Raw genomic sequence first — 53,907 nt, forward strand, 5'->3', positions numbered from 1 at the left:
ACAACAACACCCGGTCTCTGGTCCCGGCTGGATGAAAACCGGGGAGCACGTCAACCGAGGTCGCCCCGGTGCGCGTCAATATTCGTCGACGCGCAGGATAGTCAGCACGCGACAGGTCGCGGCGGGATCAGCCGGATTGTCCGAGATGCAATCCATCTCCCAATCGTAATAGTCGATCTTCCAGTCGCAGCGGACACCCTGCCAATCGAAGTCACCGAACGACCGCTCTCCATCCGGGTTGTTGTCTTCGGTGAAGGCATCATAACCCGACACCAGGCCCATAAGCTCGGCCTGCTTGGCAACCGACGTGGAAGGGTCGGCGTCGACCACGGCGAGAATGCCGGCGGTCATCACGACGATGTTCGGCGCCGGGTTGGGGATACCCTCCGCATGACCAAGCGGAGCTGCGCAGCAGCGGAGACGGCCCGGCCCTTCACAGGGGGGGGCAGGAACAGGCCCCCTGACGCGCGCAGCGCCAACAAAGAACAGCACCCTCGAAGCCGAGTGAGCGGCGCGGCAGTGCGCCAGCGGCCGCCGTGACCCCCGCTCGGATCGAGCGTGCGCACGCGGCGCGATGAATAGCTGCGCACCCTGTTGGTGCGGAAAACCGGCGAAGCCGGGGCGGAGCAGCCGACAGTGTACGCTCCGCTCGGCGCGTTCTGCTGGGCCACCATCCAAGAAAATATAACAAGATAAAGATAGGACTATGACGAATGTACCAACCATGGATTACAAATGTACTACATTTCCCGGTATGTTATCGAATAATCTATCAATCCGCTCTGTTCAAAATGAAACTTTTTACATAGAATTGCAGGTTCCGAAGTCCTGACTGAGCGAAGCAAGCAACTTCGGCCGGATTTGCCTCCAGAGCTCTCCCTAATGCTTGCGGGGCGAAAAACTATAATTCTTCAAGGACACGCGACAGATGCGGCAAAAATTGGTGGCAGAATCCTTCGGTACATTCTGGTTGGTCTTCGGCGGATGCGGCGCAGCAGTGCTGGCTGCAGCGTTTCCCACGCTCGGCATCGGCTTCGCTGGCGTCTCGCTGGCGTTTGGATTGACCGTGTTGACCATGGCTTATGCTGTGGGCGGAATCTCTGGCGGCCACTTCAATCCCGCCGTTACGCTCGGCCTTGCTGTGGCAGGTCGTTTCGATTGGCGCGATCTGCTGCCCTATTGGGTGGCTCAAGTTTTCGGATCGGTAGTGGCGGCGGCCGCGCTCTACGCGATCGCCAGCGGGAGACCAGGCTTCATTGCCGGCGGCTTCGCGTCGAACGGCTTTGGCGACTTGTCACCTGGGCACTATTCCCTGCTCGCAGCAGCCTTGATTGAGGTGACCCTCACCGCCGGATTTCTGGTGGTCATTCTGGGTTCCACCTCGCGCCTCGTACCTGCTGGTTTCGCTCCGATTGCGATCGGCTTGGCGCTGACCCTCATTCACCTGATCTCGATCCCGGTCACCAACACCTCGGTTAACCCGGCGCGTTCGACCGGGGTCGCGCTCTATGCGCAGACCGGCGCGCTGTTCCAACTGTGGCTATTCTGGGCTGCTCCGCTAGCAGGAGCCACCATCGGCGGGCTGATCTGGCGGAAGGTACTGGCGCAGGCCGAATAACTCCTCAGTGAACCGCACAGGTCCAAGCGTCGCGCTGCGCGCGCCGTCACGCCGCTGGCCAAGCCAGCGGCGTGGATCAATCGCCGCAGCCGCTCGGGCTGCGTCTATTATTTCGCGTCGGACAAGAGGCCGGTGGGGAATCCACCGGCCAAGAGTTCAAGCTGCCTGATCGAACTCGACCGGAGCCTCGTCCGACCCGGGATACTGTTCAACTTCGTCACCGTCCTCGATCTCCACGGGAAGGGAAGGGGCCAGCTCGGTTGCCATGAAGTCGGGGAGCCAGTTGACTGCTTCAGCCAGGTCGTTGGCATCAAGGCCGAGCAACTTCGCATCAGCCGTGTCGCAGTTGGCAACACGGGCACAGAAGGCGGCGGTTTCGCTGCTCTTCAAGCCTTTGGCTCGATCCCCTAAACCCCATTGGGTCAACAGGGCCACCCGCGCCTTGTGCGAGAAGGTGGCAAAAAATGCCTCGTCCAGCTCGATGGCGTCGCGCCAGCTCCCGAAACCGGGCTCGGCTTCGATATAGTTCGTCAGCTCCCGAACCATGCGCGGGGTGCGGCCATCGGAATAGACCGAGGTGGCGGCGGCCACGACTTCCTTGGTGGTCAGCCAAGGTCCGGCACCAGTTGCGGCGCGAAGGCGTAGCAATTGCCAAGTGCACGGTGGAACGGCTGATGTCGGCCATGGGCCTGGCAGGTGTGCGGCGGAGCAAGAAAACTGTCACCACGCTCAGCAACCCGAAGGCGCCGTGCCCGCTGGACAAGGTCAACCGCGAGTTCCGCGTCAACCGGCCTAATGCCCTTTGGGTGGTCGACTTCACCTACGTCCATACCTGGGCAGGGTTTGTCTACGTGGCCTTCGTGATCGATGCCTATGCCCGCCGGATCGTTGGCTGGAAGGTCGATAATTCGGCTACCGCCGGCTTCGTGGTCGATGCTCTGGAGCAGGCGATCCATGCTCACAGGCCCAGTCCCGATGACGGACTGATCCACCATAGCGACAGGGGCGTTCAATACCTCGCCATGAACTACACCCAGCGCCTCGCCGAGGCCAACCTCGTGCCGTCGGTCGGCAGCGTCGGCGACGGTTACGACAACGCTTTGGCCGAGACGATCAACGGCCTCTACAAGGCCGAGGTCCTCTGGCGGCAGCGGTCATGGCCCAGCGCGTCGACCGTGGAAATGGCAACCCTGCGCTGGGTCGACTGGTTCAACCACCACCGCCTCTTCGGTCCTATCGGGCATATTCCGCCTGCTGAGGCCGAGGCCAACTACTATGCAGCCATCGACACCCTCGATATGGTTGCATGACTCAAATGAAATCGCCTCCGGAAAACCCGGGGACGCTTCAAATCATGCTCCAGGAAGTACCAAAATGGTTCGTGGGGCGAGGGTTCGTGTCCGTGTTTCGGACCGAAATTTTTGGTGGGCCACGAGTGGGCCACGGCATTTTGGAGATTCGAAAAGTGGCGGTTTTCTGGGGTTTCTGGAGGTGGATGTGAGTCCGGCCAGGGTACTAGTACATATTGAGAACATCGTGGAAACCTTCGGAAAACTGGGATAAAATCGCTGTTTACAGTCCGGTGGTTTCTCATTTCGTTCCGCTAAGGCTCACGAAAACTGGGCCACGAATCGATGGACCACGGGCCTCGCAGGAGTCGTGGCCCACCATGCTAGCCGTCGTTGAAATCCGTGCGCTCAAGCCCCGCGATTGCCCGTTCCGAGCTCTCGGATGGCTGTGACCCGGTCGAGGCCAAACGGTTGAAGCGCCTCGAGGCAGCGCGCTCGGTTAAGACCAACTTCGGGCTGGTTGCCGGCCGAACATATCGAGAAGAGGGAGCGCGAGGGGAAATCGGCCGCTACGCTCACGCGTGTCGAACGAATGGCGCACCACGAAAACGGAGGTTCGTCTGTGGTCCTCAAATTTGCGCGGTCTGATGCCCGATACGTATGTACTCTGTGGGAACGCTGTCTGTTTTTCGAGTGCTCGAGACGAAGAGCGTCGAGATGTTCTTGCTTCAGATCGGAGGACGCGTTCTACACCGCTGTGGCAATGATGTAGCTCCCAACGGTAACCACCACGGCAGCGAAGCCGCGTTCAAGCACGCCCTTGCGAGCACCGAGCATGTTACCCAGCGAAATGCCCGCCAGCGTCCCGCCAACTCCGCCGATGATCAGCATCGCCGCTACGCTCCAGTCGACCAGACCGGACAGGGCGTAGGAGGTCGCCGTCGTGACGCCGAGCGCGCTGACCACGACCAGCGATGTGCCGATCGCGAAGGGGAGGGGCATCGCCGTCGCGAGGATCAGCCCGGGCACGATCAGAAATCCGCCGCCGATCCCGAAGAAGCCGGCCGCCAGCCCGACGGCGAGGCCCATCGGTACAAGTCGGGGCAGCAGCGTCGCGGCGCTGCTGCGGGTGAGGCGCACGTCGGGCGCCTCGGTTGCGCGGCGCTTGCGTAGCATGGACAGGCCGACCCCGATCATCAGCAGCCCGAACAGGACAAGCAGCCGCTTGCCGTCGAACGCCTTGCCGAGTTCGGCGCCCAAGGCCGCGCCGATCATGCCCGAGACTGCGAAGACGCCGGCGCATCGCCATTTCACGCGTCCGGCCCGGGCATGGCCGAGAAGGCTGGCGAGCGCGCTGACCGTGACGGCAACGGCAGCGGTGCCGATCGCAGCGTGCGGCGATCCGATGCCGACGACGTAAACCAGCAGCGGTACGGCGAGGATGGATCCTCCCCCGCCGACCAGGCCGAGGACCAGACCGATCACGCCTCCCGAGGCGAGCGTGGCGAGAAGCGTGGCGGTGTCCATGTGCGCCTCAAGCGCCTGCGCGCCGATTCCATGGCATCAACCGCAACAGGTTTGCCATCCCGCACCAGCCGGTACCGCCGGCGAACATCAGCCCTGCGCCGACAAAGGCCGACAGGCCGATGAATCCCGGGGCGACGAAGAGGCTGAGCAGCACCCCGGCCAGCACCAGCGCGCCTGCCGTGATCTGCACCTGCCGCATGATCTCGATCGGTTGCGAAGGGTCGGCGATCACGGGATGGCCTGCCGTCCGCCATGCATCGATGCCGCCTGCGAGGACATAGGACGGTGCGTCTCCTGCCGCCGCGCGTAGCTGCGCCCCATTCGCCGCGGTGCGCATGCCGGAACGGCAGTGGAAGATGACCTGGCGCCCGTCACGGGGCAGTTCGGCGATCCGCTCGAGCGGGAGGTTCAACGCGCCGGGGATACGCGCGCGTGCATGTTCGTCGGTACCGCGGATGTCGACCAGTCGCGCGCCGGCTTCGATCGCGGCGCGGGTGTCGGCGGGGGAAAGGGGGGTAAGCGTCATCGCATCAATCCTTGCAGTAGAGCTGGTACAGGGTGGCGAGCAGCGTTTCGACGCGCGGGTCGGCGATGGCGTACCAGAGCGTCTGGCTCTCGCGCCGATAGGTAACGAGGCCCTCGTCGCGCATCTTGGCGAGGTGCTGCGAACAGGCAGATTGCGACAGCCCCACCTCGCGGGCGAGATCGCCGACCGTCCTCTCGCCATGCTCGACGAGCTTGCACAGCAGCATCAGTCGCCGCGCGTTGCCGATCGCCTTCAGCATGTCGGCAACCTGGCCGGCCTTTGTCTCGAAGGTTGCCAGGTCCATCAGTGGTTTCAGCACTATGCGATCTCCATTAGCGCTTGCTTATGTAGCATCCTCTAATATATTAGCAAGTGCTAACGGAGGAAATGATGGCGCAGCCCTGCATCGAAGCGTTTTTCGACCATGCCACCAACACGATCAGCTACCTCGTCGGCGACCCCGCCACGCGCGTTGCCGCGGTGATCGACCCGGTGCTCGACTTCGATCCGGCGAGCGGCATCGCCGATACGCGCTCGGCCGAGGCGATCCTTGCCTTCGCACGCGATCATGGCTGGCGGATCGAGATGGTGCTGGAGACGCATGCCCATGCCGACCACCTGTCGGCCGCGCCATTTTTCGCGGCGCAGACCGGGGCCTGGGTCGGCATCGGCGTGCATATCCGCGACGTGCAGAAGATCTTCCGTCCGGTCTTCGCGATGGACGATCTGAAGACCGACGGTTCGGATTTCGACCGGCTGTTCGAGGACGGTGATCGCTTCGCAATCGGCACGCTGGCGGTGGAGGTGCTGCACGTGCCCGGCCACACGCCCGCCGATCTGGCCTACCGGATCGGCGATGTCGTCTTCGTCGGCGACACGCTGTTCATGCCGGATTATGGCACCGCGCGCGCCGACTTTCCTGGCGGCGATGCGCGCACGCTATACCGCTCGATCCGTCGCCTGCTCGCGCTTCCCGACGCCACTAGACTGTTCCTGTGCCACGACTACAAGGCGCCCGGACGCGACGACTATCGCTGGGAGACGACGGTTGGCGAACAGCGCCGATCAAGCGTCCATATCCATGACGGTGTACGCGAGGACACGTTCGTGGCGATGCGCGAGCAGCGCGATGCCGGGCTGCCGGTGCCCAAGCTGTTGCTGCCCTCGATCCAGGTCAACATCCGCGCCGGGCATTTCCACCAGGCCGAGGCAAATGGCGTCACCTATCTGCGCATCCCGGTGAAGTGGAAGTCCAAGGAAAGCCCGGTGGCCTAAGTATCGTCTGAGGGGACCACCTCGATGATCGTGTCACCGGGCTGGAGCGACCGTGCCTCGGCTTGCCAGAAGCCGTAACGCTGGCCGCCGCGATACAGGCGCAGGCCTGCGCCGGTGGTGATGGCGGACAGCGGCGATCCGATCTCGCTCGCCGCCACCGCGCGTTCGCGGAGCGAGACGGCGCCGTGCAGCCCGGCCAGGTCCATCATATATTCGGCCAAGTGCGGGCCGGTCGTCGATCCCGCCAGCAGCAATCCGGCGAAGCTTGCCGGATTGATCACGGTGGTGGCGCCGGCCTGCACGGCCAGGGCTTCATTGTCTTCCGATCGGATGACGACGCTGATCGGAAGGTTCGGCGCCAGGCGCCGCGCGGTCAGCACGATCAGGATCGAGGTGTCGTCCCGACCGGCCGCCACGATCATCGCGCTGGCCTTGGCCACCTTGACGGCATCGAGCGTGGCGTTGCGGCTGGCATCGCCCTCCAGCACCATCACGCCTTCCGCTTCGGCGCGCGCCACCGCATCGGCATGGGGATCGATCACCACAATGGCGTCGTGCGGCTTGCCCCGGCGGAGCAACTCGGCCACCGCCTCCGTACCGCTCGTCCCATGCCCCGCCACGATGACATGGCCGTCCAGATCGCGCTGCAGGTTTCGCATCCGCCACTTCTCCCAGACCCCGCGCAGCACGAAATCATAGGCCGTGCCGAGAAAAATCAGCCAGACGAACAGCCGCACCGGGGTTACGACGAACGTATCGAACATCCGCGCCCGGTCCGTCACCGGCACGATGTCCCCATAGCCCACCGTCGTCACGGTGATCATCGTGAAATAGACGACGTCGACGAAACTGACCTTGCCGTCGGTGTTGTCGCGCAGCCCGTCCCGATCCACCCAGTGACCGGCAAGCGCAATTCCGATCAGTGCAAGTGCCAGCGCCATCCGCCAGCCCAGCGACACCCAGACGGGCGTACGCCCACGATGGCGCAGGACGGGCGCTTCTCCGATCCGTCGACGAGGATCGCGCCGGGCCATCGTCCGGGGGTTTAGCGTGATGCCGGACGCGGAAGCAACCGCAGCGATGCGGTGCTTTTTCGACTGTTACGGAACATTGCTGCCGAGGATTCGCTTGGGGTCTGAACCTGTTGCCTTCGCAGGCCGAACGGTTGCGCCGTGGCCGTCCTGCGCTCTCGGGAGAGCCCATGATGTCCGACGCCCGCACCATCACTCGCGCCTTTTTCAGCGATCCGCCCCACCCGACGTGGACCGGGCGCGCGGTCGGTGCGGTGCTGGCGTTGATCGGGCTGGTGCTGGCGATCGGCGGCGCCTGGTTGGCGGTGCTCGGCGGCTCGCTCTACTACCTCGTCACCGGCGTCGCGATGGTGGGGGCAGGGGTGTTGCTGGTGCGCGGGCGGACGCTTGGCGGCTGGCTCTATCTCGCGATCGTCGTCCTCACTTTCCTCTGGGCCTGGTGGGAGGTCGGTGCCAATGCCTGGGCGCAGGTGCCGCGGATTATCGCGCTGGTCGTGCTGCTGGTGGCGGTGCTCGCGGCGATGGCGACGATGCGCGTCCGACGTGAGCGGTGGCGGTTCGCGCTGGCAGGCGTGCTGGCCGCGGTGGCGATCACCGGCGTGGACCTTGCGGTGGCCGCCAACGGTCAGCCCGACTGGGTGCAGGCTGCGCTCCCCGCGCCGGGCACCCAGGGCATGGCCGATCCGTCAGGCCAGCAGACCGGCGCCGACTGGCCGAGCTATGGCGGTACGGGTAGCGCCCGGCGCTGTTCCCCGCTCGCGCAGATGAACGCGTCCAATGTCGGCAGCCTCAAGCGCGCCTGGCTGATCCACACCGGCGACATGCCCAGCTCGCCCAGGATCGCTGGGCGCCTTCGGGCGTGATCCAGGGCTTCGACGCGCGCACCGGCAAGCTGCGCTGGGCGTGGGACATGATGCACCCGGAGTGGAACGGCTATCCGCCCGCAGGCCAGGAATGGGCGCGCGGCACGCCGAACATGTGGACCATGGCCAGCGGTGACGAGCAGCTCGGTCTGGTCTACCTGCCGATGGGCAATGCGGCGGCGGACTATTATTCGAGCCTGCGTCGCCCGGAAGAGAACCAGTTCGCCACCTCGCTGGTCGCGCTGGACGTGACCACCGGCAAGCCGCGCTGGCGCTTCCAGGCGGTTCGCAAGGATGTGTGGGACTACGACTTTGGCGCCCAGGCGACGCTGGTCGAGTACAAGGGCGTCCCGGCGATGGTGCTGCCCTCAAAGCAGGGCGACATCTACATCCTCGACCGCCGCACCGGTCGCCCGCTGATCCCGGTGGGCGAGATCAAGGCGCCGCAGATCGGCGTCGAGCCGCAGCAGCGCGCGGCCACCCAGCCGGTGTCGCTCTGGCATACGCTGCGCCAGCCCGACCTGACCGAGCGCGACATGTGGGGCATGTCGCCGATCGATCAGATAGTGTGCCGCATCCAGTTCCGCCGGGCGAGCTACAAGGGCTTCTTTACGCCCCCCGAGGCGGACCGACACTCGATCGAATATCCTGGGTACAATGGCGGCACCGACTGGGGCGGCATCGCGGTCGACCCGCAGCGCGGCGTGATCGTCGCCAATTACAACGACATGCTCAACTATGTCCGGCTGGTTCCACGCGCCGAGGCGAACCAGCGGGGATGGCAACCGCGCGACCAGGCCCGCGGCAAGATCGGCGGGGCGGAAGGCGCAGGCGATCCCCAGGCGCACACCCCCTATGCGATCGACGTCAACGCCGGCTGGCAGCTGCCCTTCACCGGCATGCTCTGCAAGCAGCCCCCCTATGGCGGCATCCGCGCGATCGACATGGCGACGAGCAAGACGATCTGGGACCGCCCGCTGGGCGAGGCGCGCACTAACGGGCCGTTCGGCATCCCCTCGATGCTGCCGATCCCCATCGGTACGCCCAACAATGGGGGATCGGTGGTGACCGTGGGCGTGCTGATCTTCTTCATCCACCACGTGCCGCAGCGCATCCACATCAACAGCGTGATCGAGGATATCGGTCGCCGCCTGCAGCACGAAGTGGACCGCCGCTTCCCGAGCGTGATCGGTACCGCCGACCCCGATGCCGCCGAGACGGAAGCGAGCGATCGCCTGGAGCCGGACGGCAGCCCGCGCGCGGTCGGGGCGCGGGGCACCGGCTATATCCAGCTGATCGACGAGGATCTGCTGATGCGGACCGCTACGGATTCCGATCTGGTGTGCCGCATCCGCTACCGCCCGGGCGATTTCGTGCATGAAGGCCGCACGCTGCTGGAACTGTGGCCGGCCGAGCGGTGCGACGATGCGTGCATAGGCCAACTGCAAGGCGCATTCGCGCTCGGCGCCCAGCGTACGGCGCTACAGGACCTGCGCTTTCTGATCGACGAACTTGTCGAGACTGCCGACCGGGCGCTCTCTCCCGGCATCAATGATCCCTTCACCGCGGTCACGTGCATGGACTGGCTCGGGGCGGCGCGCGCGGTGCGGGCAACGATCCTCGTTGGCGACGAATGACCATTGCTGGGCGACGAACCGAGCCATCTCGCCCTGCAATCCTGAGCTTCCGACGGTAAGCCGTTTGGAAAGGAGGGCTATTTGCCACGTATCGATACTGTCGTCCGCTTCGGCGCGCACGTTGCGCCGGTCGTCCTGCTCGCCGCCTGTGTTCCTGCCGCACCCCCTGTCCCTTTGAAGGCACCACCGCCGCCCACTGCACGCCCGACGCTGGTCGGGCCGCCGATCGACGCAACCTCCGCGACACCAAGGCCCAAGCGGTCCGACGAGCCGCCGGCCGCCTTGCTCAACGCGGTGCAGGCCCTCGGCGCCGGGTTCCAGGGGCAGGTTGCGATCTCGGTACGGGATGTCGATCGTGGCTGGATGGTCGCATGGAACGGTGACCGACCGCATCCGCAGCAGAGCGTCAGCAAGCTGTGGGTGGCGATCGCCGTGTTCGACGCGATCGATCATGCTCGGCTGTCGTTCGCCACGCCGGTGACGGTGACCCGCAGCGACCTTACCGTCTTCCACCAACCGATCCGCGCGCTCATTGGACCGAACGGCTATCGCACTACGGTCGGCGCGCTGCTCGAATGCGCGCTGACCCGCAGCGACAATACCTGCAACGACGTACTGCTGTGGAAGGTCGGCGGTCCTGCCGCCATACGCCGGATGCTGAAAGAGAAGGGCATCGACGGGGTCGGCTTCGGCCCCGGCGAGCGTGAGCTGCAAGCCAAGACCGCCGGTCTGGTCTGGCGCAAGGAATGGGCGGGAGGCTGGGGCTTCCTCCAGGCGCGCGCGGCCATGCCTGCGGCCGATCGCCGCAAGGCGCTCGATCGCTATCTGGCCGCGCCCTATGACGGCGCGACCGCCAATGGCATCACGCTGGGCCTGTCGCTGCTAGCGCAGGACAAACTGCTCAGCCATGGCTCTACCGATCGGCTTTTCCGGATCATGCTCGCGAGCAAGACCGGCCCGTTGCGGCTGAAGTCCGGCCTGCAGCCCGGCTGGAAGATGGCGCACAAGACCGGCACCGGGCAGGAACTCGGCAATCTCGCCACCGGCTATAACGATGTCGGCCTGCTTACGGCACCCGACGGGCATCGCTATGCGGTGGCGGTGATGATCGCGAGCACGCGCCAGTCGATCCCGGTGCGAATGCGGCTAATGGGTGACGTCACCCGCGCGGTGATCCGCACGGCGGAATGAGGCGCGTCTTCGCGTTCCGGGTGGAAATCGCCTAACCTGCGTTCAACGAACAGAAAAAGGGACGAGGATCGCCTTGGACGACGCCATCGAAGCAACGGATCATCGTGCCCGCATGCGCGAGCGCCTGTTGCATCTGGCCCTGTACCGCTGGTGGCGCCAGTTGCTCGTCGCGCCGATCGACCACGAGGCGGTGGTCGCCCGGATCGTCGAGGACAGCGGTTGGTCCGGCCGCTTCGCCTTCATGACGAGGATGTCCGCCGGCATCGCGGTGCCAGGGCGATCCTGATCCTCGTCTTCGTCGCGATGGCGATCCCGCTCGGCATCTCGCTCAACCGCATCGGTCGCGAGGCGGTGGCGGTCACCCAGGCGCCGACGCGCTGGCGGCACAGCGCGGGCTACTGGACGGTGGCGATCGTACCGCCGCAGGGGCCGCTGCCGGAGATCGGGTTCGCGGACAATGTCGATACCCTCGACGCGCGGGCGACCGAGGCCGTCGCTGCGTCGATCTGGGCGGCGAGGCGCTGGAACATCGGTGCGCTCGGCGTGCCGGGTCTGCCCAAGGGCAGCGCGCCAGCGAAACCCAACCTCACGCGGCGACGCGCGCTCGCCATTGCCGAGCAACTGCGCCGTGCCGGTCTCGTGGCAAGCGCAGCCCCGCCTGCCGGGCAACGCTTTGCGCTCGTGCCCGCGTCGGTTCTGCCCTAGGGATTTTCACCCGCTCAGCCGCAACAGGAGTGCCCGCGTTGAACGACATCGGTCTTCCCGAACTCGGCACGTTGCTGATCGTCGCGTCGCTGGTGGCGATGATCTCGCGGCGGATCGGGCTGCCCTATACGGCCGGGCTGGTGCTGGCCGGGATCGCGCTCGCGTTCCTGCCGGTGGGTGCCAACCTGCCGCTGTCGCGCGAGCTGATCTTCAACATATTCCTGCCGCCGTTGATCTTCGAGGCGGCGTTGCAGCTGCGTTGGCAGCGGTTCCGCGAGGAGCTGCCGCTCACCATCGTGCTGGCGTTCCTTGGCGTCGCGATTTCCGCGCTGCTGGTCACCGTCGGCATGCACTGGCTGCTCGGCTGGAGCTGGCTGGGCGCAGCCTTCTTCGGCGTGCTGATCGCCGCGACCGATCCCGTCTCGGTGATCGCGGCCTTCAAGGAGATGAAGGCCGAACCGCGACTGAGTATGGTGGTGGAGTCGGAAAGCCTGCTCAACGACGGCGTTGCCGCGGTGGGGTTCGCGATCCTGATCGCGGTTGCCGAGGGCGGCGGGCTCAGCGTCGGTAGCGTCGCGACGTCGCTGCTCTGGACGGTGCTGGGCGGCGTGGTGATCGGCGGCGCGATCGCTTTCGTGGTGCTGACGGTGGCGGGGCGAACCGAGGACCACCTCGTCGAGGTGACGCTGACCACGGTGATCGCCTGGGCAAGCTTTCTGCTCGCCGAGCATGTCCATGCCTCCGGCGTGTTCGCCGCGCTCGCTGCCGGGATCATCGTCGGCGCGATCGGCCCGCGCGGCTCGATCTCGGTTGCCGGGCGCCAGCATGTCCAGGATTTCTGGGCCTATGCCGCCTTCCTCGCCAATTCCTGCCTGTTCCTGCTGATCGGCAGCCACGAGGCGCACCAGCCGATCGCAATGGTGAGCGGTGCGCTCGTCGCGGGGATCCTGCTGACGCTGCTCGGCCGCGCGGCGGCGGTCTATCCGCTGGCGGCGCTGTTCGCCCGCACTCGGCTGCGGTTGCCGGCTACCTACCAGCACGTCCTTGTCTGGGGCGGGCTGCGCGGGGCGGTGGGGCTCGCGCTGGCGCTGGCGGTGCCGGCGAACGTCGCTGAGCGCGGCGCGATCGTCGTGGTCACCTTCGGCGTGGTCGCCTTCTCGATCTTCGCTCAGGGACTCACCATGCCGCCGCTGCTCCGCCGGTGGAAGCTTACCGGCGCGGAGGATGCGGAGCATTGAATCACGGGCCGATGTCGATGGCGTCGGCTTGGGTCCTGGTGCGCGAACCGTCATCGAAGCCGAGCGCCCGCGCGACCGAGCCGTTCCAGTCATAGGGATCGGTGCGGACCGTCACCCGGCCGATCTCGTCGACAAAGGCGTTCTGGTAGAGCAGCCGCACGGGGATGCGTACCGGGAGGGCCACGAAGATCTGTTCACCGCTGGCGCTCGCCGCCTGCCAGCGATCGGCCACGCCTTCGTCCTCGGCGAGCAGTTGCGCGAAGCCCAGCGCGTCGTCCACACGCACGCAGCCATGGCTGAGATGCCGCTGGCTGCGCTCGAACAGGCCCGGCGCGCTGGTATCGTGGAGGTAGATCGCCTGGTCGTTGATCATGTCGAACTTGACCATTCCCAGCGCATTGTCCGGCCCCGGCTGCTGGACGATATAGCCGCCCCGGCGCACCATGTTGTGGCTGGCGAGATAGTCGGGGCCGACATGCGCCAGCTCGGTGTTCTCGATCGATTTGGGGATCGTCCAGGTCGGGTTGGCGACCAGGCGATAGATGGGGGACGACAGGAGCGGCGTTTCCCGGCCCGGCTTTCCGACGATGACCTTGCGGCTGTCGACCGGCACGCCGTCGCGATAGTAAGTGAGGCGCGCAGCGGCGATGTTGACGTCGATGCGCGTCGCCGGCGGGTTGCGGGCCAGCCAGCGCAGACGCTCGAGCGCCACGGCGAGCGTACGGGCGCGGTCGGCGGGGCGGATCAGGCCGTTTGCTGCGATTGGGGGGGCGGAGCCGTTGCCGAGGCGTTGCTCGGCCACCGCGGCGCGATAGGCCTCGGAAAGGCGGCGATAGTCTGCGTGCTGCGGGGCGAGGCCGGCAAGCCAGGCGGGCAGGTCGCCGCGGTCGAGCGCGGTGGCAAGCCCTACGACGATGTCAGCGTCGGGGCGGGGCAGCGTATAGACGGCGTGCAGCGTGGCCGGATCCACCACGCCCATGGCCAGCGCGCGGGCATAGCGGAGCGCGGCGCGCGTGCGTGCGACATCCAGCGCCTCGGGACTTGCGGCAGGCTCGACGGAAGACGGGAAGAACAGCCGATCCAGCCCATGATTGGCACGGTGCGCGATCGCATCTTCGAGGGCGCGCGCGGTCGCGTCGGTCCAAACGAGGCGCCACTGTGCCCGATCATAGAAGCGCTGGAGCTCGGGCTCGGTTGCGAGCGACCGGAGCGCAGCCTGCGCCTGCCCCGCGGACATGAGAACAGCGGCACCCTGGCGAACGACAGCGGCGGCGGCGGGAGGTGCAACGGACAGGAGAAGGGGGGCTGCAACCATGCAGCGAAACCGAAGGTTTGAAACAGTCATGTCCTTGCAAACGCACCCGCGCCGCCGATCGGTCCATCGTGCCTGTGCCCCGCTTTGGCGGGTGGGTCGCGGATGACCCCGGCGATCCTCAGTGCCGCCGTCTTGCTGGGCGCGCTGGTATTGTTCGTATCCGAGCGCGTCCGGCACGATCTGGTGGCGCGGCAGGCGAAGCGGCCGCCTGCCGCGACGCTGATGCCGCTCGCCTTCGCCACCATCCTGGGCGGCATGACCACGCTGATCGGGACGCCCGCCAACCTCATCCTGTCCTCGGTGCGCGCCAAGGAACTGGGCACGGGCTTCGGCTTCTTTCAGATGGCGCCGGTGGGGGTGGCGGTGTCCGCGGTGGGGTTGCTGTACCTCGTGCTGGTCGGTTGGCGGCTGCTGCCGGTGGGGCAGGGGATGGACCGACCGGTGCGGCCGCCCTGGCGGGTCTATGAGCTTACCGCACCGGCTGCCGTGTCGCTCGCCGGTCTGCTTCCGCGCCTGCGGACGGCAGCGGTGTGGCTGCTTGCCGTCTTCCGGGAGGGGCATCGGATCCGGCCGGAAACCGGTCTGGAGGCCGGAGACCGCCTGCTGGTGGTGTCGCGCCGCCAGCAATAGATCGCTGCGGAGGCCACCGGGCTACGGTCCGACATCGAGGAAGCGGAGGGCGACAGCGTTACAGCGCGTGTCGTCGTCGCCCATGGTTCGTTCCTCATCGGCCTCAGTCACGAGGCGATCCGGATCCGCAGCAACGACACGCTTACCGTTGTCGCCGTGGGGCCGCGCGCTGCGCGGCGGCGCGCGCCGCTCGCTTCGCTCCGTATCGAGGCGGGCGATCAACTGTTCGTGTGCGGCCGCCCGGCGGATCTCGCGCGCTTCGTCGGCACTGCGCGACTGCTCGAGGTCGACCGGGTCGATCGCCTGCCCGTCGCCCGTAGGCAGGCGGCGCCGATCCTGATGATTTTCATCGCCGCGATCGTCTCGATCGTCGGGTTCGGGGCGCCGCCAGCGCTCGCCTTTCTTGCCGCTGCCGTCGTGCTGGTCGCGACGCGGCTGATGGGAGCTGACGACGTGTACCAGGCGATCGACTGGAGCGTGATCGTGCTGCTCGCGGCAATGATACCCGTCGGCCACAGCTTCGAGACGAGCGGCGCTGCCGCCATCGCCGCCGAATGGCTGGGTGCTACGCTCGCCGGCCTGCCACCCGTCGCGGTGATCGCCGCCTTGTGCGGCATGACCCTCTTGTTGTCGATCTTCCTCAACAACGTCGCGACCGCGATTATCATGGGGCCGCTCGCCATCGATGCCGCGCGGGTGCTGGGCATCGGACCCGACGCCGCGCTATTGGCGGTGCGGATCGGCACCTCGGCAGATTTTCTCACACCCATCGGCCACCAGAACAACCTGCTCGTGATGGGGCCGGGCGGGTATCGCTTCACCGATTATGCGCGCATGGGCGCCGCCTGCAGCGCGCCGAGCCCGCCCGCCACCAGCAGCAGCGTCGCCGCCCCCATCACCAGCACGATCACGATGATCTTGGCGGTCAGCGTGTCGGGAAGTGCGTAGATATAGGACGGCCCTGCGGTCATCTGCGAGACGCCGAAGCCCAGCGATGTCGCGACGCCGAACACCGTGCCGCACACCGCGAAGATGTCGATCGCGTCGCCCAGCGGCCCTTGGATGCGCTTGCCGAGAATCGGCGCCAGCCCCGAGCGCAGGGTAAGCGGCAGATCCTTGCGATAGGTGAAATAGGCAAGGCTCAGCCCGACGAGCGCGTAGATCGCCCAGGCATGGACGCCATAATGGTGGAAGGTGATCGCCATTGCCTCCCGCGCCGCGTCGATCGTGCCGCTCTTCGCCTCGGGGGGCGAGATGTAGGGCTGGATCGGCTCGGCGACGGCAAAATACATCAGCCCGATGGCCATTCCGGCCGCGAACAGCATCGCCAGCCAGGAAAGATAGGGGAAGTCCGGCTCGGCATCGTCCGGCCCGAGCTTGAGCTTGCCCGCCGGACCGAAGCCGAGCGCGAGGACGATGACGAGGAACACCGCGACCGCGGCGATGTAGAACCAGCCGAACGTGTCGATGGTCCAGGCCTGCGCCGCCTTGAAGGCAAGGTCGGCGCTGCCGGGCATCGCGATGGTGACGCCGAGCAACGCCAGAATGAGCGCCGAGGCGCCCCAGAACACGCGGGGGTTGATTGCACTTTTCAGCATACTTGCACGGCTGAACGCCCATCGGGCGAAAAGGTGGCCGCGACTGCCTTCGCGCGCCACCCGGGGGCTCAGTGCGGCGCCAGCCCCAGTTCGACGCCGGTCTTGTCGTGGAGTGCGAAGCGATCGACGAGGTCTGCGCTCGCATGGTTATAGCCGACCACCTCGACGGCACGGCCGTCGCGACGGAGCCGCCCATGCCGCCGAACAGGGCCGCGACGATGTTCGCGCCGCCTTGGCCCGCGCACTCCCGGCGCTTGTCGCTGTCCGTATCGATCATGTCGTCCACGATCTGCGCGGTGAGCAGCGATTCCAGCAGTCCCACCGCCGCCATGGTGAGCGCATAGGGCAGGATGATCCACAGCGTCTCCAGGGGCAGCGGGACGTGCGGCAGGGCGAAACTCGGCAAGCCCTGCGGCAGCTGATAACCGAGCGCGAGACGAACTGCATGACCAGATCGCGCCGCAGCACGCCCGCGACGATCTGGATCACGCCCATCAGGATCGTCGCGGCGAAGAGGTATTCGACTCCGTGTTCGCGCACGAGCGGCCCGACGAGGACGGCGACTGCTGCCGTTGCGGCCGAGATCATGCCGGGACGCCCCCCGACGAGGGATATGGTCATCGCGATCGCGACGGAAGCGTAGAGCCCCACGCGCGGGTCGACCCCGGCGATGATGGAAAAGCCGATCGCTTCGGGGATCAGCGCCAGGGCGACGACGATGCTGGCCAGCACGTCCCGGCGAGCCTTGATGCCGTCAGTAAACCACTGGCGGCGGTACGCGGTAAAATCGAGGGTCATTGAAAATCCACAACAGGGCACGCGGCGCCGAGCAGCGCCGACAGGATTGGTGCGTGTTGTTGTCCGGCGGGTAGGCGGCCGGAATAGCCACCCGGAATTTCACCGGGTCCTTGCGAATGTGTGGCGCAGAGATGCTTGGCAGGATCGACGCAACATGCTTGCGCCACGAGGACTCCTGCGACGGCGGCGCGGGGGCAAGTCTCTGGGAATCCATGCAAGTGATCGACGAAGCCCGCGATCAACGTCGCGAGGGCTTCGGGTGCTTCCAGCGGGGACAGATGCCCCGTATCCGGCAGAATGCGGACCGTCGCGTGCGGGATGCGCGGCAGCAACTCGGCCTCCAGCCTTGCGGGTGTGTCGATGCGATCAAGCGCACCGCTGATGACCAGGGTCGGCACGTCGATCCGGTGTACCAACGCCGTGATGTCTTCCAGGCTCGTCGGGCCAGGCCAAGCCTTCTTCGCCTGCGGCGCACCGCGTGCGCCTCCTTCAGCGGACCACCCGCAGCCTGGCGCTGACGTAGGCCGGGCGCGCCTATTACGATCGCAGCAGGCGGATACTGGACGTGTACGAAGATGCGCGGCGCGAGGCCACCGGCGCGGGGGAGGCGGTCCGCGGCATGCTCCGTGTCGCTACGCCGGTCACCTTCGGCGAGATGCACCTGAGCGGGGCCGTCGGACGCTATATCGCCCGCCATCCGTAAGTGCGCCTTCTGATTGACGCCGACGCATAAGAAAGGGCCGGGATCGCTCCCGGCCCTTTCCTTGTTGGGCGGATACCCCGGGAAGGGGATCAGAAGAAGACGCGCGCCGATGCAGAGACGGTGCGCCCGTAGAGTGGCCGGCTCATCACCACGCCCGATGCCGGCAGCGATCCTTCCGAAATGGCGGTGATTGCCCGCGTGTTCAGCAGATTGCTGGCATTCATCGAGAGCTCGAACTTGTCCGCCGGGCGGACCTGCGCGAACAGGCCGACAGTGGTGTAGCCCGGCATCCGCAGCTGGTTCACATCTTGCGTGAAGCTGGCGGTGGTGCCGATAAAGGCCGCGCCGATCGTGAAGCGATCGGTGTCGTATTGCGGCGTCAGGCCGTAGATCAGCTTGGGCTGGTTGCGCGGGGTGTTACCCACCAGCGCCGGATTCTCCGCGCGGCGGATTTCGGCTTCGGTATAGGTGGCGTGTGCCATCACGCTAAACGGCCCACGCCGGAAGCCGCCTTCGAATTCCAGGCCATAGGCCTTGTAGGCGCGCGTCACCGCACTCAGTTCCAGCAGGCCGGTCGCAGGATTGGTTGCGATCTGTGAGTTGGTGTCGTCGGTCAGCGCGTGGAAGCCGGTGAGGTTCAGCACGAGACCGTTGTTGCGGTACTTAAGACCGATTTCCGCCTGGCGCACGCTGTCGTCGCCAGCCGCCGGATTGACCAGCGCGCCGGTGACGGTGCTCACCGCGGGCGTGAACAGGATCTTGTCCGCCCCCGCGCGGCCGCCCAGGCTGTAGCGCGCGAAGATGGCGAAGGATTCCGCCATGCGATAGTTCACGCTCGCCGAATAGGACAGGTAATCATGGTGGTAGTTGACCGGATAGGTCGCGCCCATCGTCGGCGCCGCCACCAGCCGTTCGGGTGCCGAAATCGTGCCGTCGGCGTTGATGTCGAACGTGCGCACGCCGCTGTCGTTCATGATGTTGCCGCGCGCGCGGCTATTGTCCCAGCGCACCGAGGCGCCTACCGCGATCTTGCCCTTGGCGAAGTTGACCGATGCGAAGGGTGCGGTCGTCTGATAGGTTAGGTTGGTGTATTTGGAATTGCCCGGCGTGCCCGGACCGCCATAGTTGCGATAGCCGTCCTGGGTGACGAGCGCCCCGGCGTTGTTGCGCAGGTTCAGCGCAACCGACTGGCCGTCGCCCACTGCATCCTGGAAGAAGGTGGCGAAGCCGATTTCCGAATCATATTGCTGGCTGGAGCGATAGAGCCCGGCCGTGGTGGTAAGGCTGCCGCCGCCGACCGCCCATACGCGGCTGATGCGCAGATCGTTGGTCATGTTGCTCACGTCCGGCGCGTACATGTCCGAGAAGAAGGACAGGACGGCCAGGCCGTTGCCGCCCGTGGCGTTGAAGGCCTGGCCCGCGCGCGGCCCGGCGGCATAGCTGAACGCGGCGCCTGCGCCGCCGAAGCGGGTGGCGAACTGCGCCGCCGGCGCTGCCGAGGATACCACCATCGTGGTGTTGGCGACCGACTGGTGCGCGTAGCGGAAGCGCTCGGTGATCGTCCATTCGCCCAGGCTGAACTGGCCTTCGAAGCCGATCGCCTTCGCCTTCGCGTCCACGCCATCGCTCAGCGCGCGGCGACGCACCGCACCGGTCGCGCGCAGCGTTGCGGAGAGCGGCAGGTTGGGCGACAGCAGCGAATTGGTGCGGCTGCTCAGGCCCTGCGGATCGGCATAGGAAGGATCGTCGTTGGTGCCGGTGACGAGCATCGGCATGCCGACATAGGCCGGCGTGGTATCGTCGAGCAGCTTGCCATAGACGCGGATATAGCCGCCATCGAACTGCCTGGTGACGTTCAGCTTCACCTGGCCGCCCCGGAACGCGTTCATGCCGCTGTCGCGCGGCCCTTCGCCTTCGCGATAGAAGCCGCCGATGTGAAAGCGCCAGCCGCCGCCCAGCTGGCCGCCATAATCGAAATCGGTGCGATAGCTTTCAAAGTCGACGCCGACCGTCGCCATCACCGATCCGCCCTGCACCTCGCCGGTCTTGGAAATCAGGTTGATGACGCCGCCCGGCGCGTTCGAGGCGAAAGTGGAGGCCGATCCGCCGCGGATTGATTCCACCTGCCCGACATTGAAGTCGGCACGGATGAAGAGATCGGGCGTCAGGCGCATCAAGTCGCCGAACTCCATCACTGGCAGGCCGTCCTCCTGCAGCTGGATATACTTGCTGGCGCCGTTGACCATCGGCAGGCCGCGCACGGTGTAATTGTTCTGCGATTCGCCGGCGGATGCTTCCACGCGGACGCCAGGGATATAGCGGAACAGTTCGGCCAACGAACGCGGCGCAAGGCGCACGATGTCGTTTTCCTTGATCGAACTGGTCGAGGTGGGGCTGTTCAACCGATCGCGGCCCCGCGCCACGCCGGTTGTGACGATATCGCCATCATCGACGGTGCGGCTGGCTTCCCACGCGGTCGGCGGCGGCGCATCCTGCGCAGCAGCCGGCGCCGCGATCATGCAGAAAGCACCAGCTGCGGCCGATATGCTCGCTAAAAACCTGTTGTCATGATCATTCATGTTTCGGTTCCGTATAATCCCTTAACAGTAACTTTTTACCGAAACATTCTTGAAGATTGGTTATTTCACTGAATACGCAGCCAGTATGTGCCTTGTTATTCAGATCGCAATGATTGCATGCACTTGTGGGGTGACGTTGTCGAATGCGCAGCGAACCCTTGCCTTTTGGAGGTCAGGGGTGTCGCCCGAGAAATATTATGTAACGATAATCGCGGTCGGAAAGACCTGAAGTCGGTGCGCGACCAGGCAGCGGCGGCGATGGGCATTGGGCCGAGGTCATCGCCGCTCCTTCAGGAGTTGGACGGGCCCGATCAGACCCGCCGGGCGGAGCGGCGCATCGGCGCGATACGTGGGCGCGGCGACCCAGGCGATCCTCATCGCGCCGGGCTGGGCATCGCCGATCAGCCGGTTGACCCACAGATTCGCCACCGTGACGGTGAGCGTGTTCGTTCCCTTCGCGACAAGCTTGCCGATCTCCAGCCGGTTCGGCGCTTGCCAAACGGTTCCGGCGTCGCGGCCGTTCACCTGCACCGAGGCGACGTCGCCCACTTGCCCGAGATCGAGCCACAAGGGCTGACCTGGGCGCCACCCGGCCGGGGGCGCGAAGCTGCGGGAATAGGTCGCCTCGCCAGAGAAGTGCCGGATTTCCGGGGCGGCGTTGCGATCAAGCGGCGCCAGAGCGGCAAGCCTCGTGGCGGCGGGCGCGCCGCGACCGGACTGAAGGCGGATGGACCAAGGGCCATCGAGCGTGGCAGCAGGTACGAGCGCCGGTGCAACGATCGTGCGCGCGAGCGCGGTGGCTGGGGGTCGGAAGACGACCAGCGCGGAGCGTTCGCCCGCGAGCGTCAGCGGCACCAGCGTCGCGCCCCGCTCGATCCGGTAGCTAAGCGGCTCGCTCGTGCCGGTATCGGCGTGCCACTGCTCCGGCACGAGACCCTGAACCCGGAACCTAGCGGTGATCGTTCGCGCGCTGGTGCTGCGATTGACCACGAAATAGACGTGCCCGCCGTCCCTCAGTGCGCGGTGCTGGAACAGCATCGATGCATCGCCGCCGCCGAAATCCGGCGCGATCTGCAGCGTCCCGAGGGCGGCGTTGAGGTCGCGCGTCGCGAGCACCCGGCCGGCGCCGACGTTCGTCTCGGCGCCGCCGGGCCACAGCCGCGCGACCAGCGCGCGAAATGCCGCCGGATCGTCGGCCAGCGAGGGCGAGGCGACCGGCGCCATGCCCACGATCGTCGCACCCGATTCCGCCAGCGCGGCGATACGGCGCAGCGTCGGCAGCGTCATCCGCGCCGCGGTGCCGCCGAGATAGAGCAGCCGATAGCGGGCGCCGCCCTTTGATCGCAGCACGCCGCCGTCCATCGACAGCGCGTCCGCCAGCGCGCCGGCATCGACGAAGTCGAACCCGTGCGTCACCGGCATCAGCGTGAGCCGGCCATCGGCATAGAGCTGGGTCAGCGGCGCTTCCTCGCCGAAGAAATAGGCGATGTCGGCGACGTGGGTACCCTGCTGGAGCATGTATCCGGTTCGCGCGAGATAGGTGATCCAGGGCCGCGCCAGTCGCGCCCAGCTTTCGTGGCGGTTGAAATATTGGCCGAAGACCGCGAGGCTGAGGCCGGGCTGCTTGTTCTCGTCGGGCGAATGTACCGAGGTGTGGATCACCGGCCGGTTGATCCCCAGCGCAAAGGCGAGGTCGGCGACCGGCCGCAGATCGTTCGGCGCGAACGCCCAGGGCGCGAAGGCCGAGGTAAACATTTCGGCGGCGGCATATTGCCGGCCATAGACATGCGCGACCGACGCCGCACCGAGATCGTCGCCCACCATGGTCGGGCGCGGCCGGCCGCCATGGCCGAACGCCCACATTGCCGCCATCGGCACGTCGGCATGCACGCGCATCGCCATGTCGTTGCCCAGCTGCGGCCGCTGGTCTTCGAGCGCCTCGCCATAGACGCGCAGGCCGCGATCGTGCGCGATCTTCGCCAGCGTTCCGTAGTGCGCGTCGGCGAGCAGTTCGGCCAGCGTCTGGCGATAGTCGAACAGGAAGGCGTCGCTGGCTGGGCGCGAGCCGATCACGATGCCGCTCAGTACCGGCAGCCAGGGGGTCGCGTCATAGCCGCGCCGGGCCTTGAACTCGGCCAGCATCGCGGGCGTCCAATTGGCGTCGCCTGCCTCGATGCTGTCGGTCACCAGCGCGTCCAGTTTATCGGTGCCGCCCATCGCCCCGGCATAGGTGTCCAGATACTGGTCGAAATAGCGGCGCACCGCGCCCGGATCATATTTGTCGACCTCCAGCCCGGTCGCGTCCGGCGCTGCGGGATGGTTCGTCGTGCCGAGCAGCGACCAGCCGAAGCGCAGGACCCGCCAGCGGCCCGGCGGCGGCGTCCAGTCGAGCGTGCCGTCTGCGCGTAATTTCGCGCTGAGGTCGATCACCGCACCGGGCGCAGGGGGGGCGATCGCGGGCAGCACTTTGTCGAGCGCATAATAATCGGGAACGGTGGTGAAGCCGGCCTTGGCCTCGAACCGATCGACGCGCGGTGCAGCAGATAGCGCGAAGGTCGCCAGCTGGATCTGCCCGGCCGGACCAGCCCCGAAAATGTTGACCATCTCCGCGCCAGGTGCTGGCGGCTCCATCGCCGGCGGGGTGGTGGGTACGAAGGCAGGCAGTCGCAGGCGAAAGCGGCGCGCGGTCACCGGCGCGAAGACGACGGTGGTGGGCACGTTCGCCATCGGCAGCGTTGCCACGGCCTGCCACCCGCTTTCGGTTTCCGCCTCCAGGGTCGGCAGATACGGTGCGGCACCGAAAGGCGGAACGCCGCCTGGCAGGAACAGGGTCGCGGTCTGCACCGTGCGCGGCTGGGGGTAGGCAAACGTCACCGCTACCGCATCGCTCTTGCCGTCGAACGGCAGCGTGAGCGCGGTGTCCTCGCGGCCATCCACCAGCGCGTGCGCATCCAGCGCCTTGCCGTCGGCTGCGGTCGCGACCGGCAGACCGGCATCGTCGCCCACCGGCTCGGGCACGGCGAGCACGGCAATCGTCCCACTGGCGGAGGGCGGCGGTGGCGGCACTGCACCGGTGGTCGCGGCGAGCGGATCGTGGAACGCCGCAGTGCCGAACGGGCCGGTGGCGGTGGGCGGCGCGGCGAGCGCCCCGGTGAAGCGCTGCCCGTCCTCGACCAGCGTGCTGCTCCACACCAGCTTCTTCATGCCGTCCTGCGGCGGCACCCATGGCCCGCCGGATTCGCTCCAGCCGGGCGATCCGGCGATGGCGAACTCCAGCCGGTGCGCATGGGCGATCTGCACTGCATGGGCAAAGGCCTGCTTCCATTCGGGCGACATATAGGCGAGAGGCTTGGCGACGATCTGCGGCGTGCCGAGCGAGGCATCGAAATTCTGCACGCCGCCCAGCCCGATCTCGGCCATCCAGGCGAGATCCTTGTCGATGCCCGCCTCGGTCACATTGCCGTTGAGCCAGTGCCACCAGGTGCGTGGGCGCGCCTCCTGCGGCGGATCGCGGAAGCCGGCCGCCAGCGGATCGGCCTCCTGGCCCAGCGCCTGGAGCGGCGCGAGCAGGGCGACGGTCGCGAGCAGCCAGGCTTTCACAGCCCGTTGGCCCGGGCGATCGCACCCAGCACGCCGGCGCTTGGCTTCGCGGTGCGGGCAAAGGTCGTGCGATCGACGGCGAACAGCCCGAGATGGGACTTGTAGCCGGCGACCCATTCGTAATTGTCGAGCAGCGACCAATGGACATAGCCGAGCACCGGCAACCCTTCCACCATCGCCTTGTGGAGTTCGACCAAGGCGCCGGGGATCAGCTTGGCCCGGATCCTGTCGTCGGAGGTTGCGACGCCGTGTTCGCTCACCAGCACCGGTACGCGTGCGACCGCATGGGCATAGCGGCAGGCATTGGCCAGCGACGGCCCATAGACTTCGCCGCCATTGTCGTTGCGCACCGCGCCGGCGGGCGGCGGCAGGCGACCTTCCGGCCCCCAGCGCACCTTCTCGTAATTCTGCACGCCGATGAAATCGTCGTCGCGTGCCGCTTCGAGCCACGTGCCGTAAAGCTGCTGACGCATCCGGTCGCGCATGGCGGGCGCGCCGACCGCCTCGTCGTCGAACATCGCCAGCGTCAGCCCGACCGGGAGATCGGGGCGCGCCGCCTTGATCGCTGCCTTGCCTGCCTTGTGCGCGGCGAGCAGCGCGGCGGTGAGCCGGGGAACGTCGGCCTGCTTGGCGGTGTTCGCCACCGCTAGTTCCGGCACGCCGAGCGCCTTGGCCGCGCCGTCCAGCGTCAGGGCGATGATCGTCTGCGCCTGGGGTGGCAGCACGACCTGGAGCATCGGCACGATGTTCGGCTCGTTCAGCGTCATCGCGGTGTGGATGCCCGCGCCCAGATGGCGCGTCGCGCGATCACAGAAACGGGCGAACAACTGCGGCGCTTCCGGGTTGAGCCAGCCGCCGCGCGCGGCGAACCAGCGCGGCGCTGCATAGTGGCAGTAGGTGACCAGCGGGGCGAGCCCGCGGGCCCGGCAGCCGTCGACAATCGCCTTGTAATGGTTGAGCATCGCGATCGAGAACTGGCCCGGCTCGGGCTCGATGCGCGCCCATTCCAGGCTGAACCGATAGCAGTTCAGCCCGAGGGACTTCACCAGATCAAGGTCGATCGGCCAGAGTTCCAGGCTGTTGCAGGCATCGCCCGAGGGTTCCGAGAAGACCGAGGGCTTGACCTGTTCGAGCAGCCAGATGTCGCTGTTGAGGTTGTTGCCCTCGATCTGGTGCCCCGCCGTCGCGGCGCCCCACAGAAAGCCCTTCGGAAAGGTGACGCGGGGTGGGGCGGCCCGTACGGCATGTGGCAGCAGGACACCGGCTGCGGCGGCTGCGGCGAAGGAGCGACGGTCGAGGTTCAAGGGAGATCTCCGATAAAGGCCAGCACCGCGTCGGACAGCCGCCTGTCTGCGGTGCCGAGATGATAGGCGAGACTGAAATGATTGTGTCCGCTGCCGTAGAAGAAGGGCGATGCCTTGCCGTGCGCGTCGAGACGGGCGGCGAGCAGGCCGATCGCTTCCTGCTGGAAGCGGGCGGGTTCGTGCTCGGCGCAGGCGAGGAGCAGCGGGGTCTCGGTGGCGATCATCGCCTCGCGCGGCCGGCGCGTGGGATAGAGCGCTGGTTCGCCGTAGTAGAGCGTGTCCCGTTCCTCGAGGGCGGCGAAGCCATACAGCCCGGAAAGCAGCACCGCCCCGGCGATACCGGGCGATGCCGCACGCAGCCGCAAATGGGTCGCCACATGGGTCGCCCCCGCCGAGGTGCCGAACGCGACGATCCGCGCGGGATCGCCACCATGGTCGCCGACATGCACGCGCAGCCAGTCGATCGCATGGCCGACATCCTCGCCGCCCGCGGGCCAGCCATGATCGGGGGCGAGGCGATAGTTCATCACCGCGCCGATCATCCCGTGCCGCGCCGCCCAGCGGCCGGCATGGGCATTGTACGGATGATCGGGTGACGCCTTCTCGCCGCGCAGGAAGCCGCCGCCATGCACCCAAAGGATCACCGGCGCAGGCCCGCTCCCCTTGGGTAGATACAGGTCCAGCCGCTGGCGCGGATCGTCGCCATAAGCGAGGTCTGCCCTGTCGAACGGTTGTGCTGCGGCGTGTCGCTCCTGTTCCTCGCGGTACAGGGCGTACACCGCTGCCAGCGTGTCCGGGCCGAGCGCCCGGCCCATGGCGGCGATGGCGCGGCGTTCTTCCTCCGGTTGCATCGCGCTTCCTCCCCCTCAGAACTTGGCGTCGAGGCTCAGTCCGATCTGGCGGAAGGATTGCGGGCCGTAGATAGCCCCGACATTCTGTGTGCCGTTGTAGGGGAAGTCGCTCTGGTAGAGCAGCGGCTCGTGCTGGTTGAACAGGTTCCGCGCGAACAGCGCGACCTGGAACCGGTCATGGTCGAACCGCGCGCCGATCCGGCCTCCCACCAGCCAATGCGGACGATAGGTGGTCTCGATCCGCGAATTGGCCTCGTAGCGGATCCGCGACTTCCACACCGTGTCCGCGGCGATGAAGCCGTTGATGCTGTCGCTGAGCGGCGCTTCATATTCGCCCGAGAAGGTGAACTTGTATTCTGGCGCATAGGCCAACTGGGTACCGCCGATCTGGGTGCCGTCGGTGCCGAGGAAGTTGCTCGGATAGGTCGCCTTGGCCCAGAGGAAGCCGGTGTTGACCGACAGGCCCTCGGTGACGCGGCCGAACAGATTGATTTCGGCCCCGCGCGACTTCACCCCGTTGATGTTCTGCTGCACGCAGCTGATCGCGCCGGTGTTCTGGATGGTGGTGCAGGACTGCGCCTGGAAGTCCTTGATGTTCTGATAGAAGGCGTTGAGGTCGAGCACCCAGCCGCCGAACAGCGTGCTCTTCAGGCCGAGTTCGTAGGCGCGCGGGATCTCGGGCCGAACGACATAGGGGGTGAGCGGAAGCGCCGGGGTCGCGATCTGGCCGCCCTTGAAGCCGCGCGACGCGGTCGCGTAGACCATCGTCGTCGGGTTCAAGTCGTACTGCGCGCCGACGCGATAGGAGAAGACGTTGTTTTCCTGGCGCTGGGCGTAGTTGGGGTTGGCCGGGCTGTCGAGGCTCACCCGGTCGAGCCCGAGCCTGGCGTTGGTGTAGCGTCCGCCGGCGATCAGGCGCAACGCCTTGGTCACGTGGATCGTCGCCTGGCCGAACGCGGCATAGGATTCGTCATAGATATGGTCGGTGGCACCCAGCTGCGTGGCGATCGGGATCACCACGCCGGGAGCCGGGCGCAACGTCACCCGCAGCGATTCCGGATCGCGATCCTGCACCTGCCGCGAATAGAACAGGCCTGCCGTGTACTCGATCGTGTTGCTCGACGGCGAGGACAGGCGCAGTTCCTGGGTGAAGAGGCTGACGCGGCGGTCGACCAGGCCGTTGGCGACCTGGAGCTCGAGCGGATCGCCGCGGAATACGTTGGTCGCTGCGCCGCCGCCCTTTTCGGTGCTGCCGCGATATGCGGTGATCGAAGTGAGCGTGAACGGCTCGAACGCATATTCGGCCTGGAGCGACACACCGTAGCTCTCGGCCCGGCCGCGAAAGCCGTTGGCGATGCAATAGTTGCGGTTGCCTTCGCCCGGCGTCACGCCGCAGCTCGCCAGCCGCGCGGTGATGCCGAGCGGATCGAAACCGGCGCCGCCGAAGAACGGACCCGGCCCACCGGCGCGAACGAAGGTGAAGAAATCGCCGCCATTCTCGGTCGTCGTCTTGCTGTAGTCGCCGATCAGGTTGAGCGTCAGCTTGTCATTCCGCCACAACAGCCGCGCGCGGCCGCCCCAGCGGTTGGTGTCGTTGAGGTCGCCGGTGGTCGCGTTGCGGTTCGGGCCCTGGCGCAGATTGCCGAAGCCGGAGACGCGCAGCGCGGCATCGGCGCTCAGCGGCACGTTGACCATACCCTGCACCACCTGGTTGCCGAAGCCGGAGCCGAGCGTGCCCTCGTTGGAAAGCTCGGTGCGCAGCCGCGCGCTGAACTGGGTGGGATCGGGCGCATTGGTGGTGATGTTGATGACGCCGGCCGAGGTGGTGAGGCCGAACAGCGTGCCCTGCGGACCCTTCAGCACTTCGATGCGGGCGACGTCGAACAAGTCGGAGATATTGGCATTGCCCTGGCTGACCTGGTCGACGACGATGCCGACCGAGGCGACCGAGCCGGCCGAGAAGGTCTGCGTCCCGATGCCGCGCAGCGAGCCGCCGCCGCCGGTATTCTGTCCGGGCGCCTGCTGGATTTCGAGGCTGGGCGAGATGCGGGCGAGGTCGTTGACCGTGTTGACCTGCTGGCGCTCGAGCTGGGCGGCGCTCGCCACCGTGATCGAGATCGGCACGTCGACCACGCGCTCCTGTCGGCGCTGCGCGGTGACGACGATCTCGTCCTGCACGGCGGGGCTGACCTCGGTGGCGGACGGCGCGGTCTGGGCCGCGACGGGGGCAGCGGCCAGCACGGCGGCGGTGCCTGCAAGCAGGCGGAACATCCCTTGCTTCTTCATGATAACCCTCTCCGATTTTTGTTTTGAGGCGGCGTTGGTGCCGCCGGTAATCAAGCTTCGTCGATCACGGGGTTCGTCAGGGTGCCGATCGATCCGATGGACACCTCCACCACGTCGCCGGCTCGCATGTAGAGCGGCGGCGTGCGCTTATCGCCGACCCCGCCCGGCGTGCCGGTGGCGATCACGTCGCCCGGCGCCAGCTCGGTGAAGCCCGAGCAGTATTCGATGATCGTCGGGATATCCCAGATCATGTCGGCGATCGGCTGGTCCTGGACGAGCGCGCCGTTCAGCCGCGTCTGCACCCGCAGCGCGCCGAGATCATCGATCTCGTCGGGGGTGACCAGCGCCGGGCCGAAGCCGCCGGTGGCTGGGAAGTTCTTGCCCGGCGTGAACTGGATGTTGTGCCGCTGCCAGTCGCGCGCCGATCCGTCCTGGAAGATAGAATAGCCGGCGACATAGTCCCATGCCTGGTCGCGCGGGATCCGGCGGCCATAGCGGCCGATCACGATCGCCAGCTCGCCCTCATAGTCGAAGCGCTGCGTCTCGGGCGGGCGGACCAGCGGCTGGCCGTCAGCGACCAGGCTGTCCGCCCAGCGGGTGAAGATCGCCGGATGGTCCTTCTGCTCGCGGCCGGTCTCGGCGACATGGGTCGCATAGTTGAGCCCAACGCAGAAGATCTTGCCCGGATTCGGGATCAGCGGCAGCAGCACCACGTCGCCGCGAGCCCAGGTCCGGCCCGGCTCCAGCGCGGCGAGGGTGCCGGCGGCGATCGCGGCGGCCAGGTCGGCGGGGCGATCGGCGCCGCCCAGTTCGAGGATCTGCTCGCCGTCCAGCCGGCCATAGCTGGGCGTGCCGTCGGGGCGGAGGAAACTCACGTAACGCATCAGGCGATTGCTCCCATCCATGGGTTTAGCGGGGCGGGCTCCCAGTCGCGGCGGAAGCGGAAGCGCTCCTCGGCCACGCGAAGCGCCGCATTGTCCCTGTCGGAGATGCCCCATTGGTCGATCCTGCCTTCCGGCCAGGTCCAGTCTTTGGGGGCGCCGACAGGATAGTCGTCCGGCACCTTCTCCACCGCGGTCGAGAATTCGACGACGCCGCCGAACGGCGCGATGAAATAGGCGAACACGTTCGAGCCGGGACCATGCCGGCCGGGCCCCCAGGCGGGCACCATGCCATGGTCGCGCAGCCGGCCGATGCCGCGCATCACCGCATCGGTGTCGCGCATCTCGAAGGCGATATGGTTGAGCGAGGCGATGCCGGCGCGGGCGAAGGCGGTCGAATGGTGGGACTCGTTGCAGCGCACGAACACCATGCCCTTGGTGCGATCGGAGACGCGGAAGCCCAGGGCCGCCTCGACCAGATGCCCCGTCGCTTCGGCGTCGATTGCGTTGAACACGCAGTGGGTGAGCTTGACCGGCAAGTCGTCGCCGTCGATCGGGGCGACCTCGCCGCTATCGGCTAGGAAGCGGAACAGCTCGCCCTCGGCCAGCTCGACGATCAGGCCTTCGCCGCCGCCCGGATCCTCGCTGGTCACCGGGCGGGCGTCGAGACCTGCCTGCGCAATGCCGGCGGCCAGGCTGGCCAGCCGTTCGCGGGTGCAGGTGAAGGTGGTGCTGCGGACGAACGGCGTATCGCTCTCGGCGATCGCGATCAGATAGGGATAGCTGCCCGACCCCCGCAGATAGTGGGTCGCGCCCCGCACCTCCGCCGGGGCAAGGCCCCAGATCTCGGTGAGGAAGCGGGCGGCGCCCGCCGCGTCCGGGCAGGCGATTTCGATACTGCGCAGATTCACGAATGCTCTCCGTTGATTCCGGCCAGCGCGGCCGCTTCGTCGCGGTCGCCGGTGTCGCCGCTGATGCCGACCGCGCCGAGGATGCTGCCCTGCGCGTCGCGGACCAGCACGCCGCCGGGCGAGAAGGCGATGTCCCCACCGACCGCGGCTGCGACGCTGCCGAAGAAGACGGGATTGCCCTGCGCCCGCTCGGCGAGCACGCGGGTGTCGGCGCCCATGCCGAGCGCACCCATCGCCTTGGCCCGGGCAATGTCGTGCCGGAACAGGCTGGCGCCGTCCTCGCGCGCGGTCGCCACCGGGTGGCCGCCCGCATCGAGCACCACCACCGCGAGCGGCTGCAGGCCTTCGGCCCGTGCGAAGGCGAGTGCGCCGTCGAGAATCGCGCGGGCGCGGGCGAGTGGGATCATGCCGCCGCCTCCAGCCGGGTGCCGAGCATTGCGTCGCGCGCGTCGATCAGGCTCTGTGCCTCGCCGCTGGCGGTACCGAAGACATAATGGTCGGGGCGCACGAGTACCGCGTCGATTTCGTGGCGGTCGAGCCAGGCCAGCAGCGCGCCGCCATCGTCTAGCGACCCGGCATCGACCCGGGTCGCGCCGCCCGATCCGGCGATGCCGGCATGGCGGACGAACAGTCGCCAGCCCTGGCCGGTCACGGCATCGAGCAGCCGGCCGCCGGTACGCGGCTGGAGGAACCGCTCGCCGGCACCCGGCGAGCCCGCCAGCACGATGCCGGTGGCGATCGCGGGGATCAGATCGGCGGCGGTCTTCGTGCGGCCGGGCGTTGCCGCCGCCCGCAGCTGGGCATCGCGCGCGGCCGCCGCATCCGGATCCAGTTCGCAGATGTACCGCCCGGCCGAGACTGCGGCGCCGATCACCGCGCGGACATGCGGGTCCCGTTCCGGCTGATAGGTGTCGAGCAGGGCCGGCGATGCGCGGTCGTGGACGATCGCCGCCATCTTCCAGGCAAGATTGGCGACGTCGCGCAGGCCGTGGCACATGCCCTGGCCGAAAAAGGGCGGCGTCTGGTGTGCGGCATCGCCGGCAAGGAAGACGCGGCCGACCTGCCATTGCTCGGCGACGAGGCCGTGGAACCGGTATGTCGCCGCACGAACGATGCGGTGCGGCACCGTACCCAGCCAGGCGCCGACCATCGCCGAGACGGTCTCGGGCGCCATCATCGCCTGGTCCTCCTCGCCGGGCAACAGCATGAATTCCCAGCGGCGATGGTTGCCGCGCCCCGGTACTACCGTCGCCGGACGTTTGGGATCGCACATCATCACCGAAAGGCGCTGCAGGTCAGCACCTTCGGGCACGCCGGTCAGCGGCGGGAAGGTGACGGGGCCGTCTACCTCGGCGTCGACGACCAGCCAGGGCTCCTCGAAATCGAGATCGTCGAGCCGGACGTCCAGCGCCTTGCGCACCGCGCTGCGCGCGCCGTCGCAGCCGATCACCCAGGGGGCGGCGGCGTGCGTTTCCATGCCGTCCACCGCATAGCGTATGGTGACGCTCTCCGTGGCCTGTTCCAGCCCCAGGAACTGGGCGCCGAGCAGCAATTGCACTCGATCGCTTTCGGCAAAGCCCGCGCGCAGATGCGCCTCGAGCTCGGGCTGGTAGAAGAAATAGTCATTGGCCCAGCCGAACGGCCGCGGCGCGCCGACCGTGCCCATATACCGGATCACCCCGCCGTCGGCACCGACATGCAGATGCCCGTCGGTCTCGCGCATGTCCGGCAGCACGCGATCAATCACGCCCGCGCTCTGGAACAGGCGCAGCATTTCATGGTCGAGATGGACCGCGCGGGGCAGGGGGTGCAGCGCCGTTTCGCGCTCCAGCACCAGCACCGAGAGGCCGGCACGCGCCAGGAGATTGGCCGCAAGCGCTCCCACCGGGCCGCACCCGATGATGATCACGTCCGTTTGCATCATGTCAGACCGTTTCGGCTTCCGCGAGAGCCTTGTGCAGCACCCCGTTCTTCATGATCATCTTCAGCCGTTCGCGATCCTGCAGGATCCGCACGTCTTCCGTCGGATCGCCGTCGACGAGCAGCAGATCGGCCAGATAGCCGGGCCGCACCAGGCCCACCGCCAGATCCATCAGCTCTCCGCCATATTGGGTGGCGGCGCGCAGCGCCTCGGCCGGCGTGAAGCCGAAATGGGTGACGAAATGCTCAAGGTCGCGGGCATTGCGGCCGTGCGGATTGAACGGGAAGCCATAGTCGCCGCCGATCAGGATGCGCACGCCGCGCGCGCGGAGCGCGGGAACAAGCTTCGCCTCCAGCGCCATGCGATCCGCGGCGCTGGCCTTCATCGCGGACATGTCGACATGCGGCGGTGGATTGGCTTCGAGCGCCGCAACCGAGACGCCCGGGCCGGGCGCGTAGAAGACGCGGTCCTTCGCTTCCACCAGTGCCTCGACGCCCGCTTCGTCGGCGAAGGAGCAATGGTAGAGGATGCGCGCGCCGGCGCCGAGCGCCATCCGGATGGCCCGCGTCGTATAGGTGTGGCAGGCGATCCATATCCCGGCCGCCTTTGCCGCCGCGCCGACGGCCTCCATCTCCTCGTCGGTATAGAGGATGTCCTGCGCGGTGCCGGGCTTGAGCGCATCCTCGCCCGAGAGGATCAGCTTGATAGAGCGGATGCCCTCGCCGGCGCAATGATCGACAAAGGCGCGTATCGCCTCGGGGCCCCGCCCGTTGAACACGTCGCCGGTATCGACGCTGTCCTCGCCTTCGGGGCTGCGCTCCAGCGTGGAGGGAACCAGCCGGGGGCCGGGCGTTTCGCCGCGCACGATCGCGGCGGCCAGTTCAGGCTCGATCCGGTCGCCCAGTGCGCCCGCCGAATAGAGGCTGGTGAAGCCGTGATCGAGCAGCACCCGCGCGTTGCGCCACGCAGCCTTCTTGAGCTCGTCCGGCGGGAGGAGGAACTGCGGATAGATATTCTCGACCGAAGAGCCCCAGGTGAGATGCGTGTGCGCATCCACCATGCCGGGCATCAGCGTCATGCCGTATGCATCGATGACGCGATCCGCCGCCGAGGCGAGCGGGGCGGCATTGTCCAGCACCTGCGCGATGCGGTCTCCCTCAATCAGCACGGCACCGTCGAACGGTGGCGTTCCGCTGCCATCGAAGATTCGGGCATTGCGGATCAGCGTGCGCATCAGGACCTCTCCACTGTTGTTCTTATGCTGGCATCATGCGGCACCCGATCCGTCTAGCAAAATAATGGTTTCATCTATATCCATAGGTAGGAGTTATGCTTTGAGCGCTTCCAGCAGCCCGGTAGCGAGCGGAGAATGGTGCGCCCGGGTGAGCATGCGCACCCCGATGCTACGTTCGAATCGTGCCTCCTCAATCTGGATCGCCCGGAGGACGCCGATAGAGAGTTCGGCAGCCGCCACCTGCCGCGGCAAGATCGTCACGCGGCTGGTGCTCCGCACGATGGACTTGGTGAGGAGCAGCGAGTCGGAGCGCAGGGCGTCGCAGGGCTCGGGTACCTCCGCAGCGACGAACATCGCTGCCACTTGCCGCTGGAAGGCGCCCTGCGCCTCGGGCAGCACCCAGCGCAAATCGGCCAGCTTGCGCAGCGAGATGCTGCTGGGCAGCGTTCGGTGACGCCTGCCGACGATCAGGGCGAACGGGTCCCGGGCGAGGGTGATTTCCTCAATGTCCGCGGGCGGGGTCTCGATCTCGGTGGTGACGAAGGCGAGTTCGATCTCGCCCTTTCGCAGCATCTCCGTCAGTTCGCGATCGGGTCGCTCGACGACGTTGAGTGCAAACCCGCCGAAGCGATGTTCGAGTTTTTCCACCGCTGGCGGAAGGAGACTTACGAGTGCACCGGGCGTACCACCCACCCGCAGCGGGCCTACAATCCCCTGGCGCACCGCATCGAGGTCCTTCATCGCGCCGTCAAGCAGCGCGTCGAGCGCGCTGGCCCGTCGTTGCAGCGCCAGTCCCTCGCTTGTCAGAACGATACCACCACGCCCACGCTGAAAGAGCCGCGCGCCGATGCGGTGTTCAAGCTGGGCGATGGTAGCGGAGACCGACGGCTGGGAAATGTTGAGCGCACGCGCGGCCGCGCTGATGGATCCTTCCTGGCAAACGGCACCGAAGGTTATCAGTGCACGCGGATCGATCTGAAGAGCCATATGCTATAGCTATAGATCGATTGAAAACCTGCAACAGCGCGAGTGGGACTGGGAAAGGCACAGTCTTCCCTGCAACGTCTCGCCGCTTTGTCGATGCCGGCAAGCTGGTCGGAGCGTTCGCCCGGACGGCACGCTCTCGGCCGATATCGGCCACGCCCAAGGGCGCGCAGGTCGAATGGCGTGAAGAGGCGGGGTGGACAGTTTGCCACATGGTCCTCGCCGCGTTTAGGCGTCAGGAGCCTCGTGTGTTTGTCCATAAAGCGTGGCGCGAAGCGGCTTCGACCGTGGAAGCGCAACGTCCAGCTACGGATTTGGAGCATGTTGACGAAAGGCGAACGCTGGTTCCGTCGGGGACTTCACGTCACCATCGCCCTACTGGTTGCCTTCACGGCATTCGTGGTGGTTCTCGAACCAAAGCACGACGGCGCGGCCGCACCGACCCCGCCGCTCTGCTCCAGCAAATAGCCGGAAGCCTTGCCGGGAGAGCCGGCCATCCGGCTCATTCTTACCCGGTGGCCCGGTCCAGTGCCTGGCCCAGATCGGCGATAATGTCGTCGATATGCTCGAGGCCGATCGAGAGGCGAACATAGCCTTCGGACACACCGGTAACGGCCTGCTCCTCGGCGGAGAGCTGCGAATGGGTAGTCGACGCTGGATGGATGGCGAGGCTGCGCGCATCGCCGATATTGGCGACATGGTAGAAGAGCTGCAGTGCGTTGATGAACGCCCGGCCGGCGCCACTGCCACCGGCCAGCTCGAATCCGACCAGCCCGCCCTGGCCGCCGGTCAGCACCCGCGCGGCGCGTTCGGCCTGGATGCCGGTCTGGACCGAGGGGTGGATCACCCGCGTCACCTCGGGGCGCGACTGCAGGAAGGCAACGACCTTGGCGGCGTTCTCGCAGTGGCGCGGCATGCGCAGCGGCAGGGTCTCCAGCCCCTGGAGGATCTGGAAGGCGTTGGTCGGCGAGAGCGCGGCGCCCAGATCGCGCAGCAGCACGGTGCGGGCGCGCAGGATATAGGCGATCGGCCCCAGCGGCTTGGCCGCCTGGCTCCACACCGCGCCGTGATAGCTGGGGTCCGGCGTGTTGAGCAAAGGCTGGCGATCCGGGAAGGCTTCCCAGTCGAACGTGCCGCCATCGACAATCATGCCGCCGATCGAGGTGCCGTGACCGCCGATATATTTCGTGGTCGAATAGACCACGATCGCGGCACCATGATCGAACGGCCGGGCGATCAGCGGTGCGGCAGTATTGTCGACGATCAGCGGAATGCCGAGCGGGCGGCCCAGTGCTGCGATCTCGCCGATCGGCGCGACGATCAGCTTGGGGTTGGGCAGCGTCTCGACATACCAGGCACGGGTGCGATCGTCGCTGGCGCGGACGAACGCCTCCGGATCGGCGGGATCGACGAAGCGGACCTCGATGCCCATGTCCTTCAGCGTGTTGGCGAACAGGTTCCAGGTGCCGCCATAGAGGTCGGTGCCGCTGACGATATTGTCGCCGGCGCGGGCGAGGTTCTGTACCGCATAGGCAGACGCGGCCTGGCCCGAGGCCACCGCCAGCGCCGCCGCGCCGCCTTCGAGCGCAGCGATGCGCTGCTCCAGCACATCCGTCGTCGGGTTTCCGAGACGGGTATAGATGTTGCCCAACTCGCGCAGCGCGAACAGGTTGGCGGCATGATCGGTATCGCGGAACTGGTACGAGGTCGTCTGGTAGATCGGCGGCACCACCGCGCCGGTGCTCGGATCGGCGCGCCAGCCGGCGTGCAGGGCAAGCGTTTCGGGGTGCAGCGGGCGATCGGCCATCGTCGTTCTTCCTCTCAAGCGGTAGGTCTGTACTGTTGCCAGCGATGCTAACGGGCGTCCTCGCGAAGGGGAGATAGATTTCCTTGGGATCGCCCCGCTGGACGCTCACCCGTGCCGTCGGCGCGGCCTTCGGCGGCGCCAGCGCAGCAGGCCGGTGACGAACAGCGCAATCGGCGACAGCCCCGCCAGCAGCGCGAGCAGCCTGCCAGCCATTCCGAACACCTCGCCGCCATGCAGCGGGTGCAGCCAGTTGAGCAGCACGTCGCCGCCGCTTTCCGCCAGCCCGTCGCGCACGGCGAGGATCCGACCGCTATAGGGATCGAGCCAGACATTGGTCCTCGGGAAGCGCCGGCTCGGTTCGCCGGGGCGGGCGAGGTTGATGCGGATCGCTGCGGTTGCCCGCGCGGGCGTCTCGATCCAGGCGAGGCGGCCATCGGGGAAGCGCCGCTCGGCGCGCGCAATCAGCGTGTCGAGCGGCAGCGGGTTGCCGGTTGGCGCTACCGTCAGCACCGGCGTCGCGTACAGCGACGACATCTGGCGGAGCAGGGGGCGGACCTGGTCCGGCAGATCGAGCATCACACCGGTGACGGTGATGACGAGCAACAGCGCCAGCGCACCAATCCCTGTGAGCTTGTGCAGTCATAGAGCCGCCGCACCGGCGTCGCCCGGCGCTTGAAGTGCAGGCTTCTTCGCCAGCCGCCCCTGCGCGGCCACCAGGCCCAGAGCCCGCTCGCGATCAGGATCAGCATCCCGATCCCGGCGATGCCCATCGCGACCCCGCCGGGCTTGTCGAGCAGCAGCCGGTAATGAAGATCGTAGATCCAGGTGAACAGCGTGTCCCCCCAGAAGCCGGTGCGGATCGTCGTGTTCCGCACCGGATCGACCCAGACGAGCAGCGGCGCGAAATCGCGGTGCACGGTTTCGCGCGGCTTGTAATAGCGCACCGGGATCACGCCGCCGTCCTCCGTCACTTCGATCCGCCATGCGCCGGTGCGGCCGGGATGCTCCCGGTGGAGCGTGTCCACCACCACCTGCCAAGAGGCGGGCCGCGCCCCCGCCGGCACCGCGCGCAGCGCCGGCGACAGCGCTGCATCGATCTCCGGGTAGAAGACCAGCAGGCTGCCGGTCAGCCCGGCAACAGCAAACAGCGCACCGATCGTCAGGCCCAGCCACAGATGAACCCGCCGCACCAGCACCCGCAGCGAAGGGCGCGCCGCCGCCATCAGAAGCGGAAGCGCACGGCGCCGTAGAGCGCGCGCGGATCGGCCGGGCCGTGCAGCCGCTGGGTGCCGTCGTACCAGACATATTCGTAGCGGTCGTTGGCGAGGTTTTTGAGCTGCGCAGACAGCTCGACATGCGCGTCGATCTGATAGGCGACTTCGGCGTTGAGCACGACATAATCGCCGAACCTGCCCTGGTTGTTGGCGGCATTGAGCTGGTAGCTCGACTGGCCGTTGCCGGTCAGCGACAGGCGCAGCTTGTCGGTCGGTGTCAAGTCGATGCCGCCGGAGAAGACGTGGCGAGGAACATGGTCGATATCATTGCCCGCCTGCGACGGGGTTGCCGGATCGGGGGTGACGATGCGGGCGGTCTGGTAGGAATAGCTGCCCCACAGGTCGACGCCGCGTACCGGCTTCACGTCGATCTGCAGGTCGATGCCCCGCCGGCGGGTCTTGCCGAGATTGTCGAAATCGCCCGAGGGATCGTTGAGACGGCGCTTGAGCTCGCCGCTCGCGGTCTGCTGCCACAGCGCCACGCGCGCCTCCAGCCAGCGCCCGCGTGCCAACTTGATGCCCGCCTCATAGCCCTCGTTGATCGAGGGCGCGAGGTTGGCGGTGCGCGGCGGCACCAAATAGGCGCCCGAGCCTACCCCGATCTGAAAGCTGCGACCGTAATTGCCGTACAGCGTGACCCCGCCGCCGGGGCTGATCGCCACGTTCAGCTTGGGCTGGCTGATCGTGCCATAGTCGTTGATCGGGGCGGTCGTGCGGTTCAGGCGGTTGGTGAAATTGCCCGCCACCCGGTCCACGCGCCAGGCGGGGGTAAGCTTCAGCCAGGCGGTCGGTTCGATCACCGCCTGCAGATAGCCGCCATAGACGGTGAGGTCGAATTTCTGGTCGCGGGTCTGGCTGGTCAGCGTGCGGCGATTGGCCAGCCAGCGCTGGCTCTTGTTGTCCTGCACCTGTACGTCGCCGCCGGCTTCCAGCATCAGCCGGTAGAGGAAGTCGACCTGCGGGTGATAGTGCAGCGCCAGCGTGCCGCCATATTGCCGCTCGTCGGCCAGCCGCCGCTGCTGCGCGACGTTGTTCGAAAAGCGGACATAACGGTCGTCGCGCAGGCTGTTCGCATAGCCGGTGGCGTTCAACGCCAGCGTGTCGGTGAGGCCGCTGTCGAGGTGCAGGCTGTACTGGCCGATCCGCCGGGTGCCGCCATCGGTTTCCGAGATCGGGTAGGAGAGGCGCCGCCGGGTATAGGCATCGGCATCGGTGAGATAGCCGGGCTCCTGCGCGGTCGCGTCCGAATAGCGCACGATCGCGCCCAGTCGGGTGCCGCCGAAATCGTAGAACCATTTGCCGGCGAGGTTGAGGCGCTCGAGATCCGCATGGGCACGGTAGCCGTTGGTCGAGCGGTAGCTGACGATGTAGTTCTGACTGAGACGCCCGCGCTCCAGCCCGGCGGAGAGCTGCCCGTCCATCGTCCCGAACGATCCGCCGAGCAGCCGCGCGTCGAGATAGCTGCCGCCGATCCGGGTGAGGATATTGGCGCTGCCCGCAATGGCGTTCAGGCCCCAGCGCGGATCGGAGGTGCCGCGCACCAGCTCGATCCCCGCGATATCTAGCGGCGCGATCATGTCGATCGCGGTCATCGCTCCGGCATTGTCGTTGCTCGGCACGCCATCGACCAGCAGCTTGACGGCGTTGATCTCGCCCTCGCCGTTGAAGCCGCGGATCGAGAAGCGCCCCGAGGTAGTGCCCTGGTTGAAATCTGTCAGCACCACGCCGGGCAGCCTGGCGAACAGCTCCCAGGCATTGTCGACCGACTGGCGCTGGGCGACGTCGCCGCCGAGCACGTCCACCGAGGTGAGGACGTTCTCGGTCGAGCGGGCCATGCTGGGCGCAGTGACGATGATCTCGCCGATGGTGAAGCGGGTATCGCTTTCGGGCGATGCGGGCGGGTTGGTCTGGGCCAGCGCCGGCGCGGCGAACGCGAGACATGCGCCGGCGAGAAGGGCGGTTTTCAAAGCAATGTTCCCCATGTTCATAGATGATCCCGATTTCAGGACGCGATCACGCGCTTGAGCTTCTCGAGCGCGACGTCCTGCTGTTCCTGGTGATCGATGGTGGTGACGAAGCGCCCTTCGCGGTCCATCAGGTAGATCGAGGCGGTGTGGTCGATCGTGTAGTCGTTACCGGATACCGGCACCTTTTCGTAATAGACGTGGAACGCCTTCACGATTTGCGCGAGCTGGGCATCGGTGCCGGTCAGCCCGATGATCGGCGTGCCGAACAGCGTGAGATAACTGCCGATGTCCTGGCGCTTGTCGTGGCCGGGATCGACCGAGACGAAGACGATGGCGAACTTCATGCCGTCAGGCCCGAGCTGCTTGCGCAGCTGGGCCATGCGGTTGAGCGAGGTCGGGCAGACGTCCGGACAGCGGGTGAAGCCGAAGAAGATCGCATAGGGCTTGCCGCGCAGCGACCGGTCGGTGACGGTGTTGCCGTTCTGATCGGTCATGGCGAAGGCGCCGCCGAAGCTTGGGGCGGCGCTGGCGGGTGCATCGCGGCGAGTGACCCAATAGGCCGCGCCGCCCGCCAGCGCGAGCAGCAGCAGACCCGTTATCGCCCAGCCGATCCAGCCCGGCGCGGCGCGGCGCTGCCGGGGCGTGCCGTCCGGATCAATGCTGGTCATGCGCTGCCGCCCCGGTAAAGCTGACCGGCTCGACCTTGAGCTGGACGGTGATCGTGCCCGCCCGCGCGAAGCGCAGCGTCAGCGGCACCATCATGCCCAGGGTGAGCGGCGCCTTCAGTCCGATCAGCATGACGTGGTACCCGCCCGGCGCGAGCGTGAGCGTGCCGCCCGCCGGGATCGGCAGCCCGCCGGTCACCGGACGCATGCGCATGATCCCGCCGTCCGTCGACATGGTGTGGAGCTCCACCTTGTCTGCCACGGGCGAGGCGACGCCGACCAACTGGTCAGCCGCCCGGCCCTTGTTGGTGACGACGAGGAAGCCGCCGCCATTACGCTGGCCGGGAGCGGTCTGGCGGGTCCAGGGATGGGCGATTTCGAGGCTGCCGAGCTTGAACCCATGGGCAAGCACCGGGCTGGCGACGGCAATGGAGCAGGTCAGGCCGGCAAGAATGCGTTTCATCGCAAGTATCTTCCTTGCATTGGAGGAATGACGGGACGGGTTGGTCAGGAAAGGCCGCGGGCTGCGGACAAGAAGCGGCCGATCCGGTTCCGCGTGCGCCGCGGGACGCGCCCGAGTTCGAAGTCGGGTTCGGACAGGCTGCCGGTTTCGAGGCGGGTCCGGTCGAGGACCGAAAAGACCAGCACCGGCCACGCACCGAGCGGCAGGAATCGCAGCGAATGCTGCGCCACCGAGGCGCAGCGTGCCCTCCGACGAAAACGGGGATCGCGGGGCTACCAGCCGCACCTCGAACGCGGCTTCGGTTGTCGTTTCCCATGGGGAGGGTCGCGATGCGCGCGAGGCTTCGGCGCTCATCGTGGTTGCTCCGCCGCAGCGACGGCGTCGCCGCCCCCGCTGGGGGTGTCCTCAGCGATCGCTGTTCCGAGCCGCACCAGCATGCAGACAGCGATCAGCAGCCACGACAAACGGCGAAGCCTGCGTAGCGAGGCAATGAAAGGCGGCAGGGTGCTCGCCGCCGGAGCATGCAGGCGAACGCGGTTCTGGCGGGCGGGCGCCCGCGCTGGAAGGAAATAGCGCATGGATGGCAGTCCTCGACGCCAGCCGGCATCGCGCATGGGGATGTTCCGGCCGGACGATGCAACGAGGCATGACGGCGCGCGAGACGGCGGCGCCAGGGCACAGCCTTCCCGTCAGCCGATCACGCGGCGTGGTCGATCAGTGTGCCGGTGGGCCGCGAAGCGGCGGTCGTAGATAGGGTGGTGCGGACGTAGTCGGCGCCGCCAGCGCGCGGACACCCATCGCCAGTACGAAGAGGATCGCCAGCGCCAGCAGGATCGGATCCGCCGCTGCCAGCGACGGCGTGGACAGGCCGGAGAAGGCGCAAGGCTGCGCATGCTTGTCGTGGTCGCCCTCGCGGTCGGCCTTGTCCTCGAATCCGGGGATTGCCATGACCATCGTCATCGGCCCCGTTCCCGAGCACATCCGCACGACCATCTGGCCATTCGCCACCGTCGGCATGAAGCCGGCGGGGATCAGCAGCTTCATCACCAGCGCCAGCGCGAGGATCGCCCCGGCGACGACACGATGACTGGCAACAAGGCGGCGTAACGGCTGCACGCTCTGACCCTAACCTTAGCGTGCGGGCTTGTCATGTGCTGAGAGGGGCAGCCGAGGCATGTCGTCCCACGTGCGTTCGCTTGTGGCGGGCCAAAGAGGCTTGAGCTCAGGAATCTCTGCGTCCAGCCGACGTCGAACCGCTTCCTCGCTTGAACAGTTGCTCAGACGCTAAAACGGTTTGGTCGAGGGGCTGGATTGACTTCAGCCGGTCTTCAAGTCGTCCCCTCGGCTCTTCCGCACACCCGCAGACCCTAAATGCCAGTCCTGCGCACAGTGTGGGGATACCATCGCAGGCTGAACTCTACGCTCGCAGTCAGGCCCACATATCCGTTATACTGGATATATGGAAAACGAATCGGCAATCGCTGCGCTGGGGGCCCTTGCCCAAGGAACACGCCTCGATGTGTTCAGGATGCTGGTTCGGCACGAGCCGAACGGCATGGCGGCCGGGGAGATCGCTCGTCAGCTGGACGTGCCGCAGAACACCATGTCGGCGCATCTCGGTATTCTCGCACGCGCCGGCCTGATCCGCTCCGAGCGTCAAAGCCGCTCGATTATCTATCGCGCCGATCTTGCGAGCCTGCGCGCGCTGACCCTGTTCCTCGTCAAGGATTGCTGTGCGGGCAGCGCCGAGTTGTGCGCGCCCCTCGTCGCCGAACTCGCCCCCTGCTGCTGAAAGGACGCGCCATGGCCGTCGACATCATCATCTACCACAACCCCGAATGCGGTACGTCGCGCAACGCACTCGCCATGATCCGCAATGCCGGCATCGAGCCGCATGTCGTCGAGTATCTGAAGACCCCGCCTTCGCGGGCGATGCTGCTCGACCTGATCGCCCGCGCCGGGATCACCCCGCGCGACCTGCTGCGCGAGAAGGGCACGCCCTATGCCGAACTGGGCCTGGGCGAACCGTCGCTGTCCGACGATGCGCTTTTCGACGCCATGATGGCGCACCCCATCCTCATCAACCGCCCCCTGGTCGTCTCGCCGCTGGGCGTGAAGCTGTGCCGCCCCTCCGAAGCCGTGCTCGAAATTTTGCCGGCCGCCCAGCGCGGCGCCTTCGCCAAGGAGGATGGCGAGCAGGTGGTCGATGCGGCTGGCGAACGGGTGCGCTGACGCGATGTCGACGATTCCCCCTACACGCGACGCCACACCCCCACGGCCCGGCATCGGCATCTTCGAGCGCTATCTGACGCTGTGGGTGGTGCTCTGCATCGGCGCCGGCATCGGTCTCGGGCAATCGCTGCCCCATGTCTTCGCGTCGATCGCGGCCGCCGAGGTCGCACGGGTCAACCTGATCGTCGCCGTGCTGATCTGGCTGATGATCATTCCCATGCTGCTCAAGATCGACTTCGGCGCGCTCGGCTCGGTGCGGCAGCACTGGAAGGGCGTCGGCGTCACGCTGTTCATCAACTGGGCGGTGAAGCCCTTCTCGATGGCGGCGCTGGGCACCTTGTTCATCGGCTGGCTGTTCGCACCGCTGCTGCCGACGGGAGAGGGGCCGTCCTACATCGCCGGCCTGATCCTGCTCGCGGCGGCGCCCTGCACGGCAATGGTGTTCGTCTGGTCCAACCTCTGCGACGGGGAGCCGACCTATACGCTGTCGCAGGTCGCGCTGAACGACGTGCTGATGGTGTTTCTTTTCGCGCCGCTGGTCGGGCTGCTGCTCGGCGTGGCGTCGGTGACGGTGCCATGGGATACGCTGCTGATCTCGGTGCTGCTTTATATCGTCGTGCCGGTGAGCGCCGGCCAGTTCGTCCGCCGTGCCGTGCTGGCCAGCGGCGGACCGGCCGCGCTCGATCGGCTGTTGGCGCGCCTCGGCCCTGTGTCGCTCTTCGCGCTGCTGGCGACACTGGTTCTGCTGTTCGGCTTCCAGGGTGAGGCGATCGTCGCGCAGCCGCTGGTGATCGCGCTTCTTGCAGTGCCGATCCTCATCCAGGTCTATCTGAACGCCGGTCTCGCCTACTGGCTGTCCCGCCGGTTCGGCGTGGCCTGGTGCGTGGCGGCGCCCGCGGCGCTGATCGGTGCGTCCAACTTCTTTGAGCTTGCGGTGGCCGCCGCCATCTCGCTGTTCGGGCTCAAGTCGGGCGCGGCGCTGGCGACGGTCGTCGGCGTGCTGGTGGAAGTGCCGGTGATGCTGTCGGTCGTCTCGATCGTAAAGGCTTCGCGGGGCTGGTATGAACGGGGAACCGCAGCCTGATGCCGCTACGCACGCCGGAAGATCCGGACATGCTGCCCGCACTTGACGCTGCCTGCTGGATCAGGCGGCCTTGCGTGTAATCTGTAGCGGGGGCACCTCCTCGATCTGCATGTAGCGGTTCTGAGCTGGTATTCGTCCTTTTGCTCGGGGAGCACGGCGCCGATGACGCGGGGGATGCTCGTGTGCTCTTCCGATGTACGAACCTGGTGAAAGCGTGCTCGCAAGTCGCAGGGGCTCCATCATGCCACAGCGCGCATCGATCCATCGCGGCTTTAGCTTGGACCCGGCGGTGGAGAGACCCTAGGCCATCGAATGAGACCCGTGGCGCATCGATGGCGGCACGCTCCAGGAGATGATGCAGTGACGACGATGCGCCCGGACGACATGGCCCGCACCCTGGGTGGCGGGCTGCTGTCCTTCCCCGTGACCCATTTCGATGCCGAAGGAGCCTTTCTCGAAGGTCCGTATCGGGCCCATTGCGCGTGGATGCTCTCGCACGAGCTGGCCGGGCTGTTCGCTGCCGGGGGTACCGGCGAGTTCTTCTCGCTCACTCCCGACGAGGTCGTCCGGGTAGTGGGCGCTGCCGTGGCGGAGGCGAACGGGCGGCTGCCGGTGATCTCCGGATGCGGCTATGGCACCGCGATCGCCGTCGAGATCGCGCGCGGCGCGGAAAAGGCCGGGGCGGACGGGCTGCTGCTGCTGCCGCCCTATCTGGTCGGATCGTCGCAGGCGGGCCTCGCCGCGCATGTCGAGGCGGTGTGCAGGGCGACCGGGCTGGGCGTGATCGTGTACAATCGCGACAACGCCGTCCTCGACGACGAGACGCTGGCGGGGCTGTGCGAACGCAACCCCAATCTGGTCGGCTTCAAGGACGGGGTAGGCGACATCGAACTGATGACCCGCATCTATGCGCGGATGGGCGACCGGCTGACCTATATCGGCGGGCTGCCCACCGCGGAGACCTTCGCCACTCCGTATCTGACCATGGGTGTCACCACCTATTCCTCGGCGATCTTCAACTTTCTGCCGGAATGGGCGCTGCACTTCTACCGCGCTGTCCGCGCCGATGACCGGACCGAGATCCTCGCCCAGCTCCGCGCGTTCGTGATGCCCTATATCGCGCTGCGCAATCGCGGCCGCGGCTATGCGGTGTCGATCGTAAAGGCGGGGATGCGCGCGGTCGGGCGCGATGCGGGGCCGGTCCGCACGCCGCTCACCGACCTGACCGAGGGCGAGCAGGCGGAACTCGCCGCCCTGATCGCCCGCGCCAGGGACGGCGCCGGAGCGGCCGTGCCCGCCGCGTGACTTGCAGCCCCGGCCTGCGGTAGACGATGGCCATGTTCGAGCTGAGTCAGCTACGCTGCTTCGTCGCCGCTGCCGAGGAACTCCATTTCGGCCGCGCGGCGCAGCGGCTGAACATGACCCAGTCGCCGCTCAGCCGGCAGATCCAGCTGCTGGAGCGGATCCTCGGCGTCACCCTGCTGGAGCGGACCAGCCGGCAGGTGAGCCTGACGCCGGCCGGCCGAGTGTTCCTGATCGAGGCGCGTCGTATCGTGCGCCTGGCGGAGAGCGCGGCGCTGTCGGCGCGGCGGGTGGCGCGGGGGGACAGCGGCAAGGTGGCGATCGGCTTCACCGCGGTGTCCGGCTACGGTCTGGTGCCGCGGATCGTCGCCCAGGCCCGGGCGCGGCTGCCCAACATCGATCTGGAGCTGCGCGAGATGGTGTCCGGCGACCAGGTCGATGCGCTGCTCACCGGGCTGATCGACATCGGCTTCGTTCGGCCACCGATCGACCGGCACGAATTCGACACCCTGTGCGTCGCGCGCGAGCCGCTGGTCGTCGCCCTGCCGCCGGGCGATCCGGGGCTCGGCAAGGCGGAATTCACGCTTGCCGACTTCGATGGCGAGCCGCTGATCATGTATTCGCGCGAAGGCGCGGGCTATTTCCACAACATGCTGGTCCGGCTGTTCGACGATGCCGGGGTGACGCCGCTCTATGTCCAGCACGTCACCCAGATCCATTCGATGCTCGGGCTGGTGCAGGCAGGGCTCGCGGCGGCAGTGGTGCCGCAATCGGCCTCCGGCCTACATCTTACCGACGTGCAGTTCCGCACGCTGGAGACGGTGCCCGATGCGCCGGTGGAACTGCACATGGCATGGCGGCGCGACAACGCCAATCCGGCGCTGGAGCCGATGCGGCTGCTCTGCGCCCTCGCGGCCGAGACGTAAGGCGGCCGTGCCGGCGGATCAGCGATCCCAGGGAAAGGCGAGCGTCGGCCGATCGGCGAAGCGCCGCATCGCGATGCGCAGCCGGGTGCCGCAGCCGGGCTCCAGCCGCAGCGTGAATGCCCGCGCGCCGACAGGCAGGGTGCGGCCGTCCATCGTCACGCTGTCGATCCGGTGTTCGGCATAGGCGCCGCCCTGCACCGTCACCCGGCGGGCATGGTCGCGGGCCAGGTTGACCAGCGTGACCTCCACCGCGCCGTCGTCCATCGCGTGGACCAGCGCCGCGACATCTTCCGGTACGCCGGCCCGTCGCCGATCGGCATCGAAATAGCGCAGCCGGCAATGAAGCGGCACGCCCCCCTGTGACGGCGAGGTCGGTGACCAGGGCGGGCGGGCGATGTGCAGTCCGCCTGTCATCAGCTGGACGAGGCTGGTCACGCTCGCCGGATTGATGTCGATCGGCCAGTCGGCGAGGCGGGTTTCGGGGGTGGTCGGATCCTTCTCGCGGGCAGCGACGCGCGCGGCGACGCGATCGAGGTCTGCCCGGAGCGCGCGGAGGGGATAGTCCGGGTTGCGCCCCTCCAGAAAGGCGAGCCAGGGATGGTCGCCGGCGGCGGCACGGTCGTCGGCGTGCTGGCGCAGATACCAGATCTCGAAGCCGTTGGTGCGATACGGGCCGGGCTTCCAGCCATACCAGCCCTCCGGGCCGAACATGGTCGGTGTATGCTCCCGCCCGTCGATGCGCTTCGCGGCTGCGTTGATGCGTGCGGTCTGGCGCCGCCACAGGTCGATATAGCCGAGATCGCCGGTGAGCAGCACGGCGTTCATGAACGCGGTGATCGCACGGGGCACGCGGTTGCGATCCTCGCGTTTGCCGGTCTGGGGCACCACCGGCGAGAAGCCCCAGCCATAGACGCCGCCCCACCAGTCCGGTGCGGTACGGCCGTCCAGCCCCACCTTGCTCGGCAGCATGTCGCCATTGGCCCTGGCGCGGTCGACCCAGGCATCGAGATAGTCGAGCGCCCAGCGCCGGTAGCGCTCGCCCCCACCCAGCGCATAGGCGTTCAGGCCCAGCGTGGTCGCCTGCAGGTTGAGCGGGCTGTCGCACACCACGTCGGTATATTCGGCATAATGGTCCAGCGTCTGCTGATAGCTGGTCTCGCCATGCTCCATGTGGAAGCGCGCGCCGGCCTCGAACGGGTCGCCCGCCCAGTCGAGCGGGGTGGCAGGGCGAAGCATCGGCCCGAGGCTGCCGTTGAGCATCGAGCGGATCACCCGGTGTGCCGGATCGTAGTTGTGCGCGATCGGGTCGCGTCCGGTATAGAAGTCGGCATAGCGCCGGGTCCGTGCGAGCAGCGTGCGGTCACCGGGCGTGGACATGCCGAGCAGGTTGAAGGTGGTGAGCCCTTCGGAATTGTGTTGCCAGTCCATCTGGACCGGAAACTCGCGGGCATACATGCCCTGGCGGGCAATCGGCACGTCCACCGTGCGGGCGGCGGTATATTGTCGCAGATGCCCTTCCCAGAAGCGCTGCGCCAGATCGAGGATGCGATCGGCGCCGCCCAGCGCGTGCAGCAGTGCCCAGTCGTTGGTCGCCTCCGCCGCATCGTCGGGGCCGTCGTTGGCGCCCCAGCGCGCGAAGACGCGAAGCTGGTCGCGATCGTCGACATAGCGGGCATAGAAAGCCTCGCACGCCTCCGCATTGGCGCGGAGCAGCGTGCGCTGGAGGCGGGCCCAGTCCGGGGGCGCCATCGGGCGGTCGGCGACGAGGGTCGGCGGCGCGCCGCGGGCGGTGGCGGGGAGCGTCGCGGCCGCGATGCCGGCCAGCAGGTCGCGTCGGCGGAACGTCATTCGGGCAGCTCCATCCGCCGGATCGGGCCGACGAGGACGAGGAAGGCGAAGATCGTCAGCAGGCAGTGTGCGCCGACGAAGACGAGGGCGAGATCGAAGGACCCGGTCGTGCCCACGATATAGCCGACCGCGATCGGGGTGACGATGCCGGCGATGTTGCCGAACATGTTGAACACGCCGCCCGAAAGCCCGGCCAGCCGCCGTGGCGCGACATCGGCCATGATCGCCCAGCCGAGCGAGGCGATGCCCTTTCCGAAGAAGGCGATCGACATCAGCGTGATCACCAGCCCCTCGCCGGGCGCCCAGACGCAGCCGATGATCAGCGAAGCGAGCAGCATGCCCAGGACGAGCGGTATCTTGCGGGCCCGATCGAGCGAGCCGGTGCGCTTGAGGATACGATCCGAGAGGAATCCCCCGGCGAGCCCGCCGGCGAAGCCGAACAGGGCAGGGGCCGCCGCGGCGAACCCCGCCTCCAGGACGTTCAGCCCGCGCTCCTTGATCAGGTAGATCGGGAACCAGGTGACGAAGAAATAGGTCAGCACGTTGATGCAGTACTGGCCGAGATAGATGCCCAGCATCATCCGGTTGGCGATCAGCCGGCCGACATTGCGCCAGGCGAAGGCCTGGGCGGCTGTCGCGCCGCCCTCTTCCAGATGGATCAACCCGCCGCCGGCTTCGATATAGGCGCGCTCGGCAGCGTTGACGCGGCGATGGTGCGCCGGGCTGTGGATGAAGCGGACGAACACCAGCGTGGCGAGCACGCCCAGTCCGCCCATCGCCCAGAAGATCGAACGCCAGCCGAACTGATGGGCCAGCCAGCCCATCAGCGGCGCGAAGGCGACCAGCGAGAAGTATTGCGCCGAGTTGAAGATCGCGGCCGCCGTGCCGCGTTCGGCGGCGGGGAACCACGCCGCGACCAGCCGCGCGTTGCCGGGGAAAGAGGGTGCCTCGGCCAGGCCCACCAGGAAGCGCAGGGCGAAGAGCATCGCCACTACCGAGATCCCGGCGATCCAGCCGGCGAAGCCTTGGGTGGCGGTGAACAGCGACCAGAGCAGGATCGCCGCCGCATAGACGCGCTTGGTCCCGAAGCGATCGAGCAGCACGCCCCCGGGGATCTGCGCCAGCACATAGGCCCAGGCGAAGGCGGAGAGGATGAAGCCGGTCTGGACGGGGCTCAGCGCCAGCTCCCGCGCCGCGGCGCTGCCGGCGATCGAGAAGGTGGCGCGATCGGCATAGTTTACCGAGGTGATCAGGAAGATCAGCGCGATGATCGCGTAGCGCACGCGGGTCGGCCGGACGGGCAGCTCGTTCAAATCCTCTCTCCCAGCCGCGCCGCCTGCAGGGGGCGGTCTCATCCCGCCTCCCTAGTCGCCGCGCCGCAACCGGTCCAAGCCAAAAGCCGGGATGATCCAGCCAAAGACTGGCTCGATCGGCGCGTCCGGCGCCGCTTCGCCGAAGATCGGTGCAAGGCCTGCATTGATCCATGTCCGATTGAGGTTGGTCATTGCCGGCGCGGCGAGGCTACCCACGGCCTGCAGACCCGGCTCGAACGAAGCCGGGCTCCCGAGAGAGGCTGGAGGCACATGTCGCATATCCGAACCCTGAAGAGCGTCTTCGTCGCGTCGAGCGCGGCGGCGGCACTGGTCGCGTCCTCGGCCCTCGCGCAGGTCCAGCCCGCACCCGTCGCGCCGCCATCCGCGCCGGACGAGAGCGAAGGGGCAGAAATCATCGTCCAGGGTTTTCGGGCCAGTCTGAGCAGCGCGATCACCATCAAGCGCAACGAGACCGCGACGATCGACGTCATCAAGGCCGAGGACATCGCCGAATTCCCCGATCTGAATCTGGCGGAATCGCTCCAGCGCATTCCCGGGGTGTCGATCAGCCGCGTCAACGGCGAAGGCCGCAACATCTCGGTGCGCGGGCTGGGGCCCGAATATAGCCGGGTGCGCATCAACGGCATGGAGGCGATCGGCACCACCGGCGGCACCGACAATTCGGGCGGTGTCAATCGCGGCCGGGGCTTCGACTTCAACATCTTCTCGTCGGACCTGTTCAACAGTATCGCGGTGCGCAAGACCGCGACCGCCGATGTCGAGGAAGGCTCGCTGGGCGGTACGGTCGACCTGCAGAGCGCCCGCCCGTTCGACTACAAGAAGAACACCGCGGTGGTGGCAGCGGCGGCGAGCTACAACGATCTTGCCCGCAAGACCAAGCCGCGCGTCTCCGGGCTGGTCACCGCGACGACGCCGGACGGCCGGTTCGGTGCGCTGCTGTCGGTCGCCTATGAGGAACGCCGCCTGATCGAGGAGGGCGCGAACATCACCCGCTGGACCTATGGCGGCTTCAACGGCGGCTTTCATCCGGCGTCGACGATCGCGGGCAAGACGATCGCCCAGATCAACGATGCCAGTCCCGCCACGGCGCTGTTTCATCCGCGCATCCCCGGCTTGGTGAGCTACGACATCCAGCAGAAGCGCCTGGGCGCCGCGCTGGCGCTGCAGTTCCAGCCCACGGAGCGGACCCTGATTTCCGTCGACGGGCTCTACTCGCGGCTCGACGGCACCCGGACCGAAGCGCAGTTCCAGGCGCTCAGCTTCAGCCGGTCGGGAAGCGGCAAGCCGCAGACGATCATCCGATCGGGTACCGTGGATGCCGACAACAACATCGTCAGCGGCACCTTCGACGCGGTCGATCTGCGGACCCAGTCGCGCTACGATGCGCTGAAGACCGATTTCTACCAAGTCACCGCCACGCTGGAGCAGAAGATCGGCGACCGGCTGAAGATCGGCGGCGTCGTCGGCACGTCCAGTTCGGCGTTCCGCAACCCCGTGCAGACCACGGTGACGATCGATGCGGCGAACACCAACGGCTTCTACTATGATTTCGCGACGCGGTTTCCCACCATCCGGCCCGGCGTCGACCTGACCAACCCGGCTACCTTCTCCTTCACCAACGGCACCTCCGAAGTGCGGATCCGCCCGCAGACCGTCGACAACGGCTTCACCACCGCCAAGGCCTATGCCGAGTGGACGGTCAGCACGCTGGTCAAGCTGAAGGTGGGCGTCGACTGGCGCAAGTTCACCTACGATTCGACCGAGCAGCGCCGACTGCAGGGCGAGACGGTGGTGACGACGCTGACCGCCGCGCAGCTGGCACCACTGACGACCCGCTTCACCGACTTCGGGCGCGGGCTCGGCATGCCGTCCGGCACCCCCACCGCTTGGCTGGTGCCCGATCTCGCGGCGTTCCAGAGCGCACTCAACACCGCGGGCAACCCCCTCTACGCCACCGGCGGCGTGCAGAACGCGACCGCGCGAGGCTCGTTCGTCACGGTCGAGGAAAAGGATCTGGGCCTATGGGGTATGGCTGCGTTCGATCTGGCCGATGCTGGTGTACCACTGCGCGGTGACATCGGTCTCCGGTACGTGAAGACCGACCAGTTTTCGACCGGCTATGCCGGGCAGGGCACGACCGTGAACCTGGTGGGCGCGGCGCGGGCCTATCACCGCTGGCTGCCCTCCGCCAATTTGGTGTTCGACGTGACCCCGACGCTGCTCGTCCGCCTGGCCGCAGCCAGGACGATCGCGCGCGCGGGGATCAGCGCGCTCACCCCGGGCGGCAACCTCAACGTCTCGGGGGGCAACCGTAGCTTCAGCTCGGGCAATCCGGACCTGCGGCCGACGGAATCGACCAACCTCGATGCGTCGATCGAATGGTATCCGTCGCAGGGCGCGCTCTATGCCGCTTCCGTGTTCCAGAAGGACATCGGCACCTTCGCGCAGACACTGAGCACGGGCATTCCCTATACCAGCCTCGGCCTGCCGGAGTCGCTGCTGACCGGCACGGGGGCCAGCACGTCGGACATCTTCATCGTCAGCCAGCCGGTCAATTCGAAAGGGGGGCTGCTGCGCGGCTTCGAGGTCAACGTCCAGCAGCCGCTTTCCTTCCTGCCCGGCTTCCTGTCGAATCTGGGCATTCTCGCCAACTACACCTTCGTCACCTCGGACATCGAATATCTGCTGGCGGCCAATGGCGCGGCAACGGTCAAGGCGCCGCTGCTCGGCCTGTCGCGGAACGCCGCCAACGCGACGCTGTACTACGAGACGAAGAAGTTCTCGATCCGCGGCTCGGTCGCCTACCGCTCACGGTATCTCACCGCCGTGCCGGGGACGGAAGGCAACGCGTATAACGGCACCAACGGGACGACCAATGTCGATGCGCAGCTTTCGTACAACGTCACCGACGCGCTCAAGATCAGCCTCGAGATGATCAACCTGACCGACACGAAGAACGACCAGTTCGTCGACGAGACCAACCGGCTGAACGTTCTCACCCATAGCGGGCGGCAATTCGTGCTCGGCGCGCGGCTGGCGTTCTGACACATCGGCCGGGCGAGGCGGGTCGGCCGCCCGTCCTCCGCCTCAGCCGCGCCCCCGGCGCAGAACCAGGAACCCGCCGACCCCCATGCTGCCGGCGGCGAGCGCGGGGGCACCATAGGGCGGGGCGCTGTGCAGGTGCGGCGCCCGTGCCGGCGCTTCGTTCTGGCTGGTACCCACCGGGATGAAGCCTTCCCGCGTCAGCTCGATCATGCCGAGGTCGAGCCCCATGCTCTTGGCGCCCTTTCGTACGGCGGCACCGACCTCGCGCAGCCGCACGGGATCGTGCTTGGCCTGCTCCACGGCTCCGTCGATCAGCGCGGTCTGCACCCAGAGCGCCTCGGCAAGCTCCTGCTTCTGGGCGTCCGTCGCGCGCGTCAGTTCGCCGGCGGCGGTGACGGCGCTCTCCGCCTGTGCGCGAACGGCGGACAGGACCGTGCGATCCGGCGTGTCGTTGTTGCCGCGCGAGGCCTGCCAGGCGGTGATCCACCAAAGGGCATAGGCATCGGCGACATTGTCGATGCGCAGCCCCTGCGGCGCCACCAGTGCGGCGATCTTTTCGATGAAGTCGCCTTCCGCGAACAGCTTCTGCAGATCGGCCGCGCCGCGGGGATCGCCGGCGCGCCCCGGTCTCTCCGCGGCGTTCGCGATCCACCAGCGCGAGGGCTCCCAAGATCGTCTTCATGCTGCGCTCTTCTCCAAAAACGCGAAAAGGGGGAAGCGGCGTACCGCTCCCCCACCATCTTCGCAGAGAGTTCCTATTGCTTGCGGGCCATGGAATTGAGGCCTTCGCCGATCGTCTTGATGACCGTGCTGGTCGTGCTCATCAGATAGCCGAATTCCTGGCCGGCAACGGTCAGGTCGGTGCTGGTCTTGGGCGAACGGTTCTTGCCCTGCTTGTCCAGCGACCGCGACAGGCTGTCCATGTCGGAGATCTTCTGGTCCATCGCGGCCGCCAGCGCATTGCGCATCAGGCTCAGCACTACGGCGATCTTGGTGAAGCTGGTCTCCATCACCGCGAAGAACGAGGCGAGCGCGATCAGGACGACGGTTACCAGCGGTGGACTGGGCGAGGTACATGCCTCCGCCTCCACCGTCTGCTGGACCGTACCCTCGGCGAGATCGACAGCACCGCGATCTGGCCCCGCCGGGCCGCCGAAGGACAGCAGCGCAATGCGCGCCCACACCCAGAAGGCTTCCCGGAGCGTGACGGCCTTGGGCCTGGCGTTCGCTGCGAATCTGCCCATGTGTCTCTCGCCGTACCGCTATGTTCTACGCGATCTCCGGCGGAGCCGTCCTGTCTCCGAGCAGGATCGCGCCATCTTTCCCCGGCGTGTCAACGCCGCCGGGCCCCGGATGCGCGTCGCCGGTCAGTGGCCGCGCGGGCACCCGGGCGATCCCCCACCGGCGCCGCGTCGTGGATCCAGTGCCGCGCCGATCCGCTCGAAGAACAGGCGATCGGCGGGAG

General features: G+C 67.2%; 48 protein-coding genes, 4 pseudogenes and 1 other annotated feature. Of the genes and pseudogenes, 18 read left to right on the forward strand and 34 right to left on the reverse strand.

Annotation, left to right across the window (positions count from 1 at the left end):
- Positions 1–75: 75 nt before the first annotated feature.
- On the reverse strand, positions 76–351 hold the full coding sequence (locus KK7_RS22775) for a DUF3768 domain-containing protein (protein ID WP_010542882.1): 276 nt from the start codon (positions 349–351) through the stop codon (positions 76–78).
- Positions 352–928: 577 nt separating this feature from the next.
- Here KK7_RS22775 and aqpZ point away from each other — a divergent pair.
- Positions 929–1,618, forward strand: coding sequence for an aquaporin Z (aqpZ, locus tag KK7_RS0101505; RefSeq protein WP_010542883.1), 690 nt, complete (start codon positions 929–931; stop codon positions 1,616–1,618).
- 156 nt (positions 1,619–1,774) lie between these two features.
- On the opposite strand, the gene KK7_RS0101510 is transcribed toward aqpZ, so the two are convergent.
- Positions 1,775–2,266 (reverse strand): hypothetical protein, encoded by a 492-nt coding sequence (locus KK7_RS0101510; protein ID WP_202798657.1) that lies wholly within the window; start codon positions 2,264–2,266, stop codon positions 1,775–1,777.
- Here KK7_RS0101510 and KK7_RS19885 point away from each other — a divergent pair.
- Positions 2,230–2,928: pseudogene (locus tag KK7_RS19885) on the forward strand (IS3 family transposase); the annotation flags it as partial. The gene KK7_RS0101510 and the pseudogene KK7_RS19885 sit on opposite strands and share 37 nt — an antisense overlap.
- A gap of 726 nt (positions 2,929–3,654) precedes the next feature.
- Here the strand turns inward: KK7_RS19885 and KK7_RS0101520 are convergent.
- The 3 genes from KK7_RS0101520 to KK7_RS0101530 are packed head-to-tail and all read right to left on the reverse strand — an operon-like array spanning position 3,655 to position 5,264.
- On the reverse strand, positions 3,655–4,434 hold the full coding sequence (locus tag KK7_RS0101520; RefSeq protein WP_010542886.1) for a sulfite exporter TauE/SafE family protein: 780 nt from the start codon (positions 4,432–4,434) through the stop codon (positions 3,655–3,657).
- A 7-nt stretch (positions 4,435–4,441) separates the two neighbouring features.
- Entirely contained in the window at positions 4,442–4,960 is a 519-nt protein-coding gene (locus KK7_RS0101525) for a rhodanese family protein (protein WP_010542887.1), read from the reverse strand.
- 4 nt (positions 4,961–4,964) lie between these two features.
- The gene (locus KK7_RS0101530; protein ID WP_010542888.1) at positions 4,965–5,264 is read right to left on the reverse strand and encodes an ArsR/SmtB family transcription factor; all 300 of its coding nucleotides are present in this window, start codon (positions 5,262–5,264) and stop codon (positions 4,965–4,967) included.
- An 86-nt stretch (positions 5,265–5,350) separates the two neighbouring features.
- Between KK7_RS0101530 and KK7_RS0101535 the strand changes: the two genes are divergently transcribed.
- On the forward strand, positions 5,351–6,235 hold the full coding sequence (locus tag KK7_RS0101535; RefSeq protein ID WP_010542889.1) for an MBL fold metallo-hydrolase: 885 nt from the start codon (positions 5,351–5,353) through the stop codon (positions 6,233–6,235).
- On the opposite strand, the gene KK7_RS0101540 is transcribed toward KK7_RS0101535, so the two are convergent.
- Positions 6,232–7,269 (reverse strand): potassium channel family protein, encoded by a 1,038-nt coding sequence (locus tag KK7_RS0101540; protein ID WP_040597345.1) that lies wholly within the window; start codon positions 7,267–7,269, stop codon positions 6,232–6,234. The genes KK7_RS0101535 and KK7_RS0101540 overlap by 4 nt on opposite strands.
- A gap of 167 nt (positions 7,270–7,436) precedes the next feature.
- Between KK7_RS0101540 and KK7_RS23290 the strand changes: the two genes are divergently transcribed.
- From KK7_RS23290 to KK7_RS0101565, 6 genes are all read left to right on the forward strand, one after another.
- On the forward strand, positions 7,437–8,129 hold the full coding sequence (locus tag KK7_RS23290) for a hypothetical protein (protein ID WP_051121198.1): 693 nt from the start codon (positions 7,437–7,439) through the stop codon (positions 8,127–8,129).
- Positions 8,126–9,766: a DUF2254 family protein gene (locus KK7_RS23295; protein ID WP_051121200.1), complete on the forward strand. Its 1,641-nt coding sequence runs from the start codon at positions 8,126–8,128 to the stop codon at positions 9,764–9,766. The genes KK7_RS23290 and KK7_RS23295 overlap by 4 nt, the downstream gene beginning before the upstream one ends.
- Before the next feature lie 210 nt (positions 9,767–9,976).
- Positions 9,977–10,957: a serine hydrolase gene (locus KK7_RS0101550; protein WP_083836022.1), complete on the forward strand. Its 981-nt coding sequence runs from the start codon at positions 9,977–9,979 to the stop codon at positions 10,955–10,957.
- Positions 10,958–11,030: 73 nt separating this feature from the next.
- Positions 11,031–11,243, forward strand: a complete 213-nt coding sequence (locus KK7_RS0101555) for a hypothetical protein (RefSeq protein ID WP_010542892.1) — start codon at positions 11,031–11,033, stop codon at positions 11,241–11,243.
- Positions 11,177–11,662, forward strand: a complete 486-nt coding sequence (locus tag KK7_RS0101560; protein WP_138983899.1) for a hypothetical protein — start codon at positions 11,177–11,179, stop codon at positions 11,660–11,662. The genes KK7_RS0101555 and KK7_RS0101560 overlap by 67 nt, the downstream gene beginning before the upstream one ends.
- Positions 11,663–11,691: 29 nt before the next feature.
- Positions 11,692–12,900, forward strand: a complete 1,209-nt coding sequence (locus tag KK7_RS0101565; RefSeq protein ID WP_237709109.1) for a cation:proton antiporter — start codon at positions 11,692–11,694, stop codon at positions 12,898–12,900.
- Position 12,901: 1 nt separating this feature from the next.
- Here the strand turns inward: KK7_RS0101565 and KK7_RS0101570 are convergent, their stop codons facing one another.
- On the reverse strand, positions 12,902–14,137 hold the full coding sequence (locus KK7_RS0101570; RefSeq protein WP_010542895.1) for a L,D-transpeptidase family protein: 1,236 nt from the start codon (positions 14,135–14,137) through the stop codon (positions 12,902–12,904).
- 180 nt (positions 14,138–14,317) lie between these two features.
- Between KK7_RS0101570 and KK7_RS23205 the strand changes: the two genes are divergently transcribed.
- Both KK7_RS23205 and KK7_RS23300 read left to right on the forward strand, forming a co-directional pair.
- Entirely contained in the window at positions 14,318–14,845 is a 528-nt protein-coding gene (locus KK7_RS23205) for an SLC13 family permease (protein WP_010542896.1), read from the forward strand.
- Between the two features lie 228 nt (positions 14,846–15,073).
- A pseudogene (locus KK7_RS23300) lies at positions 15,074–15,658 on the forward strand (SLC13 family permease); the annotation flags it as partial.
- An 11-nt stretch (positions 15,659–15,669) separates the two neighbouring features.
- Here the strand turns inward: KK7_RS23300 and KK7_RS19900 are convergent.
- From KK7_RS19900 to KK7_RS23110, 3 genes and pseudogenes are all read right to left on the reverse strand, one after another.
- A complete protein-coding gene (locus tag KK7_RS19900; protein WP_010542898.1) occupies positions 15,670–16,443 on the reverse strand; it encodes a BCCT family transporter in 774 nt (257 codons plus the stop codon).
- A gap of 187 nt (positions 16,444–16,630) precedes the next feature.
- Positions 16,631–17,241 (reverse strand): annotated as a pseudogene (locus tag KK7_RS19905) (SulP family inorganic anion transporter); the annotation flags it as partial.
- On the reverse strand, positions 17,238–17,657 hold the full coding sequence (locus KK7_RS23110) for an alpha/beta fold hydrolase (RefSeq protein WP_162097244.1): 420 nt from the start codon (positions 17,655–17,657) through the stop codon (positions 17,238–17,240). The pseudogene KK7_RS19905 and the gene KK7_RS23110, both read right to left, overlap by 4 nt.
- Positions 17,299–17,354 (reverse strand) — a sequence feature (sul1 is cis-regulatory element that is thought to sense ions involved in sulfur or methionine metabolism; They are found in Alphaproteobacteria). (Overlaps the previous gene by 56 nt.)
- Before the next feature lie 149 nt (positions 17,658–17,806).
- On the opposite strand from KK7_RS23110, the gene KK7_RS22780 reads away from it, so the two are divergent.
- Positions 17,807–17,944, forward strand: coding sequence for a hypothetical protein (locus KK7_RS22780; protein WP_010542899.1), 138 nt, complete (start codon positions 17,807–17,809; stop codon positions 17,942–17,944).
- An 89-nt stretch (positions 17,945–18,033) separates the two neighbouring features.
- Here the strand turns inward: KK7_RS22780 and KK7_RS0101610 are convergent, their stop codons facing one another.
- The 19 genes and pseudogenes from KK7_RS0101610 to KK7_RS19915 form a co-directional block, all read right to left on the reverse strand.
- Positions 18,034–20,463, reverse strand: coding sequence for a TonB-dependent receptor domain-containing protein (locus tag KK7_RS0101610; protein ID WP_010542900.1), 2,430 nt, complete (start codon positions 20,461–20,463; stop codon positions 18,034–18,036).
- Positions 20,464–20,799: 336 nt separating this feature from the next.
- A complete protein-coding gene (locus KK7_RS0101615) occupies positions 20,800–24,123 on the reverse strand; it encodes a glycosyl hydrolase (protein WP_010542901.1) in 3,324 nt (1,107 codons plus the stop codon).
- A complete protein-coding gene (locus KK7_RS0101620) occupies positions 24,120–25,427 on the reverse strand; it encodes a family 1 glycosylhydrolase (RefSeq protein ID WP_010542902.1) in 1,308 nt (435 codons plus the stop codon). Before KK7_RS0101620 ends, KK7_RS0101615 begins: the two co-directional genes overlap by 4 nt.
- Entirely contained in the window at positions 25,424–26,278 is an 855-nt protein-coding gene (locus tag KK7_RS0101625; RefSeq protein WP_010542903.1) for an alpha/beta hydrolase, read from the reverse strand. Before KK7_RS0101625 ends, KK7_RS0101620 begins: the two co-directional genes overlap by 4 nt.
- A 15-nt stretch (positions 26,279–26,293) precedes the next feature.
- The gene (locus KK7_RS0101630; RefSeq protein ID WP_010542904.1) at positions 26,294–28,564 is read right to left on the reverse strand and encodes a TonB-dependent receptor; all 2,271 of its coding nucleotides are present in this window, start codon (positions 28,562–28,564) and stop codon (positions 26,294–26,296) included.
- Positions 28,565–28,614: 50 nt separating this feature from the next.
- A complete protein-coding gene (locus KK7_RS0101635; protein WP_010542905.1) occupies positions 28,615–29,448 on the reverse strand; it encodes a fumarylacetoacetate hydrolase family protein in 834 nt (277 codons plus the stop codon).
- On the reverse strand, positions 29,448–30,356 hold the full coding sequence (locus KK7_RS0101640) for a VOC family protein (protein WP_010542906.1): 909 nt from the start codon (positions 30,354–30,356) through the stop codon (positions 29,448–29,450). Before KK7_RS0101640 ends, KK7_RS0101635 begins: the two co-directional genes overlap by 1 nt.
- Positions 30,353–30,763 carry a GlcG/HbpS family heme-binding protein gene (locus KK7_RS0101645; RefSeq protein WP_010542907.1) on the reverse strand — a complete coding sequence of 137 codons (411 nt, stop codon included), beginning with the start codon at positions 30,761–30,763 and terminating at the stop codon, positions 30,353–30,355. The genes KK7_RS0101640 and KK7_RS0101645 overlap by 4 nt, the downstream gene beginning before the upstream one ends.
- Positions 30,760–32,280, reverse strand: a complete 1,521-nt coding sequence (locus tag KK7_RS0101650) for a bifunctional 3-(3-hydroxy-phenyl)propionate/3-hydroxycinnamic acid hydroxylase (RefSeq protein WP_010542908.1) — start codon at positions 32,278–32,280, stop codon at positions 30,760–30,762. The genes KK7_RS0101645 and KK7_RS0101650 overlap by 4 nt, the downstream gene beginning before the upstream one ends.
- A 1-nt stretch (position 32,281) precedes the next feature.
- Entirely contained in the window at positions 32,282–33,511 is a 1,230-nt protein-coding gene (locus KK7_RS0101655; protein WP_010542909.1) for an amidohydrolase family protein, read from the reverse strand.
- Between the two features lie 93 nt (positions 33,512–33,604).
- Positions 33,605–34,498 (reverse strand): LysR family transcriptional regulator, encoded by an 894-nt coding sequence (locus KK7_RS0101660; RefSeq protein WP_010542910.1) that lies wholly within the window; start codon positions 34,496–34,498, stop codon positions 33,605–33,607.
- 505 nt (positions 34,499–35,003) lie between these two features.
- Positions 35,004–36,302, reverse strand: coding sequence for an O-acetylhomoserine aminocarboxypropyltransferase/cysteine synthase family protein (locus KK7_RS0101665; protein ID WP_010542911.1), 1,299 nt, complete (start codon positions 36,300–36,302; stop codon positions 35,004–35,006).
- Between the two features lie 105 nt (positions 36,303–36,407).
- Positions 36,408–37,525, reverse strand: a pseudogene (locus tag KK7_RS23305) (PepSY-associated TM helix domain-containing protein).
- Positions 37,525–39,543, reverse strand: coding sequence for a TonB-dependent receptor (locus KK7_RS0101675; RefSeq protein ID WP_010542912.1), 2,019 nt, complete (start codon positions 39,541–39,543; stop codon positions 37,525–37,527). Before KK7_RS0101675 ends, KK7_RS23305 begins: the two are co-directional and overlap by 1 nt.
- Positions 39,544–39,578: 35 nt before the next feature.
- Entirely contained in the window at positions 39,579–40,211 is a 633-nt protein-coding gene (locus KK7_RS0101680; protein WP_010542913.1) for an SCO family protein, read from the reverse strand.
- A complete protein-coding gene (locus KK7_RS0101685) occupies positions 40,198–40,671 on the reverse strand; it encodes a copper chaperone PCu(A)C (protein ID WP_010542914.1) in 474 nt (157 codons plus the stop codon). The genes KK7_RS0101680 and KK7_RS0101685 overlap by 14 nt, the downstream gene beginning before the upstream one ends.
- Before the next feature lie 44 nt (positions 40,672–40,715).
- Entirely contained in the window at positions 40,716–40,901 is a 186-nt protein-coding gene (locus KK7_RS0101690) for a hypothetical protein (protein WP_010542915.1), read from the reverse strand.
- A 120-nt stretch (positions 40,902–41,021) separates the two neighbouring features.
- Positions 41,022–41,249, reverse strand: coding sequence for a hypothetical protein (locus tag KK7_RS22420; protein ID WP_138983902.1), 228 nt, complete (start codon positions 41,247–41,249; stop codon positions 41,022–41,024).
- A 136-nt stretch (positions 41,250–41,385) separates the two neighbouring features.
- Positions 41,386–41,787, reverse strand: coding sequence for a hypothetical protein (locus tag KK7_RS19915; RefSeq protein ID WP_010542916.1), 402 nt, complete (start codon positions 41,785–41,787; stop codon positions 41,386–41,388).
- A 343-nt stretch (positions 41,788–42,130) separates the two neighbouring features.
- Here KK7_RS19915 and KK7_RS0101700 point away from each other — a divergent pair, with 343 nt between their 5' ends.
- From KK7_RS0101700 to KK7_RS0101720, 5 genes are all read left to right on the forward strand, one after another.
- The gene (locus tag KK7_RS0101700; RefSeq protein WP_010542917.1) at positions 42,131–42,463 is read left to right on the forward strand and encodes an ArsR/SmtB family transcription factor; all 333 of its coding nucleotides are present in this window, start codon (positions 42,131–42,133) and stop codon (positions 42,461–42,463) included.
- Positions 42,464–42,474: 11 nt separating this feature from the next.
- Positions 42,475–42,903 carry an arsenate reductase (glutaredoxin) gene (gene arsC, locus KK7_RS0101705; RefSeq protein WP_010542918.1) on the forward strand — a complete coding sequence of 143 codons (429 nt, stop codon included), beginning with the start codon at positions 42,475–42,477 and terminating at the stop codon, positions 42,901–42,903.
- Between the two features lie 4 nt (positions 42,904–42,907).
- Positions 42,908–43,987 (forward strand): ACR3 family arsenite efflux transporter, encoded by a 1,080-nt coding sequence (arsB, locus tag KK7_RS0101710; RefSeq protein ID WP_051121210.1) that lies wholly within the window; start codon positions 42,908–42,910, stop codon positions 43,985–43,987.
- Between the two features lie 369 nt (positions 43,988–44,356).
- Positions 44,357–45,292, forward strand: a complete 936-nt coding sequence (kdgD, locus tag KK7_RS0101715; protein WP_040597351.1) for a 5-dehydro-4-deoxyglucarate dehydratase — start codon at positions 44,357–44,359, stop codon at positions 45,290–45,292.
- Between the two features lie 32 nt (positions 45,293–45,324).
- On the forward strand, positions 45,325–46,215 hold the full coding sequence (locus tag KK7_RS0101720) for a LysR substrate-binding domain-containing protein (RefSeq protein ID WP_010542921.1): 891 nt from the start codon (positions 45,325–45,327) through the stop codon (positions 46,213–46,215).
- 18 nt (positions 46,216–46,233) lie between these two features.
- Here the strand turns inward: KK7_RS0101720 and KK7_RS0101725 are convergent, their stop codons facing one another.
- From KK7_RS0101725 to KK7_RS22785, 3 genes are read right to left on the reverse strand one after another with little or no spacing between them, the layout of a single operon-like run.
- Positions 46,234–48,063 carry a DUF8034 domain-containing protein gene (locus KK7_RS0101725; protein ID WP_010542922.1) on the reverse strand — a complete coding sequence of 610 codons (1,830 nt, stop codon included), beginning with the start codon at positions 48,061–48,063 and terminating at the stop codon, positions 46,234–46,236.
- Positions 48,060–49,376, reverse strand: a complete 1,317-nt coding sequence (locus tag KK7_RS0101730; RefSeq protein WP_010542923.1) for an MFS transporter — start codon at positions 49,374–49,376, stop codon at positions 48,060–48,062. The genes KK7_RS0101725 and KK7_RS0101730 overlap by 4 nt, the downstream gene beginning before the upstream one ends.
- 51 nt (positions 49,377–49,427) lie before the next feature.
- On the reverse strand, positions 49,428–49,568 hold the full coding sequence (locus KK7_RS22785; protein WP_157999970.1) for a hypothetical protein: 141 nt from the start codon (positions 49,566–49,568) through the stop codon (positions 49,428–49,430).
- A 78-nt stretch (positions 49,569–49,646) separates the two neighbouring features.
- Between KK7_RS22785 and KK7_RS0101740 the strand changes: the two genes are divergently transcribed.
- Positions 49,647–52,442 carry a TonB-dependent receptor gene (locus tag KK7_RS0101740; RefSeq protein ID WP_010542924.1) on the forward strand — a complete coding sequence of 932 codons (2,796 nt, stop codon included), beginning with the start codon at positions 49,647–49,649 and terminating at the stop codon, positions 52,440–52,442.
- A 42-nt stretch (positions 52,443–52,484) separates the two neighbouring features.
- Here KK7_RS0101740 and KK7_RS0101745 read toward each other — a convergent pair whose 3' ends face one another.
- Both KK7_RS0101745 and KK7_RS23310 read right to left on the reverse strand, forming a co-directional pair.
- Positions 52,485–53,090, reverse strand: a complete 606-nt coding sequence (locus KK7_RS0101745) for a DUF6683 family protein (protein ID WP_337459570.1) — start codon at positions 53,088–53,090, stop codon at positions 52,485–52,487.
- A gap of 107 nt (positions 53,091–53,197) precedes the next feature.
- Positions 53,198–53,686, reverse strand: a complete 489-nt coding sequence (locus KK7_RS23310; protein WP_010542926.1) for a hypothetical protein — start codon at positions 53,684–53,686, stop codon at positions 53,198–53,200.
- Positions 53,687–53,907: the final 221 nt, after the last annotated feature.

Origin of the sequence: Sphingomonas elodea ATCC 31461, assembly GCF_000226955.1 — a bacterium.
In the GTDB taxonomy this organism is placed as follows: Bacteria; Pseudomonadota; Alphaproteobacteria; order Sphingomonadales; family Sphingomonadaceae; genus Sphingomonas; species Sphingomonas elodea.

What these genes read in the sequence shown, in the direction of transcription:
- KK7_RS0101700 (WP_010542917.1), top strand. Translation starts at nt 42,131, where the DNA reads ATGGAAAACGAATCGGCAATCGCTGCGCTGGGGGCCCTTGCCCAAGGA.
- KK7_RS0101630 (WP_010542904.1), bottom strand. Translation starts at nt 28,564, where the DNA reads ATGAAGAAGCAAGGGATGTTCCGCCTGCTTGCAGGCACCGCCGCCGTG.
- KK7_RS0101650 (WP_010542908.1), bottom strand. Translation starts at nt 32,280, where the DNA reads ATGATGCAAACGGACGTGATCATCATCGGGTGCGGCCCGGTGGGAGCG.
- KK7_RS0101570 (WP_010542895.1), bottom strand. Translation starts at nt 14,137, where the DNA reads ATGTCCGCGGGGCAGGCGCAGGCTGCGCTCCGGTCGCTCGCAACCGAG.
- KK7_RS0101625 (WP_010542903.1), bottom strand. Translation starts at nt 26,278, where the DNA reads ATGCAACCGGAGGAAGAACGCCGCGCCATCGCCGCCATGGGCCGGGCG.
- KK7_RS0101535 (WP_010542889.1), top strand. Translation starts at nt 5,351, where the DNA reads ATGGCGCAGCCCTGCATCGAAGCGTTTTTCGACCATGCCACCAACACG.
- KK7_RS19900 (WP_010542898.1), bottom strand. Translation starts at nt 16,443, where the DNA reads ATGCTGAAAAGTGCAATCAACCCCCGCGTGTTCTGGGGCGCCTCGGCG.
- KK7_RS0101530 (WP_010542888.1), bottom strand. Translation starts at nt 5,264, where the DNA reads ATGGACCTGGCAACCTTCGAGACAAAGGCCGGCCAGGTTGCCGACATG.
- arsC (WP_010542918.1), top strand. Translation starts at nt 42,475, where the DNA reads ATGGCCGTCGACATCATCATCTACCACAACCCCGAATGCGGTACGTCG.
- KK7_RS0101645 (WP_010542907.1), bottom strand. Translation starts at nt 30,763, where the DNA reads ATGATCCCACTCGCCCGCGCCCGCGCGATTCTCGACGGCGCACTCGCC.
- KK7_RS23290 (WP_051121198.1), top strand. Translation starts at nt 7,437, where the DNA reads ATGATGTCCGACGCCCGCACCATCACTCGCGCCTTTTTCAGCGATCCG.
- KK7_RS0101660 (WP_010542910.1), bottom strand. Translation starts at nt 34,498, where the DNA reads ATGGCTCTTCAGATCGATCCGCGTGCACTGATAACCTTCGGTGCCGTT.
- KK7_RS0101655 (WP_010542909.1), bottom strand. Translation starts at nt 33,511, where the DNA reads ATGCGCACGCTGATCCGCAATGCCCGAATCTTCGATGGCAGCGGAACG.
- KK7_RS0101740 (WP_010542924.1), top strand. Translation starts at nt 49,647, where the DNA reads ATGTCGCATATCCGAACCCTGAAGAGCGTCTTCGTCGCGTCGAGCGCG.
- KK7_RS23205 (WP_010542896.1), top strand. Translation starts at nt 14,318, where the DNA reads ATGACCCCGGCGATCCTCAGTGCCGCCGTCTTGCTGGGCGCGCTGGTA.
- KK7_RS0101665 (WP_010542911.1), bottom strand. Translation starts at nt 36,302, where the DNA reads ATGGCCGATCGCCCGCTGCACCCCGAAACGCTTGCCCTGCACGCCGGC.
- KK7_RS0101635 (WP_010542905.1), bottom strand. Translation starts at nt 29,448, where the DNA reads ATGCGTTACGTGAGTTTCCTCCGCCCCGACGGCACGCCCAGCTATGGC.
- KK7_RS22775 (WP_010542882.1), bottom strand. Translation starts at nt 351, where the DNA reads ATGACCGCCGGCATTCTCGCCGTGGTCGACGCCGACCCTTCCACGTCG.
- aqpZ (WP_010542883.1), top strand. Translation starts at nt 929, where the DNA reads ATGCGGCAAAAATTGGTGGCAGAATCCTTCGGTACATTCTGGTTGGTC.
- KK7_RS23310 (WP_010542926.1), bottom strand. Translation starts at nt 53,686, where the DNA reads ATGGGCAGATTCGCAGCGAACGCCAGGCCCAAGGCCGTCACGCTCCGG.
- KK7_RS22420 (WP_138983902.1), bottom strand. Translation starts at nt 41,249, where the DNA reads ATGCGCTATTTCCTTCCAGCGCGGGCGCCCGCCCGCCAGAACCGCGTT.
- KK7_RS0101520 (WP_010542886.1), bottom strand. Translation starts at nt 4,434, where the DNA reads ATGGACACCGCCACGCTTCTCGCCACGCTCGCCTCGGGAGGCGTGATC.
- kdgD (WP_040597351.1), top strand. Translation starts at nt 44,357, where the DNA reads ATGCGCCCGGACGACATGGCCCGCACCCTGGGTGGCGGGCTGCTGTCC.
- KK7_RS0101685 (WP_010542914.1), bottom strand. Translation starts at nt 40,671, where the DNA reads ATGAAACGCATTCTTGCCGGCCTGACCTGCTCCATTGCCGTCGCCAGC.
- KK7_RS0101680 (WP_010542913.1), bottom strand. Translation starts at nt 40,211, where the DNA reads ATGACCAGCATTGATCCGGACGGCACGCCCCGGCAGCGCCGCGCCGCG.
- KK7_RS0101610 (WP_010542900.1), bottom strand. Translation starts at nt 20,463, where the DNA reads ATGATCGCGGCGCCGGCTGCTGCGCAGGATGCGCCGCCGCCGACCGCG.
- KK7_RS0101525 (WP_010542887.1), bottom strand. Translation starts at nt 4,960, where the DNA reads ATGACGCTTACCCCCCTTTCCCCCGCCGACACCCGCGCCGCGATCGAA.
- KK7_RS0101720 (WP_010542921.1), top strand. Translation starts at nt 45,325, where the DNA reads ATGTTCGAGCTGAGTCAGCTACGCTGCTTCGTCGCCGCTGCCGAGGAA.
- arsB (WP_051121210.1), top strand. Translation starts at nt 42,908, where the DNA reads ATGTCGACGATTCCCCCTACACGCGACGCCACACCCCCACGGCCCGGC.
- KK7_RS0101540 (WP_040597345.1), bottom strand. Translation starts at nt 7,269, where the DNA reads ATGGCCCGGCGCGATCCTCGTCGACGGATCGGAGAAGCGCCCGTCCTG.
- KK7_RS22785 (WP_157999970.1), bottom strand. Translation starts at nt 49,568, where the DNA reads ATGACCAACCTCAATCGGACATGGATCAATGCAGGCCTTGCACCGATC.
- KK7_RS0101725 (WP_010542922.1), bottom strand. Translation starts at nt 48,063, where the DNA reads ATGACGTTCCGCCGACGCGACCTGCTGGCCGGCATCGCGGCCGCGACG.